Source organism: Streptomyces sp. NPDC104367 (assembly GCF_055583825.1).
Window position 1 is genome coordinate 284,798 of record NZ_JBVJND010000009.1, and the last position, 43,335, is coordinate 328,132.

Annotated in this window: 30 protein-coding genes, 6 tRNA genes and 1 riboswitch (1 of these 37 running past the window's edge); of the genes, 17 read left to right on the forward strand and 19 right to left on the reverse strand. The window is 72.2% G+C overall.

All coding sequences use genetic code 11. The features are described from left to right. Positions 1-218, forward strand: the final stretch of a protein-coding gene (locus tag ACZ619_RS16550) for a DUF8083 family protein (RefSeq protein ID WP_469599163.1). Its footprint begins 625 nt before the window's first position; the window shows 218 of its 843 coding nt (coding positions 626-843); its start codon lies off the left edge, out of view; its stop codon occupies positions 216-218. 619 nt (positions 219-837) lie between these two features. Further along, positions 838-1,044, forward strand: a complete 207-nt coding sequence (gene bldC / locus ACZ619_RS16555; RefSeq protein WP_003949541.1) for a developmental transcriptional regulator BldC — start codon at positions 838-840, stop codon at positions 1,042-1,044. A 507-nt stretch (positions 1,045-1,551) separates the two neighbouring features. On the opposite strand, the gene ACZ619_RS16560 is transcribed toward bldC, so the two are convergent. The 8 genes from ACZ619_RS16560 to ACZ619_RS16595 form a co-directional block, all read right to left on the reverse strand. Continuing rightward, a complete protein-coding gene (locus tag ACZ619_RS16560) occupies positions 1,552-1,752 on the reverse strand; it encodes a DUF6274 family protein (RefSeq protein ID WP_469599165.1) in 201 nt (66 codons plus the stop codon). A gap of 352 nt (positions 1,753-2,104) precedes the next feature. Beyond that, positions 2,105-2,179 (reverse strand) — tRNA-Asp (locus ACZ619_RS16565). A gap of 93 nt (positions 2,180-2,272) precedes the next feature. After that, on the reverse strand, positions 2,273-6,217 hold the full coding sequence (gene hrpA / locus ACZ619_RS16570) for an ATP-dependent RNA helicase HrpA (protein WP_469599166.1): 3,945 nt from the start codon (positions 6,215-6,217) through the stop codon (positions 2,273-2,275). A gap of 74 nt (positions 6,218-6,291) precedes the next feature. Beyond that, positions 6,292-6,684 carry a hypothetical protein gene (locus ACZ619_RS16575; RefSeq protein WP_469599168.1) on the reverse strand — a complete coding sequence of 131 codons (393 nt, stop codon included), beginning with the start codon at positions 6,682-6,684 and terminating at the stop codon, positions 6,292-6,294. Positions 6,685-6,790: 106 nt separating this feature from the next. Continuing rightward, positions 6,791-6,864: transfer RNA gene (locus ACZ619_RS16580), tRNA-Phe, on the reverse strand. Between the two features lie 24 nt (positions 6,865-6,888). Further along, positions 6,889-6,963, reverse strand: a tRNA-Asp gene (locus ACZ619_RS16585). Between the two features lie 37 nt (positions 6,964-7,000). After that, a tRNA-Glu gene (locus ACZ619_RS16590) sits at positions 7,001-7,073 on the reverse strand. Between the two features lie 80 nt (positions 7,074-7,153). Then, positions 7,154-8,650 carry a metallophosphoesterase family protein gene (locus ACZ619_RS16595; RefSeq protein ID WP_469599170.1) on the reverse strand — a complete coding sequence of 499 codons (1,497 nt, stop codon included), beginning with the start codon at positions 8,648-8,650 and terminating at the stop codon, positions 7,154-7,156. Positions 8,651-8,766: 116 nt separating this feature from the next. Between ACZ619_RS16595 and ACZ619_RS16600 the strand changes: the two genes are divergently transcribed. The 5 genes from ACZ619_RS16600 to ACZ619_RS16620 all read left to right on the forward strand — a co-directional run bounded on the left by ACZ619_RS16600 (position 8,767) and on the right by ACZ619_RS16620 (position 14,199). Continuing rightward, positions 8,767-9,117 (forward strand): metallopeptidase family protein, encoded by a 351-nt coding sequence (locus ACZ619_RS16600; protein WP_469599172.1) that lies wholly within the window; start codon positions 8,767-8,769, stop codon positions 9,115-9,117. Between the two features lie 76 nt (positions 9,118-9,193). Then, positions 9,194-9,718: a hypothetical protein gene (locus tag ACZ619_RS16605; protein ID WP_469599174.1), complete on the forward strand. Its 525-nt coding sequence runs from the start codon at positions 9,194-9,196 to the stop codon at positions 9,716-9,718. Between the two features lie 400 nt (positions 9,719-10,118). Then, positions 10,119-12,302 (forward strand): DEAD/DEAH box helicase, encoded by a 2,184-nt coding sequence (locus ACZ619_RS16610; protein WP_469599176.1) that lies wholly within the window; start codon positions 10,119-10,121, stop codon positions 12,300-12,302. A 184-nt stretch (positions 12,303-12,486) separates the two neighbouring features. After that, positions 12,487-14,028 carry an amino acid permease gene (locus ACZ619_RS16615; RefSeq protein ID WP_469599178.1) on the forward strand — a complete coding sequence of 514 codons (1,542 nt, stop codon included), beginning with the start codon at positions 12,487-12,489 and terminating at the stop codon, positions 14,026-14,028. A 98-nt stretch (positions 14,029-14,126) separates the two neighbouring features. Further along, positions 14,127-14,199 (forward strand) — tRNA-Lys (locus ACZ619_RS16620). Positions 14,200-14,282: 83 nt separating this feature from the next. On the opposite strand, the gene ACZ619_RS16625 is transcribed toward ACZ619_RS16620, so the two are convergent. The 4 genes from ACZ619_RS16625 to ACZ619_RS16640 form a co-directional block, all read right to left on the reverse strand. Further along, positions 14,283-14,801 (reverse strand): hypothetical protein, encoded by a 519-nt coding sequence (locus ACZ619_RS16625; protein WP_469599180.1) that lies wholly within the window; start codon positions 14,799-14,801, stop codon positions 14,283-14,285. Between the two features lie 50 nt (positions 14,802-14,851). After that, on the reverse strand, positions 14,852-15,511 hold the full coding sequence (locus ACZ619_RS16630) for a hypothetical protein (RefSeq protein WP_469599182.1): 660 nt from the start codon (positions 15,509-15,511) through the stop codon (positions 14,852-14,854). 335 nt (positions 15,512-15,846) lie between these two features. After that, complete coding sequence (locus ACZ619_RS16635; RefSeq protein ID WP_469599183.1) at positions 15,847-16,488, reverse strand: GTP cyclohydrolase II; 642 nt, start codon at positions 16,486-16,488, stop codon at positions 15,847-15,849. A gap of 116 nt (positions 16,489-16,604) precedes the next feature. Beyond that, on the reverse strand, positions 16,605-17,135 hold the full coding sequence (locus tag ACZ619_RS16640; RefSeq protein WP_469599185.1) for a MarR family winged helix-turn-helix transcriptional regulator: 531 nt from the start codon (positions 17,133-17,135) through the stop codon (positions 16,605-16,607). Between the two features lie 122 nt (positions 17,136-17,257). Here ACZ619_RS16640 and ACZ619_RS16645 point away from each other — a divergent pair, with 122 nt between their 5' ends. The 5 genes from ACZ619_RS16645 to ACZ619_RS16665 all read left to right on the forward strand — a co-directional run bounded on the left by ACZ619_RS16645 (position 17,258) and on the right by ACZ619_RS16665 (position 22,695). Next, the gene (locus ACZ619_RS16645; RefSeq protein WP_469599187.1) at positions 17,258-18,388 is read left to right on the forward strand and encodes a dihydrofolate reductase family protein; all 1,131 of its coding nucleotides are present in this window, start codon (positions 17,258-17,260) and stop codon (positions 18,386-18,388) included. Positions 18,389-18,645: 257 nt separating this feature from the next. Beyond that, a tRNA-Met gene (locus tag ACZ619_RS16650) sits at positions 18,646-18,719 on the forward strand. Positions 18,720-18,912: 193 nt separating this feature from the next. Further along, positions 18,913-20,010: a PP2C family protein-serine/threonine phosphatase gene (locus ACZ619_RS16655; RefSeq protein WP_469599189.1), complete on the forward strand. Its 1,098-nt coding sequence runs from the start codon at positions 18,913-18,915 to the stop codon at positions 20,008-20,010. A gap of 245 nt (positions 20,011-20,255) precedes the next feature. Further along, a riboswitch (cyclic di-AMP (ydaO/yuaA leader) is annotated at positions 20,256-20,413 on the forward strand. Between the two features lie 9 nt (positions 20,414-20,422). Next, entirely contained in the window at positions 20,423-21,454 is a 1,032-nt protein-coding gene (locus ACZ619_RS16660) for a M23 family metallopeptidase (RefSeq protein ID WP_469599191.1), read from the forward strand. Positions 21,455-21,732: 278 nt separating this feature from the next. Beyond that, positions 21,733-22,695, forward strand: a complete 963-nt coding sequence (locus tag ACZ619_RS16665; protein WP_469599193.1) for an aldo/keto reductase — start codon at positions 21,733-21,735, stop codon at positions 22,693-22,695. 27 nt (positions 22,696-22,722) lie between these two features. Here ACZ619_RS16665 and ACZ619_RS16670 read toward each other — a convergent pair whose 3' ends face one another. The 4 genes from ACZ619_RS16670 to ACZ619_RS16685 all read right to left on the reverse strand — a co-directional run bounded on the left by ACZ619_RS16670 (position 22,723) and on the right by ACZ619_RS16685 (position 27,793). After that, a complete protein-coding gene (locus ACZ619_RS16670) occupies positions 22,723-24,042 on the reverse strand; it encodes a PrsW family intramembrane metalloprotease (RefSeq protein WP_469599195.1) in 1,320 nt (439 codons plus the stop codon). Positions 24,043-24,052: 10 nt separating this feature from the next. Further along, positions 24,053-24,949, reverse strand: coding sequence for a tRNA (guanosine(46)-N7)-methyltransferase TrmB (gene trmB, locus ACZ619_RS16675; RefSeq protein WP_469599197.1), 897 nt, complete (start codon positions 24,947-24,949; stop codon positions 24,053-24,055). A gap of 121 nt (positions 24,950-25,070) precedes the next feature. Beyond that, complete coding sequence (lhgO, locus tag ACZ619_RS16680) at positions 25,071-26,291, reverse strand: L-2-hydroxyglutarate oxidase (RefSeq protein ID WP_469599199.1); 1,221 nt, start codon at positions 26,289-26,291, stop codon at positions 25,071-25,073. A 77-nt stretch (positions 26,292-26,368) separates the two neighbouring features. Then, positions 26,369-27,793 carry an MFS transporter gene (locus tag ACZ619_RS16685; protein WP_469599201.1) on the reverse strand — a complete coding sequence of 475 codons (1,425 nt, stop codon included), beginning with the start codon at positions 27,791-27,793 and terminating at the stop codon, positions 26,369-26,371. A 748-nt stretch (positions 27,794-28,541) separates the two neighbouring features. On the opposite strand from ACZ619_RS16685, the gene ACZ619_RS16690 reads away from it, so the two are divergent. Together ACZ619_RS16690 and ACZ619_RS16695 are read left to right on the forward strand one after the other, a co-directional pair. After that, positions 28,542-30,620 (forward strand): asparagine synthase-related protein, encoded by a 2,079-nt coding sequence (locus ACZ619_RS16690; protein WP_469599203.1) that lies wholly within the window; start codon positions 28,542-28,544, stop codon positions 30,618-30,620. A gap of 496 nt (positions 30,621-31,116) precedes the next feature. Then, positions 31,117-34,443 carry an AfsR/SARP family transcriptional regulator gene (locus ACZ619_RS16695; RefSeq protein ID WP_469599205.1) on the forward strand — a complete coding sequence of 1,109 codons (3,327 nt, stop codon included), beginning with the start codon at positions 31,117-31,119 and terminating at the stop codon, positions 34,441-34,443. On the opposite strand, the gene ACZ619_RS16700 is transcribed toward ACZ619_RS16695, so the two are convergent. Further along, positions 34,430-36,313 (reverse strand): sigma-70 family RNA polymerase sigma factor, encoded by a 1,884-nt coding sequence (locus ACZ619_RS16700; RefSeq protein WP_469599207.1) that lies wholly within the window; start codon positions 36,311-36,313, stop codon positions 34,430-34,432. The genes ACZ619_RS16695 and ACZ619_RS16700 overlap by 14 nt on opposite strands. A gap of 250 nt (positions 36,314-36,563) precedes the next feature. Further along, positions 36,564-37,328 (reverse strand): TetR/AcrR family transcriptional regulator, encoded by a 765-nt coding sequence (locus tag ACZ619_RS16705; protein WP_469599208.1) that lies wholly within the window; start codon positions 37,326-37,328, stop codon positions 36,564-36,566. 412 nt (positions 37,329-37,740) lie between these two features. Here ACZ619_RS16705 and ACZ619_RS16710 point away from each other — a divergent pair, with 412 nt between their 5' ends. Together ACZ619_RS16710 and ACZ619_RS16715 are read left to right on the forward strand one after the other, a co-directional pair. Further along, positions 37,741-39,120 carry an NAD(P)/FAD-dependent oxidoreductase gene (locus tag ACZ619_RS16710; protein ID WP_469599210.1) on the forward strand — a complete coding sequence of 460 codons (1,380 nt, stop codon included), beginning with the start codon at positions 37,741-37,743 and terminating at the stop codon, positions 39,118-39,120. Between the two features lie 195 nt (positions 39,121-39,315). Next, on the forward strand, positions 39,316-40,962 hold the full coding sequence (locus ACZ619_RS16715) for an ATP-binding SpoIIE family protein phosphatase (protein WP_469599212.1): 1,647 nt from the start codon (positions 39,316-39,318) through the stop codon (positions 40,960-40,962). 56 nt (positions 40,963-41,018) lie between these two features. Here ACZ619_RS16715 and ACZ619_RS16720 read toward each other — a convergent pair whose 3' ends face one another. Beyond that, a complete protein-coding gene (locus ACZ619_RS16720) occupies positions 41,019-42,290 on the reverse strand; it encodes an MFS transporter (RefSeq protein WP_469599241.1) in 1,272 nt (423 codons plus the stop codon). A gap of 141 nt (positions 42,291-42,431) precedes the next feature. On the opposite strand from ACZ619_RS16720, the gene ACZ619_RS16725 reads away from it, so the two are divergent. Beyond that, positions 42,432-42,980, forward strand: coding sequence for a MarR family winged helix-turn-helix transcriptional regulator (locus tag ACZ619_RS16725; protein ID WP_469599214.1), 549 nt, complete (start codon positions 42,432-42,434; stop codon positions 42,978-42,980). Positions 42,981-43,335: the final 355 nt, after the last annotated feature.

Here is a 43,335-nt window from a genome sequence, read left to right on the forward strand (position 1 = left end):
GGCTGGAGGAGTTCCACCCGCGCTCCCTGGTCGAACTCGACTACGGCGGCCTGGTGCACGCGCTGCCGGCCGGGGACCTGGAGGACGACCACTCGGCCGCGGACGTGGCGGCCGGCATCGAGGCGCTGCGGCAGGGCGACGGGTCCCGGGCCGGTGAGGCGTACGGCCGGCTGGTGGCGCGGTGGCGGGCGGTACGGGACCGCAGATCCGCGAATTGAGTCCGGGTCTGAGCATTCTTGCCGAGTGATCCGTACAAAGTGTCGGGTTGTCTGATGGTGTGACAGTCGGATGACACCTGGGTGACGTGTAAGTGGTGAGTGATGTACATCACGGCCTGGACGGCGTGAAACAACGTACGTTGACGGCACTTCAGTGACCGCACGGGACGTTGGTCCCGATCCGGGCTTTTGCGTCAAGGGTGACGGACCGCACTTACACGGCTCTTGCGCCTCTTGCCACTCCTCGTGCCAAAATAGGACAAGGAGTCCGGGGAGGGCTCCTTCCGTCCAGATGTGGTGCACTGTGGGCGGAATCTCAGCATTGCACGCGCCTTGGGGGGTCTGATGACTCCGGATCGTCCTGTGACTGATCGTCACAGTGGTGTGACTGTCCGCTATGGCATGGTCCATCGGCTTCCGCGGCTGATGACTACCTGGGAGGGCAATTCCATCGGTTTGGCCGACGCGGCTGGACGGATGGTGTAGTTGTAGTGCCGAGGACAAGCCGTTCGTCCTATAACCGACTCGACTCGCGTCCGCCATTTCGGGCAACGCGGGTCAAGGTGCAGAATTTAGAGGAAAGAACCGAGAAGGTTCGGTTCTCCCGAGGAGGCCGCTCATGACCGCTCGCACCCCTGATGCCGAGCCGCTGCTGACCCCGGCTGAGGTCGCCACCATGTTCCGCGTCGACCCCAAGACGGTCACGCGGTGGGCGAAGGCCGGCAAGCTCACGTCGATTCGCACGCTCGGCGGACACCGCCGTTACCGCGAGGCTGAGGTCCGCGCTCTGCTCGCGGGTATCCCGCAGCAGCGCAGCGAGGCCTGACCAACTGAATAGCGGGCAGAACCGACCGGTCCCCCAACTGGCCGGAACGCCCGAACCCTAGCTCCGAGCGACGCGGGACCTGCCCCAACGGGGCCCACGCCCAGGCCGACAAGAACTTCACAGGCAGCGACACAGGGTGCGTCGTAGATCGCGCTGGACTCCGCCGGGTCCAGCGCGATCTTTTTTGTGCGTCCTTGGGGCCTTCTCCGACCGTAACCAGCGCCTCTGTGAGCAGCCTTGTCGGAGTCTGGGCGAGGGTGTCGGATCTGCTGTGGATGCACCCGGAACGGGCTCCGAGGCGGGTCCGGGGTGGGGTGCAATTGCACATATTAAATTGACCAGTTGTAGGAGGGGGGTAAATACCGTGGTTTCGGAAACTCGTGCAGTGACACCCGTCACATACCGCACGGGTTGTTTGTGTTGCCCCAGGTGCGCTAGAGGAGCGGCGCGAGGAGCCGTGTCCGCCACCGCCCCACGGGAGTACGGCCGTTGGGCCGACGGCGTCGCTCACGCGCCGACGGGGTCCTCGTCCGCCACGGCGTCCACGGCGTCCTCGGGGGCCTCGGCGGGGTGCGGGGCGGAGTCCATCGCCAGCCGCAGCAGGCGGTGGCAGACGGGACAGTGACGGGTCAGGTGCCGGTACGACGTGGCGGCCGCCAGATGGGCCCTCAGCAACGCCCGTGTCTCGTGCCGCGCCGAAGCCGCCATACGCCACCTCCAGAAGGGGGCCAGGGGGGAAGCGAACCCTGTCTTCTGGGTACCGAGCGAATGTGACGCCGTCAAGGGCGCGGGTCCTGCCCCCGGCCACCGGCGCGATGGCGGAAAGCGGACGTCATGGAGGGTGCGGGGCGCACCGAGAGTGAGTCCGCGACGCGAACGCCCGCGTCCCGCGCAGGCTGCGGGCCGCCTGCCCGGCGCACCGTCGCCGGCAGTACGCGAAGGCCCCGCTCCCCGTGGCGGGATGCGGGCCTTCCCCTCCGCCCGCCCCTGGCGCAATTCCCCGGTTCCCGGATACGCCCGAGGCCCGCATCCCTTGCGGGATGCGGGCCTCGGTTTCGTGCGGTCCTGACGGGATTTGAACCCGCGGCCTCCACCTTGACAGGGTGGCGAGCACTCCAAACTGCTCCACAGGACCAGGTTTCGCGGCACTTTGCCTTCGCTGTGCTGCGAGAAGGACTGTACAGGAGGGGGAGGGGCCTGGTCGAACTCACCCGGCGTGGCCGGTCGGTTACGGAGCCGCCGTGTCGATCGCCTTCACGATCCGCTTGTCGGAGACCGGGTACGCCGTGCCCAGCGCGTGGGCGAAATAGCTGACCCGCAGCTCCTCCAGCATCCAGCGGATGTCCAGCACCTGCTGCGGCACCGGCCGCCCCCTCGGCAGCTGCTCCAGGAGCCAGGCGTACTCGTCCTGCATCTCGTGGACCTTCTCCATGCGCGTGGTGTCCCGCTGCGCGTTCGTCGGCATCTGCTGCAGACGGCGGTCCGCGGCCACCAGGTAACGCATCAGGTCGGGCAGCCGCCGTATCCCCGCCCAGGTGACGAAGCCGGGCTTCACGAGGGCGTCCAACTGCTTGCGGACGTCCGTCAGGTTCGCCAGCAGCGCGGGGCTCCGTACGGCCTTCAGACGGCGTTCACAGGCCTGCCACGCCGCGAGCACCTGCTGTACCTGCGCGACCGTGCGGACCGTCGTGTCGACGATCTCGGCGCGCACCTTGTCGTACAGCTTCCGGTACGACTCCTCGTCCCACACCGGCCCGCCGAAGTCGGCGATCAGCTTGTCGGCCGCGGCCATCGCGCAGTCGTCGAACAGGGCCTGGATCGTGCCGTGCGGATTGGCCGACAGGGCCAGCTTCTGGGCGTTGGTGAGCTTCTCCGACGCGAACTTCGCCGGGTTGACCGGGATGTTGCGCAGGATCAGCCGGCGCATGCCCTTCCACATCGCCTCGGCCTGCTCCTCCTCGGTGTCGAAGAGGCGTACGGAGACCGTGTCGCCGTCGTCCACGAGCGCCGGGTAGGCCTTGACCGGCTGTCCGGCCCGGCGCGTCTCGAAGACGCGGGTGAGCGTGCCGATCGTCCAGTCGGTGAGCCCCTTGCGCTCCAGGGACTCGCCGCCCTCGCGGGAGGCGGTGGCGGCGGCCGCCTGGGAGAGCGCCTGCCGCGCCTTCGGCCTCAGCCGGAGCCGCAGCGACTCCAGGTCCTTGTCCTCGGCCAGCTTCCGGCGCCGCTCGTCGACGATCCGGAAGGTGATCCTGAGGTGGTCGGGGACCCTCGCCCAGTCGAAGTCCTCGGCCTCGAAGGGCACGCCGACCATCCGCTTGAGCTCGCGGGCCATGGTCGTGGTGAGCGGCTCCTGGAGCGGCACCGCGGTGTCCAGGAAGCGCTTCGCGAAGTTCGGCGCGGGCACGTAGTTGCGGCGGATCGGCTTCGGGAGGGTCCGGATCAGCTCCGTGACCACCTCCTCCCGCAGGCCCGGGATCTGCCAGTCGAAGCCCTCGTCCGCGACCTGGTTGAGGACGTGGAGCGGGATGTGGACGGTCACGCCGTCGGCGTCCGCGCCCGGCTCGAACTGGTACGTCACCCGGAACTTCAGCTGCCCCTGCCGCCAGGAGTCCGGATAGTCGGCCTTGGTGACCGCCTCGGCCGACTCCCGGATCAGCATCTCGCGCTCGAAGTCCAGGAACTCCGGCTGCTCGTGCCGCTTGTGCTTCCACCAGGAGTCGAAGTGCGCGCCCGAGACGACGTGTTCGGGCACCCGCTGGTCGTAGAAGTCGAAGAGGGCGTCGTCGTCGACCACGATGTCCCGGCGCCGCGCCCGGTGCTCCAGCTCCTCGACCTCGCTGAGGAGCCTGCGGTTGTCGGCGAAGAACTTGTGGTGGGTCCGCCAGTCGCCCTCGACCAGCGCGTTGCGAATGAAAAGCTCGCGGCTGACCTCGGGGTCGATCCGGCCGTAGTTCACCTTCCGGTCGGCGACGATCGGTACGCCGTACAGCGTGACCTTCTCGAACGCCATCACGGCGGCCTGGTCCTTCTCCCAGTGCGGTTCGCTGTACGTCCGCTTGAGGAGGTGCCCGGCGAGGGGCTCCACCCACTCCGGCTCGATCCTGGCGTTGACCCGGGCCCAGAGCCTGCTGGTCTCCACCAGCTCGGCCGACATCACGAACCGGGGCGTCTTCTTGAACAGCGCCGAGCCCGGGAAGATCGCGAACTTGGCGCTGCGCGCCCCCAGGTACTCGTTCTTCGCGCCGTCCTTCACGTCCTTCATGCCCACGTGGGACAGGAGTCCGGCGAGGAGGGAGACGTGCACGCGGTCGCCCGGGGCGTCCTCCTCGTTGAGGTGGATGCCCATCTGCTTGGCGACCGTGCGCAGCTGCGTGTAGATGTCCTGCCACTCGCGGATGCGCAGGAAGTTCAGGTACTCCTGCTTGCACATCCGCCGGAACGAGCTGGAGCCCCGCTCGCGCTGCTGCTCCCTGACGTACGCCCACAGGTTGAGGAAGGCGAGGAAGTCGCTGGTCTCGTCGCGGAAGCGGGCGTGCTGCTGGTCGGCCTGGGTCTGCTTGTCGGCCGGGCGCTCGCGCGGGTCCTGGATGGAGAGCGCGGCGGTGATGACCATGACCTCGCGGACACAGCCGTTCCTGTCGGCCTCCAGGACCATGCGTGCCAGACGCGGGTCGACCGGCAGCTGGGCGAGCTTGCGGCCGGTGTCGGTGAGCCGCTTGCGGACGTCCTTCTCGGCCGGGTCGATCGCGCCCAGCTCCTGGAGCAGCTGCACACCGTCGCGGATGTTGCGGTGGTCCGGCGGGTCGATGAAGGGGAACTTCTCGATGTCGCCGAGGCCGGCCGCGGTCATCTGGAGGATGACGGAGGCGAGGTTCGTGCGCAGGATCTCGGCGTCCGTGAACTCCGGCCGGCCGAGGAAGTCCTCCTCGTCGTAGAGCCGGATGCAGATGCCGTCGGAGGTACGGCCGCAGCGGCCCTTGCGCTGGTTGGCGCTGGCCTGGCTGATCGGCTCGATGGGCAGCCGCTGGACCTTGGTGCGGTGGCTGTAGCGGCTGATCCGGGCGAACCCGGGGTCGATGACGTACTTGATGCCGGGGACGGTGAGGGAGGTCTCGGCGACGTTGGTCGCCAGAACGATCCTGCGACCGGTGTGCGGCTGGAAGACGCGGTGCTGCTCGGCGTGCGAGAGCCGGGCGTAGAGGGGCAGCACCTCGGTGAACCGGTACTTGCGCTTCTCCAGCGCGTCCGCGGTGTCGCGGATCTCCCGTTCTCCGGAGAGGAAGACGAGGATGTCGCCCTGTCCCTCGCCCTGGAGCTCCTCCACGGCGTCGCAGATGGCGGTGATCTGGTCCCGGTCGGCGTCCTCGGAGTCCTCTTCGAGGAGCGGGCGGTAGCGCACCTCGACCGGGTAGGTCCGGCCGCTGACCTCGACGATGGGGGCGTCGCCGAAGTGCCGGGAGAACCGCTCGGGGTCGATGGTCGCGGAGGTGATCACGACCTTCAGGTCCGGCCGCTTCGGCAGCAGCTGGGCCAGGTAGCCCAGCAGGAAGTCGATGTTGAGGGACCGCTCGTGGGCCTCGTCGATGATGATCGTGTCGTAGGCGCGCAGCTCGCGGTCGGTCTGGATCTCGGCGAGCAGGATGCCGTCCGTCATCAGCTTGACGAAGGTGGCGTCCTGGTTCACCTGGTCGGTGAAGCGGACCTTCCAGCCGACGGCCTCGCCGAGCGGCGTCCGCAGCTCCTCCGCCACCCGCTCGGCGACGGTACGGGCGGCGATCCGGCGCGGCTGGGTGTGTCCGATCATGCCCCGGACGCCCCGCCCCAGCTCCAGACAGATCTTCGGGATCTGGGTGGTCTTGCCGGAGCCGGTCTCGCCGGCCACGATCACGACCTGGTGATCGCGTATCGCCTCGGCGATCTCGTCCTTCTTCTGGCTGACGGGCAGCTGCTCGGGGTACGAGACGGCGGGCACGACGGCCCGCCGGCCGGCCATCCGGTCCTCGGCCCTGGCCACCTCCGCCTCGATCTCGGCGAGGACGGCGGCGCGGGCCTCCGGCTTACGGATCTTGCGCGCGCCTTCCAGCCTGCGCCCGAGCCGGTGCGCGTCGCGCAGCGAAAGCTCGGTCAGGCGGGGGGCGAGGGCGCCGAGGGCGGGGGCGGGATGCGTAGACATACGCGGTCCAGGATCTCACCTCGGGGAAATCCATGGCGAACGCTTTTGATTCCGGCGGTTCGGCCGGGACCGTCCTACTGTCCGCGCTGCCCCGGAGGCACCGGAGCGACGGAAGCCGAAGCGGTGTCACTGGCGGGTGCGGGTGCGGGTGCGGGTGCGGGTGCGGGTGCGGGTGCGGGGGTCGGCGTTGGCGTCGGCGTCGGGACCGGTGTCTGTGCCGGGGCGGCCGCGGAAGCGATCGACCTCGCCGTGTTCGATACGGCCTTGATCCCGAGATACGCCGTGGTCATGCTGCTCACCGCCGTGAAGGCCGCGGTGAGGACGCCGACGATCACCGACTTGTCGCCGTCGAGCCGCCAGACGCCGAAGACCGCGACCCCGGCGATCGCGAGATTGCCGATCACGACGGAGAGCAGTCCGTACCGCGCCCGGTCCCTCTCCAGCTGCGTTTCCTGATCCCGGCTCATCTTCCCCACCCTGCGGACGTCACGACGCGCCAGAACCTAGCGCCGAGCGCTTTCGGAACCAAGAAGAACAGCCCCTCCGGGATTCCCGGAGGGGCTGTTCTGTTTGTGGCTGGGGCCGGGGTCGAACCGGCGACCTATCGCTTTTCAGGCGATCGCTCGTACCAACTGAGCTACCCAGCCACGAGGTTTCACGTGAAACCTCAGCGGTCCTGACGGGATTTGAACCCGCGGCCTCCACCTTGACAGGGTGGCGAGCACTCCAAACTGCTCCACAGGACCAAGCTTTGTGTGCAACAGTGTCGCACACGATCTTGCGTGCCCCCAACGGGATTCGAACCCGTGCTACCGCCTTGAAAGGGCGGCGTCCTAGGCCGCTAGACGATGAGGGCTATCGGCCCGCCTGGGCGCTTCTCAGCGCGTCGGGGACGTGAGAAGCATATGGGATGGCGAGGGGTATCGCCAAAACGGTTTACGGGCTGCCCGAGGGCGAGGGGGACGAGGGTGCGGCGCCCGGCTGGTTCTCGGCCGGGAGGTGCCGGCTGACCTCGGCCGTCGTCTGGCCCAGACCGCCCAGTCCGATCTCGTCCCAGGCCTGGAGGCGGTGCGTGTCACGGTCGATGTAGAGGATCGAGGCCTCGATCGGGTCCGGGTACTTCCCCTCGACGGCCCGCAGCCCGCTGCCGCCCGTGGAGCCCTCGACCCGGAGCCGGGTGCCGTGCGGCAGCAGCTCCGTCCGCTCGTGGTGCAGATGGCCCGCCAGCACCAGCGGGACCTCGCCGTCCGTCATCCGGGCCGCCGCCGGCTCGTGGACGACCGCCACGTCCACCGGCGTCCCGGCCGCCCGCTGCTCCCGCAGGGCCGTGGCGAGGCGGTCCCCGGCCCGGTCCTCGGCCGCGTCGCCGCCCGGGACGGACGAGCGGTCCGGGGTGAACCGGGGGTCGCCGATCCCGGCGAAGCGCAGCCCCGCGACCGTCTCGGCCCGGCCGTCGTCCAGGACGTGCACGTTCCTCATGCGGGCCAGACGGCGCTGGGTGACGGAGGAGTCGTGGTTGCCCCGCACCCACACATAGGGCACGCCCAGATCCGCCACCGGGTCCAGGAAGCCGTTCTCGGCCGCGGTGCCGTGGTCCATGGTGTCGCCGGAGTCGACGATCACGTTCACCTTGTACTGCTCCACCAGCGAGGCGATGATCTTCCAGCTCGCCGGGTTGAGGTGGATGTCGGAGACGTGCAGGACGCGCAGGGTGGTGGGGTCCGGCGCGTACGCGGGGAGCGTGGACGTGACGTCGTAGAGCTTGGTCACGTTCGTCACCAGCCGGGCCAGCTCCTTCTGGTACACGTCGAACTCGGTGACGATGCTGCGCGCGTTGCCGACCAGCGCGGGGGCGGAGGAGAGCAGGCCGGAGAACCTCGGCTCCAGGACCGACTTCGGGTTCCAGGTGGCGTACGCAGTGGCGCCGGACCCGGCGAGCAGGGCGAGCGCGAGGCCGCCGGCGGCCAGGGCGGGGCGCGGGCGCCGGTAGACGGCGAGGCCGAGTGCGGTGGCGCCGGAGATGACGGCGACGCAGGACCGTTCGGCCAGGTCCAGGGTGCCGTGCTCGACGTCCTGGGTGACCTCCTCCTGGAGCCCGGAGAGGCGCTCGGGGTGGTCGACGAGGGCCTGGGAGCGGACCGGGTCGAGCTGGTCGACGTTGACGTCCAGGCGGACCGGCGCGGTGTGGGTGTCCAGCTGGAGGGCGCCGAGCGGGGAGACGTTTATCTTCGTGCCGCCGGTGAGGGACGGGCGCAGGGTCATCGTGGTGTCCATCGGGCCGACCTGGGCCCGGACGTTCCCGACGACCAGGAGTCCGAGCCAGGCGCCGATCAGGACGACGGCCGTCAGGCCGAGGGCGCGCAGCCAGGCGGGCTGCCGGCGGTGTGCCTCGGCGAGCTCCAGGACGGGAAGGCGGGCTGGGGTGCGGGCCATTGGTGCCGTATGCCCAGGCTCGGTGGTTGATATGCGGCGGTTCGCGGCCCGGGAGCCCGGTGGGTCCGGGGCCCTCGTGACGCTCGTGCGGGCGTTCCGTGCCGGACAATGGGCCTGTGCTGGAGATGACGCGCGAGGAGTTCGAGGAACTGGTCGCCGAGGCGCTCGACCGGATCCCGCCGGAGCTGACCCGGCTGATGGACAACGTGGCGGTGTTCGTCGAGGACGAACCGGATCCCGCGGACCCCGAACTGCTCGGGCTCTACGAGGGGACTCCGCTGACGGACCGCGGCGAGTGGTACGCGGGCGTCCTGCCGGACCGGATCACCGTCTACCGCGGTCCGACGCTGCGGATGTGCGACTCGCGCGAGGACGTCGTCGCGGAGACCGAGGTGACGGTGGTGCACGAGATCGCCCATCACTTCGGCATCGACGACGAGCGGCTGCACGCGCTCGGCTACGGCTGAGCGGGCGGCGTGTCCTCCCGCGGGCGGCGGGAGTTGGGCAGGGCGACTCCTTTCTTCGCCCCCGGAGGTGGCCGCAGTGCGCCCCTTGTACGTACCCGTCCGTCTGGCCGTCACGGTGATGGCGGTCGCGGCTGCCGCCGGCTGTGTGAACGTGGGGGACGGCGCGGGGAAGACCAGGCCGTCGCACTCCGCGGGGCACCGGGACGGCGAGGGGTCCGACGGCGGTTCCGGGGCGTCCGGCGAGGGCGGCACGGGGTACGGCGGTGAGGTGGCCGACGGCAAGCAGGGGCACGGGGAGAGGGCGCGGCCGGGGGAGTCGGCGTCGGCGTCCGTGAAACCGGCCGGGGGCGGCAGCGCGGCCCCGGCCGCTCCGGTGCGGCCGGGGCAGAGTGCGCCCCCGGGCGCGCCGGCGGGTCCCACCGGGGCACCGGCGTCGCCCACGCCCCCGCCGGACTCCCCCACACCGCCGCCGGACTCCCCCATGCCCCCGCCGCCGACTCCCGACCCGCCGTCCGCCGAACCGTCCTCCTCGGCCCACGAGGACACGGGGACGCAGCTGGTGCAGCGCGAGCCGGCGCCGCGGGCGGGAACACCGGCATAGCCCGGGCGGCGCCTGTGGGGAAACGATCCGGGAGGCGCGGGCGGGCGGTCGGTTTCTCCGGCCGGGAAGTGTGGGCGGGGAGGCCCGGGAAGAAGACGGGCGGGTCGGGTGTTGGAGCGATCAGTAAGCCTGCGCGTCCGGTCCGTGTGGCAGTCCCAGTGTTGCGTCGGGGCCGTGGCAGACCTGCTCTGACCTGCGGGGTTGGGACTCGGTTTGCCTTGGGGGGTGGTGGGTGCGTATGGTGGTAGATCGTTTGATCCCATTTGCCCGGCGCCACCGCAGAGCGCGCCGTGTGGCGCGTACTCTCCCTTGCCGTGGCGGACCGCATTGAGGCGGTCGTGAGCGAATCACGGAGTTGACGGGCGCGTGCCGAAGAGACTCCGGAAGGTTTCGCATTCGCATGTCCGTGTCCAGTACTGATCAGTTCGTCGTGTCCGAGAACGAGTTCGAGAACGACGACCTGACGACCGAGGTCTCCGAGGAGACCGCTGACACCACCGATACCACCCCCCAGACCACCTTCGCCGACCTCGGCCTCCCCGAGGGCGTCGTGCGCAAGCTCGCGCAGAACGGCGTGACCACCCCCTTCCCGATCCAGGCCGCGACCATCCCGGACGCCCTGGTCGGCAAGGACATCCTCGGCCGCGGCCGCACCGGCTCCGGCAAGACCCTCTCCTTCGGTCTGCCCACCCTGGCCACGCTGGCCGGCGGCCGTACCGAGAAGAAGCGGCCCCGCGCCGTCATCCTGACCCCGACGCGCGAGCTGGCGATGCAGGTCGCCGACGCGCTCCAGCCCTACGGCGACGTCCTCGGCCTGAAGATGAAGGTCGTCTGCGGCGGTACGTCCATGGGCAACCAGATCTACGCCCTGGAGCGCGGCGTCGACATCCTCGTCGCCACCCCGGGCCGCCTGCGCGACATCATCAACCGCGGCGCCTGCTCCCTGGAGGACGTGCAGATCGCGGTCCTCGACGAGGCCGACCAGATGTCCGACCTGGGCTTCCTGCCCGAGGTCACCGAGCTGCTCGACCAGGTCCCGGCCGGCGGCCAGCGCATGCTCTTCTCCGCGACCATGGAGAACGAGATCTCCACGCTGGTCAAGCGCTACCTGGTCGACCCGGTCTCGCACGAGGTCGACGCGGCCCAGGGCGCGGTCACGACCATGTCGCACCACATCCTCATCGTGAAGCCCAAGGACAAGGCGCCGGTCACCGCCGCGATCGCCTCCCGCAAGGGCCGCACGATCATCTTCGTCCGCACCCAGCTGGGCGCCGACCGCGTCGCCGAGCAGCTGCGCGACTCCGGCGTGAAGGCCGACGCGCTGCACGGCGGCATGACCCAGGGCGCGCGGACCCGGACCCTGGCCGACTTCAAGGACGGTTACGTCAACGTCCTCGTCGCCACCGACGTCGCCGCCCGCGGTATCCACGTCGACGGCATCGACCTGGTCCTGAACGTCGACCCGGCCGGTGACCACAAGGACTACCTGCACCGCGCCGGCCGCACCGCCCGCGCCGGCCGCACCGGCACGGTCGTCTCGCTCTCCCTGCCGCACCAGCGCCGCCAGATCTTCCGCCTCATGGAGGACGCGGGCGTCGACGCCGGGCGTCACATCATCAACTCCGGTACGGCCTTCGAGCCCGAGGTCGCCGACATCACCGGCGCCCGTTCGATGACCGAGGTCCAGTCCGAGTCCGCGGCCAACGCGGCGCAGCAGGCCGAGCGCGAGGTCACCCAGCTCACCAAGCAGCTGGAGCGGGCGCAGCGCCGGGCCGCCGAGCTGCGCGAGGAGGCCGACCGCCTCGTCGCGCGGGCCGCCCGCGAGCGCGGTGAGGACCCGGAGACGGCGGTCGCCGAGGCGCAGGCCGCCCAGGCCGAGGCCGTCGTGGCCGAGGAGACCGTGGCGGAGGCCGAGCAGGCGGAGCCGGCGCGGGACAACCGCGGCTTCGAGCGTCGTGACGACCGCGGTGGCCGTTCCTTCGACCGCGACCGGTCCGACCGGTCCGACCGTCCGTTCAACCGAGACCGCGACCGCGGTTTCGAGCGCCGTGACGACCGTGGCGGCCGTGGTTTCGAGCGCCGCGAAAACCGCGAGCGCGGTTTCGAACGCCGTGACGACCGTCGCCCGTTCGACCGGGACCGTGACGACCGCGGCGGCCGTTCCTTCGACCGCGACCGTTCGGACCGCACCGACCGTCCGGTCAACCGCGACCGCCGTGACGACCGTGGCGGCTTCCGCCGCGACGAGCGCCGCGACGACCGTGGCGGCCGCTCCTTCGAGCGTCGTGACGACCGCGGTGGCCGTTCCTTCGACCGGGACCGTGACCGTGACGACCGCGGTGGCCGTTCCTTCGAGCGCCGTGACGACCGCGGTGGCATCCGCCGTGACGACCGCACGGGTCACCGTGGCAGCGACCGTCCGTTCAACCGCGACCGCCGCGACGACCGTCCGGGCTTCCGCAGCGCCGGCCACGACCGTCCGTACGGCCGCCGCGACGACCACCGTGGCTCGTCCTCCGGCTCGTCCTCCGGCTCCTCCTTCGGCCGCCGTGACGACAAGCCGCGCTGGAAGCGCAACGGCTGACGTTTCCTGGACACACGGCTGAGCGCCGCGCCCCGCACCGGGGCGCGGCGCTCAGCCGTTTCCGCGGCCCGGCGGGCGGTGCGGGCCGTTTCCGCGGACCGGCCCGCGGCGCCCGAGCTGCAAGGGTCTTTTCTGGCCAAGTTGTGATGCATGTCACGCACGTGGTGGGGGAATCGCTGGGGGCATGACAGAAGACGCGATAGGCAGATCGCCCTCGGACTCCCCCTCCGGGGCGCTCTCCGACGAGGAGCGGCTGGCCCAGCTCGGCTACACCCAGGTCCTCGCCCGCCGCATGTCGGCGTTCTCGAACTACGCGGTGTCCTTCACCATCATCTCGGTCCTCTCCGGCTGTCTGACCCTCTACCTCTTCGGCATGATCACCGGCGGCCCGGCGGTGATCACCTGGGGCTGGGTGGCCGTGGGCCTGATGACCCTCTTCGTGGGCCTGTCCATGGCCGAGATCTGCTCCGCCTACCCCACCTCGGCGGGTCTGTACTTCTGGGCCCACCGGCTGGCCCCGCCGCGCAGCGCGGCCGCCTGGGCGTGGTTCACCGGCTGGTTCAACGTGCTGGGCCAGGTCGCGGTGACCGCCGGCATCGACTTCGGCGCCGCGTCCTTCCTGGGCGCGTACCTGAACCTCCAGTTCGACTTCCAGGTCACCCCGGGCAGGACCATCCTGCTCTTCGCGGGGATCCTGGTCCTGCACGGCCTCCTCAACACCTTCGGCGTCCGCATCGTCGCCATCCTGAACAGCGTCAGCGTGTGGTGGCACGTGCTCGGCGTGCTGGTGATCGTCGGCGCGCTGACCTTCGTCCCCGACCACCACCAGTCGGCGTCCTTCGTCTTCACGGAGTTCGTCAACCAGACGGGCTGGGGCAGCGGCCTCTACGTGGTCCTGATCGGCCTCCTGATGGCCCAGTACACCTTCACCGGCTACGACGCCTCGGCGCACATGACCGAGGAGACCCACGACGCGTCGACGGCGGGCCCCAAGGGCATCGTCCGCTCGATCTGGACGTCCTGGATCGCCGGCTTCGTCCTGCTCCTCGGCTTCACCTTCGCGATCCAGTCGTACGACAAGGAGCTCTCCTCCCCGACCGGCGCACCCCCGGCGCAGATCCTCCTGGACGCGCTCGGCGCGACGACCGGCAAGCTCCTGCTGCTGGTCGTGATCGGCGCCCAGCTCTTCTGCGGCATGGCCTCGGTGACGGCCAACAGCCGCATGATCTACGCCTTCTCCCGGGACGGCGCGCTGCCCTTCTCCCGGGTCTGGCACACGGTCAGCCCGCGCACCCGCACGCCCGTGGCGGCGGTCTGGCTGGCGGCCCTCTCCGCCCTCGCACTGGGCCTGCCGTACCTGATCAACTACACGGCCTACGCCGCCGTGACGTCGATCGCGGTCATCGGGCTGTACGTGGCGTACGTCATCCCGACGCTGCTGCGGGTACGCAAGGGCGAGGCGTTCGAGAAGGGGCCGTGGCACCTGGGCCGCTGGTCACGGCCGATCGGCCTGATCTCGGTCACCTGGGTGGGTGTGATCACCGTTCTCTTCATGCTCCCGCAGGTGTCCCCCGTCACCTGGGAGTCCTTCAACTACGCCCCGGTCGCCGTGCTGGCCGTCCTCGGTTTCGCCGCGATCTGGTGGCAGGCCTCGGCCCGCCACTGGTTCCTCAACCCCGACCACGCGCGCAGCCACGAGGACACCGCCAAACTGGTCGATCTCTGACGCTCCGCCCCACTTCTGCCATCCGACGCGGCCACGACCCCGATACCCGATCGGCGACACGGCTCCGTCCGGCTATGCTCGGGGAGACAACATCGCCTGGGCCCTTAGCTCAATTGGCAGAGCAGTGGACTTTTAATCCATTGGTTGTGGGTTCGAGTCCCACAGGGCCTACCGAAACGCCCCCAGCCGGGAGACTTCCGGGCTGGGGGCGTGGTCGTTCGGGCGGGCCGCGGCGCCCGTCGTCCCGATGGCGGCTAACCGAGGCTGCCGGCGAACCCCTCGTTCTGCGCCTCCTCGGCGGTGAGCTGGATGGTGCCCCGGTGCGACACCTCCACCTTGTAGAACTTCTCGCCCTTCGGCACGTCGGAGACGGCCACGTCGAAGTCGCAGACGCCGTAACCCGGTGACTCGCTCGCGCCGAGCTCCCCGGTGGCGATGACGTCACCGTCGGCCCCGTACACGGTGACGGAGGTGCCTTCGGCGATGTCGTCGTAGCCGCCGCTTCCCTCGCAGCCCCCGCTGCCGTCGTCGGAGGCCTCTTCTGCGAGTTGGAAGGTCCCTTCCAGGGTGAACGTGCCGGGATCACCTCCGCCATGGGCGGCGATGCCCCAGACGCCGCCCATGACACCGGCGCCCAGGACGGCCCCCAGGACGCCCGCCGCGAGGGGTGTGAGGGGCTTGCGGGGCGGAGCGGCCGGCAGGGGAGGTACGGGCGGTACGGCGGGTACCGCGGGCGCCGGGGCGGCCGGCTGTCCGGGTGTGCTGTCGGTCATGGATTCCCCCAGTGATGTGACAGATGCGCGCGTCGTCGACGGGACGACGGCTACTGCCAGCCGCCCGTGAAGTCGCTGCTCAGCTGGGCGTTGCAGATGTTGTAACCGCCCGACGCGTGCCCGCTCCTGGTCTTCCCGTCCACGGTGACCGAGCAGTTGATGTCCCCGGAGCCCTGGAGCTGCGCGATCACGTCGAAGTACATGGCTCCGTCCTTCAGCGGCAGAGTCGCCTCGAACTTGCCGTTCTTGAAGGAGCCCTTACGGTTGTCCGTGTCCGAGCCGTAGGTGATGTCGAGACCGCCGAGCACGCCGGCCGGCGCGGTGCCCCACACCTTGAAGGTGACGACGCTCGCGGCCTTCTTCGTGTCGTCCTTCGCGGCGGCCTCCTCCTTGCCGTCATCGTCCTTCGCGGTGTCGCTCCCGTCCGCTGTCCTCGTCTTCGTTGCGGACGGCGCGGCGGCGGCCTTCACGTCCCCGGATCCGCTGGATTCGTTCTCGTCGGTGCCGCCGATGACGGTCCCGATGACACCGAGCACCACGAACACACCGACCAGGCCCAGACAGCCCAGCCCGACGATCTTGCCCGCCCCGGACTTCTGCTTCGGCGGCTGCGGCTGGAACGGGGGCGCGCCGTAGGGCTGCTGACCGTAAGGCTGCTGCGGGCCGCCCCAGCCGGGTTGCTGCGGCGGGTACGGCTGCTGGTTGCTCATGTGTTCCCCCTGAGGCACTTGCTGTTGGATGCGAGGTGTGTGACTTGTGAAGACCTCGTGTGGTTGCCGCCAATCGGTGAGATTCACCAGAACGTGATCTACCGACCAGTTCACCTCAGTCCGTACAGCCCACCGCCGGCGGGACAAACGGCACGCGCGCAGGAGGAAGCCGACCGGGCCCGTCCTCGTGACCGGGCCGCTGTCGAGGGGCGGTTGGGCATCCGGTTGCCGGGCGACTGCAACGGGCCGGAACCCGGCCGCGTGCATGAAGCTGCTGCGCGGCCGGGGTCCGGCCCGTGTCGGTCTTCGGGGGTGGTACGCCCGCCCGTCGGGGGTCAGCCCGCGTTGCGGTCCGTCAGCTGGGCCAGGGGGAGCGTGTGCTGGGTGTGGAGGACCTTCGCGCGCAGGTAGCGGACATTGTGGGCGGTGGTGAAGACACCGGTCGGCACGCGGTCGCGGACGCCGACCCCGAGGTCGCGCAACTGCTCGGCCTTGTCGGGGTTGTTGGAGAGCAGGTCGAGTTCGTCGATGCCGAGGGCCGCCAGCATCTGCGCGGCGGCGGTGTAGTCGCGGCCGTCCTCGGGCAGGCCCAGCGCGGCGTTCGCCTCGTAGGTGTCCAGGCCCTGGTCCTGGAGCGCGTAGGCGTCGAGCTTGTTGTAGAGGCCGATGCCGCGCCCCTCCTGGCGCAGGTAGAGCAGGACTCCGCCGCGGTCGGCTATGCGCTCGACGGCCTCGCGCAGCTGGGGTCCGCAGTCGCAGCGGGCCGAGCCGAAGACGTCGCCGGTCAGGCACTCGGAGTGCAGACGGACCAGCGGGAGCGTGCCGGGGGCGGGGTCGCCCAGGACGACGGCCACGTGTTCCTGGCCGTCCGTCAGGCCGTGGAAGGTGACGAGTTCGGCGTCGACGCCGTAACCGTCCTGGAAGCGCAGCGGTACCCGGACGCGGGCGCGCTGGGTGGCGGCGGTGAAGTCGGGCATCGGTTCTCCTGTGGGCGGGTGCCTGCTTCAGATTTGAAGCAGATCCACGGCCGGAACCCTACCCTATGCTTTAAATTTAAAGCAACAGATTTCCGTGAGGCCCCCGAGCCCCGGAGTTACGAGCCGGAACCCGAACAGGGGGACGAACGGCGCCGCCACGGCACCTCGTCCGGCGTCGGCCGCGGGGTCGCCGCGTCACCCTCCAGCGCCCGGGCGATGGCGGAGCTGATCTCCTCCAGCTGCTTCACCTGCTCCTCGGAGAGCTGGTCGAAGACCGCCGCCCGTACCGTCTCCACATGCCCCGGCGCGGTGCGTTCGAGGACCGCCATGCCCGCGTCCGTCAGCTGGGCGAAGCTGCTCCGCTTGTCCCACTGGCAGTCCTCGCGCCGGATCAGCCCGTCCTTCTCCAGCCGGGTCACCGCGTATGTCAGCCGGCTCCGGGTGATCTTCGACTTCTCGGCGAGGTCGGTCATGCGCAGCCTGCGTTCCGGCGTCTCGGAGAGGTTGGCCAGGATCGAGTAGTACAGGTGCGGCATCCCGGCGTCCTGCTGGAGCTGCCGGTCGATCGCGTCCTCCAGGAGGTGCGTCGCCGCGATGTACGCGCGCCAGGCGCGCTGCTCCTCGGCGGAGAGCCAGCGAGTCGTCATACGTCCAGTGTAGGTTTGCTTCAAACTTTAACCAAGCCTGGCGTCCAGTCCAGACCACTTCTCAGCCTGCCGCCCCGCCGGCTGTCCCCTCCACCCCCCGCCGCCGAGAGTGAGCGCGTCCGATGCCGTACCCGTACGTCCTGCTGTCCGCCGCCGTCTCCCTCGACGGCTTCCTCGACGACACCGGCCCCGACCGGCTGCTGCTCTCGTCCCCGGCCGACTTCGACCGCGTCGACGAGGTGCGGGCCGCCTGCGACGCCATCCTGATCGGCGCCGGCACCATCCGCGCCGACAACCCGCGGCTCCTCGTCAACGACCCGGAGCGGCGCGCGGCCCGGGTCGCCGCCGGAAAGCCCGAGTACCCGCTCAAGGTCACGGTCACCGCGACCGGCGACCTCGACCCGGACGCCAGGTTCTGGCACACCGGCGGCGACAAGGCCGTCTACACGACGGACGAGGGCGCGGAGCGGGCGGCCGTGCTGGGGGAGACCGCCGACGTGGTGCCGCTGGGCCCCGAACTCGACTGGCGCCGCCTGCTGGAACACCTCCACGACGTGCGCGGCGTCCGGCGCCTGATGGTCGAGGGCGGCGGCACCATCCACACCCAGCTCCTCCAGCAGGGCCTCGCCGACGAACTCCAGCTGGTCCTCGCCCCGCTCCTCGTGGGCGACCCGAAGGCACCGCGGCTGTTCGGGCCGGGCGGCTACCAGGGCGGACGGCTGCGGCTCCTGGAGACCCGCCGGATCGAGGACGTCGTCCTGGCCCGCTACGAGCCCACGGCCCCCGGCGAGGGCACGGTGCCGTCCGCCGCCGACCGCCACTGGCTGCGGCTCGCCTGCGAACTGGCGGCCGACTGCCCGCCCTCCCGGACCGCCTTCAGCGTCGGCGCGGTGGTGGTCGCGGCCGACGGCACGGAGCTGGCCCGCGGCCACTCCCGCGAGGCCGGCGACCCCGTGGCGCACGCCGAGGAGGCGGCCCTGGCCGAGATCCCCCCGGCCGACCCCCGCCTCGCCGACGCCACCGTCTACACCAGCCTCGAACCCTGCACCCACCGCGCCTCCCGCCCCCACCCCTGCGCCGAGCTGATCCTGCGGGCGGGCGTACGGCGCGTGGTCACGGCGTGGCGCGAGCCGGACACCTTCGTGGCGGCGGCCGACGGCACGGGCATGCTGCGCGAGCGGGGCGTACGGGTGCTGCTGCTGGAGGAGTACGAGGCCCTGGCGAAGACCCCGAACGCGCACCTCCTGGGCTGACCCGAGCGCGCACCTCCTGGGCTGACCCGAGCGCGCACCTCCTGGGCTGACCCGAGCGCGCACCTCCTGGGCTGACCCGAGCGCTCTGCCCCTGGGCCGCCCCGAACACCCACGGGGGCCGGTCCGGTCACCCACCGGAGCCGGGTCGGAACACCCGCTGAAGCCGGGGCGCGGGTCCACCGGAGCCGGGGCGCGGGTCCACCGGAGGCGACGCGTGTGACTCACCCTCTCCGGATGGCGTATGCTGGTTTCACCGACGCGGGGTGGAGCAGCTCGGTAGCTCGCTGGGCTCATAACCCAGAGGTCGCAGGTTCAAATCCTGTCCCCGCTACTGAAGACCAGGGCCGGAATCCGAAATCGAGGATTCCGGCCCTGAGTCGTATCCCGGGCGTCCCAGGTGTGTGCCTCCGCGCGGTCCCCTACGTGTCCCTCATCACACTCATCCGCCCGGCCCACACCGCTCGCCCCCATCCCCCCGCTCCGGCAACCCTGGACGGACACACATTCGGACAAACAGGAGTCGCATGGTGGGCGCTGGCAAGGCGCAGCAGGACAGCTCGACAGCAGCCCGTACGCTGGCCCGCCTCCTGCCCACCCTCCTCGTGGTCGCCGGCATCGGCTACGACATCGCCACCCCGAAGGTCTTCACCGCCGTTCCCTTCTTCACCGCCGCCCCGCTGATCGCCGCGCCCCTCTGCTCCCTGCGCACCACCGTCCTCACCGGCGGCGCCGCGCTGGCCGCCACCTACGCCGTGCACGCCCGCTCCGGCGTCCTGCCCGACGCCGACGGCGTCACGGAGATCCTCACCGTGGCCACCGTCTCCGTCCTCGCGGCCGGCATCAACCGGATCGTCCGCATCGGCGACCAGCGCCTCGCCTCCGCCCGCGAGGTCGCCGAGGCCGCCCAGCGGGCCGTGCTCCCGGAGCCGGCCGAGCGGATCGGCGGCTTCGAGATCGCCGCCCGCTACGAGGCGGCCCAGGAGGGCACCTTCATCGGCGGCGACCTGTACGCGGTCCAGGACACCCCCTACGGCGTACGGCTGGTCGTCGGCGACGTCCGCGGCAAGGGCATGGGCGCGGTCGCCGCCGTCGCCGTGGTCATCGGCGCGTTCCGGGAGGCCGCCGAGCAGGAGGCCACCCTGGAGGCGGTGGCGGGGCGCCTGGAGCGGGCGCTCGCCCGTGAGGGCGTCCGGCGCGGCGGAGTCGACGCCCACGAGGGGTTCACCACCGCCGTGCTCGCCGAACTCCCGCACGGCGACGGCACGCTCCGGGTCGTCAACCGCGGCCATCCCCCGCCCCTCCTGCTGGACGGCGACGGCCGGGTGCGCCCGGTGCGCGCCCTGGAGGCCGCGCTGCCGCTCGGGATGGGCGAACTCGGCGCCTGGCCGGACCGCGCGGCGGAGCACGCGTTCCCGAACGGGGCGACGCTGCTGCTGCACACCGACGGCCTCTCCGAGGCGCGGGACGCGCACGGCCGGTTCTACGACCCCGAACGGCGGCTGACGGGCCGTACCTTCGCCGCCCCCGGCGCCCTGGTGGCGCGGCTCGCCACGGAGGTGCGCCGGCACACCGGCGGCGGCATGGCGGACGACATGGCGCTGCTCGCCGTACGGCGACCCTGAGTGAGGTCACGCAGGGTGGCCGGGTGACCGCCCTGCGCATAACATCTGAGTCACCATCAAAACCCGTGAGACTCCTTATCCGAACAGAACCCCAGGTCAACTCGCCCGTTTTTCGCCCGTCGTGGCAGGTAAGTCCATGCTGTGGAACCTTAACGATCAAGGAGAACGGCTTGGAATCTGACAGCTGGGTCTATTAACGTTCGATAACGCAGCGCGGTCGTCCCAGCCGTCACTCGAGACGGCTCCGTGCGCACGCGCCGAATCCCGCAAGGGAACCGGGGAACCACCACCTTGGGGTGAATCACGCGGCTACCGCCGGTACGAAACCGTCGGTATACGCGCGTAGGAGACCTTCCCGCTCCGAACCCGTCAGCTAACCCGGTAGGCGTCGGAAGGAAAGGAGTGCGCCCGCGTGGCGTCCAACCGGCCTGCCCCGACAGCCCCGTTCGTGCCCAGTCAGCGGCAACCAGAGACCTTCGGCTACGGCGGCTACCGCACCGACGAGGGCCCCTGGGAGGAGTGGAACCCCACCGAGGACTCCCTCTCCCCGGCACGCGGCCGGCACCGGGTCGCCAAGCAGCGCGGCGGCGGCGGACTCGCCCGCAGTTCCACGGTTCTCGGCGTCGGCGTCATAGCCGCCGTCGGCGCGGGCGGCATGGCCAGCGCCAACACCGGCAAGCCCCCGGTCTCCATCTCCCTGCCCGACCTGTCCACGGTCAGCTCCCTGCTCGGCGAGGATGGCGGCGGCTCGTCCGTCCAGGCCTCGCTCAGCAGTGTCACCACGACCGCGACCGACGCGGACTCCTCCTCCGACGCCGGCGAGGCGCTGCGCAACCGGATCATCGCCCAGGCCGAGCAGCAGCAGAGCCAGCTCGACACCAGGGCCAGCGCCAAGGCCGTCGCCGCCGCCGACAAGGCGGTCTCCGCCGCGGAGGCCAAGGCGGTGAAGGCGGCCGCCGCCAAGGCCGAGACCGCCAAGGAGAAGGCCGAGGCCGCCGAGAAGCAGAAGGCCGAGCAGGCGCGGCTCGCCGCCCTGGCCAAGCAGTACACGCTGCCGGTCGTCTCGTACACGATCACCGGCACCTTCGGCCAGGCCGGTTCCATGTGGTCCTCCGGGTACCACACGGGCCTCGACTTCGCGGCCCCCACCGGCACCCTGATCAAGGCCGTCCACAGCGGCACGATCACCGAGGCGGGCTGGGCCGGCTCCTACGGCTACCGCACGATCCTGACCCTCGACGACGGCACCGAGCTGTGGTTCTGCCACCAGTCCTCGATCGGCGTGAAGGTCGGCCAGAAGGTCTCCACCGGCGATGTCATCGGGCGCGTCGGCGCCACCGGCAACGTCACCGGCCCGCACCTGCACCTGGAGGTCCACCCCGGCGGCCAGGCCACCGGCATCGACCCCATGACCTGGCTGCGCGGCAAGGGCCTCAACCCCTGACGGCCGGTCCCGGGCATCCCCGGCACCCGGCATCCCCCGCTGTCCCCGATACCTCGGACATCCCAGGTACCCCAGGTGCCTGACATCCCCTGAGCTCCGGCGGCCCTGACGGCATCCCCCCGACGTCGAGGTCGCCGGTCAGGTGCGTCCGCAGGCGGGCGGCAGCCGGACCGTCCGAGGCCTGCCGGACCGTCCGAGGCCTGCCCCGGTCCTCCGCTTTTACGAGAACTTCGTATTGCACGGGATGGGCTGCCTGGCGGGCGATGTTGAACTGAGGCATGACTGCTTCTTCCGCTTCCCCCGTCCTCCGTAAGCTCGGCTCCTCCGACCTGGAGGTCTTCCCGCTCGCCCTCGGCGGCAACGTCTTCGGCTGGACGGCCGACGAGGCCACCTCCTTCGCCGTCCTCGACGCCTACGCGGCCGCGGGCGGCAACTTCGTCGACACCGCCGACGCCTACACGGCCTGGATCGAGGGCAACAAGGGCGGCGAGTCCGAGACGATCATCGGCAGGTGGGTCAAGGCCCGCGGCAACCGCGACGACGTCGTCATCGCGACGAAGGTCAGCCAGCACCCGGAGTACCCGGGGCTGTCCGCCGAGAACATCAAGGCCGCCGCCGACGCGTCCCTGCGCCGCCTGGGCACCGACCACATCGACCTCTACTACACGCACTTCGACCAGCCCGAGGTCCCGGTCGAGGAGATCATCGGCGCGCTGGACGAGCTGGTGCGGGCGGGCAAGGTCCGGCACATCGCCGCGTCCAACATCAGCCCGGAGCGGCTCCAGGAGTCCCTGGACCTCTCCGACCGCGAGGGCCTCGCCCGCTACGTCGCCCTCCAGCCCCACTACAACCTGGTCTCCCGCGACACCTACGAGGGCCCGCTCCAGGACCTGGCCTCCCGCACCGGGCTCGCCGCCGTCCCCTACTTCTCCCTGGCGTCCGGCTTCCTCACCGGCAAGTACCGCCCCGGTACGACGGTCGACAGCGCCCGCGCGGGCCGCGCCGCCCAGTACCTGGAGTCCGACCGCGGCCAGAAGGTGCTCGCCGCCCTGGACGAGGTCGCCGAGGCCCACTCCGCCCCGGTCCCCACGGTCGCCCTGGCCTGGCTGGCGGCCCAGCCCACCATCACCGCCCCGATCGCCTCGGCCCGCACGGTGGAGCAGCTGCCGTCCCTGCTGGGGGTGGCGGACCTGGAGCTGACGGCCGAGGAACTGGCCAGGCTGACAAGGGCCTCGGCCTGACCCCGGCGGGGCGCCGCAGGCGCCGTCCTACGACCGGTAGGGGTTGTAGGACGGCGCCGGCACCGCCACCCCGTACCACGCCGGTGCCCCGTGGACCGGCGTGACGGGGTAGCCGTACCCCGTGCCCGTCGTCCGGGCCGCGTAGTCCAGTGCGGGGCGGACGGTCTCGCGCCGGGCCCACAGCTCGGTCAGGAGTTCCCGCTCGCGGACCACGAAGTCGGCGCCCGCCCGCCCCCGCTGCCCCCGGCGCCGCAGCAGCGCGAGCGCCGTCGCGTACCCCTCGTACTCCGCGACCGCCCTCCCGGCCGGTTTGCCGAAGTAGTAGGCGGCGTACTCCCGGGCGATCTGCCGGGCCCGCATCGACCCGAGCACGAACGGCTCGGCGGCCCCCAGCCAGCCCGCGTGGACGTACGCCGGCAGTTCCTCGCACACGGTCCGCAGCTCCCGCTGCCGCGTCCACACGGCCAGCCAGGTCAGCACCCCGAACACCGGCACCATGAACATGCCGTACACGGCGAAGAACCCCAGCTGCCCGAAGGCCGAGGACCCGTTCCAGAACGCGTGCATGCCCATCGCCAGCAGCAGCCCGGCCGGCGGCACCAGCACCCGCCGCGCCCGCTGCCGTTCCGTGGCCGCGGCGATCCCGAAGCCGATGCCGGTCAGGACGGTGAACAGGGGATGCGCGAACGGGGACATGATGATGCGCACGAAGAACGTGGCGGCGGTGACGGAGGCGATCCCGCTGTCGCCGGTCAGCTGGTCGGTCCCGAAGGCCGTACCCAGGTAGAGGATGTTCTCGGTGAACGCGAACCCGGTGGCGGTGACCCCGGCTATCACCACCCCGTCGACGATCCCGGTGAAGTCCCGTCTGCGGAAGAGGAAGACCAGCAGTACGGCGGCGGCCTTGGCGGACTCCTCGACGATCGGCGCTATCACGGTCGCCCCGAGGGTGTCCGCGCTGCTCGGGTCCGCGGTCGTGGTCGCTATCCAGCGCGTCGCGAAGCTGTTGGCGACGATCGCTATGAGCGCGGCCGCGCAGGCGCCCCAGGCGAAGGCGAACAGCAGGTTCCGCCAGGGGCCGGGCTGCACCCGGTCCAGCCAGCGGAACGCGGACACCAGCAGCGGCACGGGCAGCACCGCCAGCCCGAGCCCGACCAGGAAGCCCTCCGTGCCCGTCTGCTCGCGCACCAGCGCGAGGATGACCAGACCGGAGAGGGCCAGCAGGCTGCCCAGCGCCCCGTACCGCACCCAGCGCCGCTGCCACCAGCGGGGATGGCGCAGGCCGCCGTCGGCGGTGTCCGGGGGGCAGGAGGGATACGGCGGGTACGGCGGCGGATGGCTGGCCAAGGCATCGACCCTAACGAGGTGACTCCTGTCGGTCCTGCTCGCTCTGCTCCACCCGCTGCTGTACGCGACGGAAGAGCAGATCGTTCACCACATGTCCCTTGTCCAGTCCCTGCCCCTCGAAACGGGTCAGCGGCCGGTGCCCGGGACGTGGCGCGAAACCGCCGTCGGCCTGCGTGTTCTCGAACTCCGGGTGGGCGGTGAGCACGTCGAGCATCTGCTCGGCGTACGGCTCCCAGTCCGTCGCGCAGTGCACGGTGGCCCCCGGCTTCAGCCGGGTCGCGGCGAGGTCCAGGAACTCGGGCTGGATCAGCCGCCGCTTGTGGTGCCGCTTCTTGGGCCACGGGTCCGGGAAGTACACCCGCAGCCCGTCCAGCGAGTCGGGCGGCAGCATCTCGCGGAGCAGGATGATCGCGTCCCCGTTGCCGACCCGGACGTTGGACAGCCCCTGCTGGTCGGCGAGGTTGAGCAGATTGCCCTGCCCGGGCGTGTGCACGTCCACGGCGAGGATGTTGACGCCGGGGTCCCCGGCGGCCATCTGCGCGGTGGCCTCGCCCATCCCGAACCCGATCTCCAGGACGACCGGATTGCCGTTGCCGAACAGCTCACCGGGGTCGATCGTCCGCTGCCCGTCGATGTCCAGTCCCCACGTGGGCCACAGCCGCTGCAGCGCGTCCGCCTGCCCGGCGGTCACCCGGCTGCGGCGCGGCTGGAAGCTGCGGATCCGCCGCTCGAAGTGCGACCCGGCCGGATCGGCCCTCGGCCCGTCCGGGAACCGCGGCTCCCCCTTGGCCCGGGTGTGCCGGACGGACACCCCGGGGAGGTGGTCGTGGCCGGAGGGCTCGCCGGGGGCGTGCCCGGTGTGCTCGGCGGGCCGGGGGGTTTCGGAGGCATTGAGAGACTCAGACACAGTGCAGTCGATTTTACGGCCCGCGCGGCGCCTCGTACGGCGCCCCGTGCGGCCCCCTGTACGGCGCCCCCGTACGGCTCTCGCCCGGGGCCGGGCCGTTTCGGCGGGCGGGGGCGCGCGCTCACACCGCGCCCAGCATCTCCAGCGCCCTGCGCGCCACCTCCCGCCCGATCGGCAGCGAGGCCGTCGCCGCGGGCGAGGGCGCGTTCAGCACGTGCACGGCCCGTGCGCCCTCCTTGATCAGGAAGTCGTCGACGAGCGTCCCGTCCCGCAGCACGGCCTGGGCCCGCACCCCGGCCGCCGTCGGCACCAGGTCCCCCTGCTCCACGGCCGGCAGCAGCCGTCGTACGGCGGCCGTGAAGGCCCGCTTCGACACCGACCGGCGCAGCTCCCCGCCCCCGTACCGCCAGTGCCGCCGCGCCAGCGTCCACGAGCCCGGCCAGGCCAGCGTCCCGGCGACCTCGCGCGGCCGTACGACGCCCCAGCCGTACCCCTCCCGGGCCAGCGCCGGCACCGCGTTGGGCCCGACGTGCACACCGCCGTCGACACCGCGCGTGAGGTGCACCCCGAGGAAGGGGAACGCCGGGTCCGGCACCGGGTACACCAGCCCCCGCACCAGCTCGGGCCGCGCCAGCTCGTAGTACTCGCCCCGGAACGGCACGATCCGCATCCCCGGCTCGTCCCCGGTCAGCCGGGCGACCTCGTCGCAGTGCAGGCCCGCGCAGTTGACCAGCACCCGCGCCCGGACGACCTCCCCGCGCGAGGTGAGCACGGCCACGCCCCGCTCCGGCCGCCGGTCCACGCGGACCACCTGCGCGCCGTAGCGGATGTCGGCCCCGGAGCCCGCGCCGAGCTGCCGCGCCACGCCCACGAAGTCGCACACGCCCGTCGTCCCCACGTGTATGGCGGCCAGGCCGCGCACCTCGGGTTCGTACTCCCCGATCTGCGCGGCGCCCAGCTCCCGCACCGGTATGCCGTTCTCCCGGCCGCGCTGCACGAGCGCGTGCAGCCGGGGCAGCTCGGCCCGCTCGGTGGCGACGATCAGTTTGCCGGTGACGGCGTGCGCGATGCCGTACTCCGCGCAGAACTTGACCATCTCGGCGGCGCCGCCGACGGCGTACCGGGCCTTCAGCGATCCGGGCCGGTAGTAGATCCCGCTGTGGATGACGCCGCTGTTCCGCCCGGTCTGGTGCCGGGCGGGCCCGGCCTCCTTCTCCAGCACGGTGACCCTCGTCCCGGGCGCGGCACGGGTGATCGCATACGCGGTCGACAGCCCGACGATGCCACCCCCGACGACGAGCACGTCACAGTCGTACGCGATCCCGGCCCGCACCTGCACCACCTCCCACGTCGATAGTGCACTGCGCCACTGACATCGCTTTCAAACGCGGGTCTGCGGAGCGCCCTCCCGGGCGCCCCTCACGCCGGCGCCATCAGCAGCGGACGCGCCCGCTCCCGGAGCTCCACCACCCTCGGCTCGTCCCCGTACGGCTCCAGCCGGTGCAGCAGGTCCTTCACGTACTCCGTGGTCCGCGCCGAAGATATCCGTCCGGCCACCTCCACGGCCCGCACGCCCTGCTCGCACGCCGCGTCGAGGTTCCCCGACTCCAGCTCGGCGACGGCCGAGACGACCAGGCGCAGCCCGTGCGAGCGCACGAACTCCTCCGTCGGCTTCGAAAGGGCCTGCTCCGTGAAGCGCCGCACCTGCCGGGGCGCCTTCAGGTCCCGGTAGCACTCGGCCGCGTCCGCGGCGAACCGGTCGTACCCGTAGAACCCGAGCCAGGAGGGATCGTTGTCCCCCTCCCGCGACCGCTCCAGCCACCCTTCCGCGGCCTTCAGCGCGGCCCCGGCGGCCTGTGCGTCACCGGCACGCGCGTGTGCCCGTGCCTCGACCAGCCGGAAGAAGCTCATGGTCCGCGCGGTCGCCAGCCCGCGGTTGCGTTCCACGGCGGCCTGCGCGAGATCGACGCCCTCGTCGCCGAACCCGCGGTACGTCGCCTGCAACGACATCGACGCCAGGACGTACCCGCCGAGCGGCACGTCCGCCGCCGCGCGGGCGAGCCGCAGCGCCTGGATGTAGTACCGCTGCGCGGCCTCCTGCTGCCCGGTGTCGAACGCCATCCACCCGGCGAGCCGGGTGAGTTCGGCACTCGCCCCGAACAGCGCCCGCCCGACCTCGTCGGAGTACGCCCCGAGCAGCAGCGGCGCCGCCTCCACCCGTAAACACTCGGGCACCATCGACGAACGCCAGTCACCGCCGCCGTACTTGGAGTCCCAGCGCCTGGCGTCCTCGGCGGCCTCGCGCAGCTTCTGTACGTCGCTGTGGCCGACTCTGAGCGCCCCGCCCGCGCCGTCGGCACCGTTCGTCTCGCGTGCGACGGAGCTGTCGGCGGGGGTTATCAGCCAGCGTGAGGCGGGCGTCGCGTAGGCGCTCACCGCGAAGGAACCGGCCAGTGACTGCCAGATGCCGCCGGCCCCGGCCCGGCGGCCGGCGAGGTCGAGACGGTAGAGCTCCGTCGCGGACCGCACCGCCTGTCCGACGTCCCTGGGGAAGGCGAGGCCCACCTCGGGCGCGGGGTCCGCGTCCGCCAGGCCGATCTCGTGGAGCGGCACCGGGCGGCCGAGCTTCTGGCCGATCGCGGCCGCGATGAGGTGCGGCGCGGCGCCCTGCGGCACCATGCCCTTCGACACCCAGCGCGCCACCGACGTCTTGTCGTAGCGAAGAGTCAACCCGCGTTGAGCGCCAAGATCGTTGACGCGTCGCGCGAGTCCTGCGTTGCTGATTCCCGCGAGGGCGAGAACGGCGCCGAGCTTTTCGTTCGGCCCGCGTTGCTCCCTGGACATGCGCCACCCCTCGACACAGACGGCTGCCGCGCTGGCATAACCACGCGGCATTCGTAAACCCAGCGTAGTTCGCCGCATCCCAAGCGTTAAGAGGCATTGTTCCGGTTGGCGGGATTGTGGTCCGTACGCGAGTACGGCCCATGTACGCACCGTGCACGGCCCGTCGCGATGTGCCCCCGCCGTGTGGCCGTGCGCCCGTGCGTGCGCTCTTCTCCGGCCACGGGGGGAGCGGTTGCATGGATCGTGCGTGGGTCGGCCCGCTGTACTGGATCCAGTGGGCTGGGGGACACCGCCACCTACATCCCCGCGGGTGGCGGACCGGTCCGGGAGGCGATGCCCGCCTCCCGGACTGTGCGCACCCGGGTACGTGCGCGTGCGATGCGCAAAGCATGTACGGAGCGTGCTCAAGCCCGCGCCGCCGTCGGCGATTTGGCCGAAAATCGCCCCCACCTTTCGCGGGCGATCAACGCTCCCACCACGGGAATTGAGGGCGCGAAGGGCGTCCTGGGGGAGCGTACAGGGGGCGCATTCGCGTCGCAGTCTCTTTGCCTCGTACGGCGGTTCGCTTTTCGCGCGGCACGCGCGCGTGCCTATTCCGGCGGCAACTCCACCGCAACTCCCCGGCAACTCCCGCGCGTCCCCGGCGGATCAAAGGCGGCCCCACCGTCGCTCCGGAGCGCGTCCTTCATGGCAGCATGGGGTCCGGTTCCCGAGGTGCACTGGTTGTCCACAGCCTGTGGAGGCGTCGATGCGGTGGTTGGTGGGATGGAGCAGCACCGCCTCCGGTGCCGCCACGATCGGCTCCGCCGGCGCCATGGGATACGACGGCGAGACCGTCCACCCCGTCGGCTCGATGCTCCTGTGGGGCGACCCCGACCCGCTCTGGGCGGTCGGCGACTGGCGTCCCGACGAGGTACGCGTCATCAAGGCCGACGCGCAGAACCGCATCGCCGTCCTCGGCACCTGCGGCGCCACCGACGAGGAGCTGCGCCTCGGCCTCTTCACGGCGCGCGGGGGCGCACTCCGGCATCTGACCGCCTGGCCCGGCAGCTACACCGCCGTCGTCCAGGTCGGCCGCCGGGTCACCGTCTGCGGCGACCTGGCCGGCGCCCGCCCGGTCTTCTACAGCCCCTGGGCAGGCGGTACGGCCTACGCCACGGCCGCGCTGCCGCTCGCCGACCTCATCGAGGCCAACCTCGACTACGGCCACCTCGCGGCCCTGCTCGCCGCCCCCGAGGTACCGGCCGCGGTGCACGACTCGACCCCGTACGAGGGCGTGCGGCGCATTCCGCCGGGGCATGCGCTGATCCTGCGCACCGGGGCGCGCGAGATCGCCGGGTACGAGCAGGTCGCCTCGCTGGCCGTCGCCGCCCCCTCCGCCGATCCCGACAGCGCGGTGGACGCCGTCCGGGACGCACTCGTAGAAGCCGTACGCGCGCGGCTGTCGGCGCCACGGCACGTCCCGGACATCGACCCTGGTCCGGTGCCCGGAATGGGCCCCGCCGAGCGCCGCGCGGCGCGCGGGATGCCGGTCCCCGGCATCGGCGCCGACCTCTCCGGCGGCCCGGCGTCGGGAACCCTCGCCCTGCTCGCCGCCGGCCTTCCCGGCATGCCGGGCACGATCCTGGGCCACGGCACGGGCGCCGGCGAGCGCCTCCTCGCCGTCACCTTCAACGACCTCGCCGTGGGCGGCCGCGAGGCGGAACTCGAACGCGCGGGGGCCCTGGCGGCCAACCCGCGCCTGCACCACGTGGTGGTGACCGGCGGCGAGGAACTGCTGCCCTACGCCGACCTGGAGGGCCCGCTCACGGACGAACCCGGGCCGTCGCTCGTGCACGCCGCCCGGCACCGCGCCCGGCTCGCCGCGGGCAGCGCCGACCACTTCACCGGCTACGGCGCCCGCCAGGTCCTGGACGCCCACCCGGCCCGCCTCGCCGACCTCCTGATGGACCGCAAGCGGCGCCACCTGGTGCGCCCGGTCGCCGCGCTCGCCAAGGCCGACGGTTCCGTGATGGTCCCCGCGCGCGTGTACAGCGCGGCACGCCGCCTGTCGCGCACGCCGTACCGCGCGGGCGTGGAGTCCCTCGCCGAGCGCCTGCTGCGGCGCCGCTTCGACGACCCCGGCGGCGCGGTGGGCGCGTCCCTCGCGGCGCTCACCTGGGCCAGACCGGGCCCGGCGGCCCGCTGGCTGACCGGGGAGGCACTGGCCGAAGTATCGGTTCTGCTCCAGGGGGCGGCGAACCGCTCCGGCGTCGGTCCCGGGCAGCGCCCCGGCGACTACCGCGCGCGTGCCGTCCTCGCCCGCCACGCGGCCGACATCCGCGTCCTCGAACAGGCCGCCGAGGTCCGCTCCCAGCGCCTGCACGCGCCCTTCCTCGACAACCAGGTGGTCCGCGCCTGCCGCGACCTCCCCGAGGCGCTGCGCGTCCAGCCGGGCGCCCGCGCGGTCATCCTCCGTACGGTCCTGGAGGGCGCCGGCGTCACGGACCTGCCCGGCGGCTGGGGCGCCCCCACCCACGCGTCCTCGGCGGCCGCGACCCGTACGGGGCTGCGCGTCGCGGCCGACGACCTGATCGCCCTCTTCTCCACGCCGCTGCTGGCGCAGGCGGGCCTGGTGGAGGCGAGGGTGGTCCGCAAGGCGCTGCGCTCGGCGGCGGCGGGGGAGCCGTTGCCGCTGGACGGCCTCGCGGACCTGGTGTCGCTGGAGCTCTGGCTGCGCCGGCTCCTCGCCCGCCGCGGCACCTGCTGGACGGGCACCCCGGCCCGGGCCCGCGCGGTCCCCGCCGGAATCCGCCCGATGCGGGGCGCCCTGGCCTCGGGAGCCTGAACCACCGGACCACCCCTCCCGACGTGCCTCCCCTTGCCTTGAGCACGATGAGCGCGATGAGCGCGATGGGTGCCGTGGGTGCCTTGAGTACCTGGGAGACACCCCGGGGCGGCAGGGGCGGACACGGACGCCACTCCACCGACACGGGAGACCACGGCACGCCACCGCGCAGGCCCCCCGGTACCCGCCTCGCCCCGCCGTGTTCGGCTGCCTGCCGTCGCGCCGCGCACCGCCGTGCCCAGCTGATCGCCGTCGTGCTCAGCCCCTGAGCCTCGCTGCATGCCCTCGTGCCCAGCCCTGGGCTTTGCTGACCGCCGTCGTGCTCAGCCCGGGCCTCGCTGCACGCTCTCGTGCCCAGCCCTGGGCTTCGCTGATCGCCCTCGTGCCCAACCCCCAGGCCTCGCTGCACGCCCCGTGCCGAAACCTCGGTGGCCCGTCGCACGCCCCGTGCCGAAACCCCCGTGCCCCGCTGTGCTTCCCCGGCGACAATGGCCCGGTGCGGTACCGAATTCTGGGCGTGGCCCAAGCGAGGGACGGTCAGGGCAACCCCATACCCGTCGGCGGCCCCCGCCTCCGCGCGCTGCTCACCGTCCTCGCCCGCCATCCCGCCCGCACGCTCACCCCCGAGACCCTCATCCAGGAGATCTGGGCCGCGGACGACGACCCGCCCCAGGACGCCCCGGCCGCCCTCCAGGCCCTCGTCGGCCGGCTCCGCCGCGCCCTCGGCAGGGACAGCGTCGTCTCCACCCCCGGCGGCTACCGCCTCACCGCGACCGAGGACGACGTCGACCTCCACGTCTTCGAACGGCGGGTGCGCGAAGGCACCCGGGCCCTGACCGCGGGCGACCCGGCGACAGCGCACCGCGTCCTCACCGAGGCCCTCGCCCTCTGGCACGGCCCCGCCCTCGCCGACCTCCCGGACCGCGCGTCGGCCGCCGTCCGCCCCGACACGCTCCGGCTGGAAGCCACCCGCGCCCGGGCCGAGGCCGCCCTCCGGCTCGGCCGCGCCGCCGACCTCGTACCGGAACTGACCGGGCTGACCACCGCCCACCCGTACGACGAACCGCTGCACGCCCTCCTCGTCCGCGCCCTGCGCGACACCGGCCGCCCGGCGGACGCGCTCGCCGCCTACGAGACCGCCCGCCGCACCCTCGCCGACGGCCTCGGCACCGACCCCGGCCAGGAACTCAAGAATCTGCACGCGGCGCTGCTCCGGCAGGAGCGCTCCCCGCGGGCGGTGCCGAAGGCCGCCCCGCTCGGCGCGCCCCCGCCCCGCACCGGCAACCTGCGTCCACGCCTTACCTCTTTCGTGGGCCGGGAACCCGAACTCGACACCGTTCGTTCCGAATTGCACAGGGCCCGTCTCGTCACCCTCACCGGACCGGGCGGCTCCGGAAAGACCCGTCTCGCCGAGGAGGCCGCCGCCGGGCTCCCGCAGGCATGGCTCGTCGAGCTCGCCCCGCTCGACCGGCCGGAGGCGGTGCCAGGCGCGGTGGTCAGCGCGCTCGGTCTGCGCGAGACCGTGCTCATGACCAGCGAGCTGGCGACCCCGCAGGCCGACCCCACGGCCCTGCTCGTCGAGTTCTGCGCCTCGCGCAGCCTGCTCCTGATCCTTGACAACTGCGAACACGTCATCGAAGCGGCGGCCGCCCTCGCCGAGACCCTGCTCACCCGCTGCCCGGGGCTCACGATCCTCGCCACCAGCCGTGAACCCCTGGGCGTCCCGGGCGAGTCGGTGCGCCCGGTCGAGCCCCTCGCCCCCGCACAGGCGCTCCGCCTGTTCGAGGAGCGCGCGGCCACCGTCCGCCCCGACTCCGGCACCCGGCCGGGCGACCGGGCGGCGGTGGACGAGATCTGCCGCCGGCTGGACGGACTGCCGCTCGCCATCGAGCTGGCCGCGGCCCGGCTCCGGGTGCTGACGCCCCGGCAGATCGCCGACCGGCTCGACGACCGCTTCCGCCTGCTCACCTCCGGCAGCCGCACGGTCCTGCCCCGCCAGCAGACCCTGCGCGCGGTCGTCGACTGGTCCTGGGACCTCCTCGACGAGCGGGAGCGCACGGTCCTGCGCGAGGTGTCCGTCTTCGCCGGCGGCTGGGACCTCGCGGCGGCGGAGGCCGTGTGCACCGGCCCCGCCGCCGACCTCGTCGGCGCGCTCGTCGACAAGTCCCTGGTCGTCGCCGCCCCCACCGGTCCGGACGGCACCGGCGGGATGCGCTACCGCATGCTGGAGACCATCCACGAGTACGCCGTCGAGCGGGCCGCGGAGGCTCCCGGGCCGCGAGCGGCGGCCGAGCGGCGGCACGGCGCGTGGGTGCGCGCGCTGGTGACGGAGGCGGAGCCGAAACTGCGGTCCGGCGAGCAGCTCCCGTGGATCGGCCGCCTGGAGACCGACCTGGACAACATCCGGGCGGCCCTCGACCGCGCGGTGCGGGACGGCGACGAGGAGGTGGCGGGCCGGATCGTCCTCGCCGTCTCCTGGTTCTGGTGGCTGCGCAACTACCGGCAGGAGGCGCTGGCCTGGGTACGTACGGTGCTGCGGCTGGGCGTCGCCCGGGACACCCTGCCCGAGGGCGCCGGTCCGCGGGAGCTGGCCGCGGCCGCCGACGCGGCGGACCCGGTGGGCGCGCTGCTGGCCGTGCCGGACGCCGACGCCGGGCATCCGCTGCGCGAGCTGCGCATGGACCTGAGGATGCTCAGCCTGTTCCTGACCGCCGAGGCGGGCTTCGACGACCTGCTGACGGACGACCGGGCCCCGCAGTACGTCACCCGGGTCCGGGCCGCCTACGAGCCCGGCGGTCCGCGCGCCGCCCGGATGCCCGGCATCATCTGGCCGCTGACCGCCTGGTACCTGGGCGACCCGGCGGACGTCGGGCCCGACATGGCCGCGGTGGTGGCCAACTGCCGCGAGTACGGCGGCGACTGGGAGATCGGCGTCACCCTGATGTACCGCACCCATGTCCTGGTCGACACGTCCGGGAACCTGCGCGGCGTCGACGAGGACCTGGCCGAGCTGCGCGTCCTCAGCCGGCGGGTCGGGGACCGGTGGATGCGGGCGCAGGTGTGCAGCGCGGCGGGCGAGGCGGCCATGGCACGCGGCCGGTTCGCGGAGGCGGCGGGCGAGTACGAGGAGGCGCTGAGGCTCGCCCACGAGGTCGGCGCCCACGCGGAGTCGCCGTTCCTGCTGGCACGCCTCGCCGAGATCGCCTTCCGCTTTGGCGACCGCGCGGGCGCCGAGGCCGTCCTGGACCAGGCGGACGAGGTCTCCGACCGGTACGCGATGGCGGAGACGAAGGCCTATGTGGCGCTGCTGCGAGCACACATCGCCCATGCCGACGGTGATCTCTCCCGCGCACGCCGGCTGTACGACGTCGCCGCCCGGGCGACCGTGAACGGCTCCCCGCCGCCGCAGTTCACGGCGGCCCTGCGCTCGGTCGAGACCCTGATCACGGCGGACGAGTCGGGTCCGGCGCAGGCGCTGCCGGTCCTCGTCGGCGGACTGCGCGAGGCGGTGGACCGCTGTTGCGCCGAGACGATCACGGCGGCCATGGCGGACATCGGCGCCGATCTGCTGGCCCGGCTCGGCGATCCGGCGGGTGCGGTACGGCTGTCCGCGGCCGCCGACCGGTGGCGTGCAGGGAACCCCCGTCCCGAGCCGGAGCGCACCCGCGCCGAGGAGATCGACGCGGCCGCCCGCGCGGCGCTGACCCCGCGGCGGTACGCGGCGGAGCGCGCCCTGGGAGCGTCCCTCACCGAGGCGGACGTCCTGCGCGAACTGGCCGGGGCACCGGCCCCCACCGGTACCGGTACCGCTACCGGCAGGTGAACTTCGACTCGGCCCAGTCGGCGAGCGCCACCGCGTCGAGGTCGCTCTGCGGTTCGACCTCCAGGCGGACGGTGCTGTGCCCGGTGAGGTCCACATGGACGGGTACGGCGGCCTGTCCGCCCTCGACGACCCCGGACTGCCACAGCCGCGTCCCGTCGCCGTAGACGGCGAAGGAGACCTTGCCGAGCCCGAGGGTCAGGTCGTCGACGCCGGCCAGCGCGTCGTAGGCGGTGCACCGGCGGTTGAGGTCGATGGTGACGGAGGACCGGCCGTGCACGGTGACGCCCCGCGCGTACTCCTTGTCGGCGACCGTCATGCCGTACCGCTGCCACACCCAGCCGCTCTCGCCGAGCCGCATCTCGGGCCCGGTGCCGTCGCCGGAGACGTCGTAGTCCAGCTCGCTCCACTCGTAGACGACCGGGGCCGGCGGCGCGGTGGGCGTCGGGGTCGGTGTCGGCGTCGGGGCGGGGCTCGGGGTGGGGGTGGGCGTGGGGGTCGGCGTGGCCTTCGGGCTGGGGGTGGGGGTGGGGGTCGGCGTCGGGGTCGGGGTGGGCGTCGGGGTCGGCTCCGGGGCGAGGACGACCGGCACGGGCTCCGGTTGCTTCTTCGGCGGGGCGGGGGCCGGTGTCGCGGGCTGGACCACCGGCGCGGACGGGGAGGGCTTGGCGACCTCCTTGGCGGGATGGCTGTCGTTCACCAGGGCGAGGGCCACCGCGGCGATCGCCGCGGCCACCACCCCGGCGGCGATACCGGCCTTCACCGGCGCCCCCAGCCCCTCCGAGGCCGCGGCGCCGCCGGCACCGCCGCCACCGGACGAGCCGCTCGCCGCGGCGGCCGCCCCCGCGGCCCCCGCTCCGGCGCCCCCGGCGACGATCCCGAGCGCCTTGGCGTACCCGGCGGCCCCGAACCAGCCGATGACCGCGACCGGTACGACGGCCGGGATGCCGGCGGCCACCTCTTCGATCTGGGCGGCGGCCAGGCGGCACCTGGCGCACTCCTCCAGGTGCTTGCGCAGCCCCCGTTCCGCGCGGACGCGCAGCTTGCGGCGGGCGTAGCCGCCCAGCTGGTCGGCGTAGCGGGCGCACTCCTCGTCGTCGATGAGGGACGTGCTCACATGGGCCTGGAGGTAGGCCTGCTTGAGGCCCTCGCGGGCCCGACTGGCCAGGACCCGGGTGCCGTTGGCGTCCAGCCCGAACAGGGTGGCCACCTCGCTCGGCGACTCGTCCTCGACCTCGGTGTGCCACAGCACGGCCTGCCAGCGCTCGGGCAGCGAGCGGAACGCCTGCATCGCCATCGACTGCTCGGCCTCGTGCATCGCGAGGACGTCGGCGCCGAGGTCCAGTGTGTCGTCGTCGGACACCTCGGAGCCGCGCGAGGCCTGCGCCGCGAACAGCGCGAAGTCGTCGACCAGTTGTTCCCGCCGGGCCGACTTGATCCACTGCGCCGCGACCCGGCGCACGGAGGTCAGCAGATAGGCGCGCACGGCGTATTCGGGCCCGGAGCCGCCGCGTACCGCCTGGAGCATGCGGGCGAACACCTCGGCGGTGAGGTCGTCGGCGGTGTGCCCGTCCCGGCAGCAGGTCCGCGCGTACCGGCGCACGGCGTCCGCGTGCCGCCGGTACAGCTCCTCGTACGCCGAGTCGTCGCCGCCCCGCATCCGCTCGATCAACAGCGTGTCGGCGGGCGGCATCTGGCGCGGCGGCGGCAGCACGCTCCCGTCGCGCTGTGCCGGAACGTTCCCTTCCATGGGATCGACGGGATCGACGGGATCGCCGAGCGGCGGCACACCGGCGCGGCCGCCCTGGCTTGGTACCTGCGGCGAGGCAGTCCCGTCACCGATGGACGACTCGTCCCACCCGTCAACGCTCATCGCGGACGCCCCCGATACCTGCCCGAACCGACCGAATCACCGGGTCAGAGTGCCACACTGGCTTTTGTTCAGGCCCCTGGGGGACAGAGCTACCACTCGTCCGAGCGCACTTGTCAACACGCCACACTGACGATCACCCATCAGGGGAAGCGACGGCTGTCGCGCCTCACCGGACCCATCGGCCGCAGTGCCCCGCGACGGGCGCGGGGAAGTGCGCGACAAGCCGCACTCACCCGCACCCCGCCCACGGTCAGGTGCGGGACCGCAGCCCCTCCAGCAGGATGTCCAGCAACCGCGAGGAGGCCGCCGCCTGCTGCGCGGGATCCGGCAGCGACGGCGCCGCCGTGGCGATCACCAGCAGCACGTCGGAGACGGAGACGTCCGGCCGCAGCTCACCGGCCGCCCGCGCCCGCTCCACCAGCCGGCCCACCACCTCGAGCAGCGCGGTCGCCCCCGCGTCGTCGTCGGCGGTCACCGGCTCCCGTTCCTCGGGCACCAGCCGCAGCTCACCCGTGCCCGGCTGGGTCCGCTGCTGCGGCACCCGGGCCTCCTCGGCCCCGGCACCCTCGCCGATCTCCTCCGGCACGCCGACCCGGAGCACCTGCGGAGGCAGCAGCCGCCCGGCGCCCGACGCCACCGACGTGCGCAGGAAGCGCGCCAGCGCCGACCACGGCTCGTCCTCCTGCCCGAGCGCGGCCCGCGCCTGGTCGGTCAGCCTGGAGGTCTCCTCCTCGGCTATCCGCCGGACCAGCACGTCCTTGCTCGGGAAGCGCCGGTACACCGTGCCGACCCCGACCCGCGCCCGCCGTGCCACGTCCTCCATAGGCGCGCCGTACCCCAGTTCGCCGAAGACCTCGCGCGCCGCACGCAGCACGTGTTCGAGATTGCGCTGTGCGTCCACCCGCAGCGGCGTCGTACGCGGCCCGTCACCGCGTCCGCCGCCCGCCGCGCCCACCGTTGCGCCCCCGGACACGAGAGCGGAGGCGGTTGACCATTGCGTGTCCTGAATATGCATCTGTGTTCCCCCGGTTAATGACGTCTCCCCCCGGAGACTCTCCCCGCCACTGACAGGCCGGAGCAAGTGGAACCGCCGATGCGGCGACCGGTCCATGACCGATCCATGGACCGCCGGCCGAGCGGACCGCCCGTCGCGGGCCGTTCGACCACATCCCCTACACCCCGTCGACACACGAACATAGTTGAGAGGCTGTCAATTCAGAAGGGGGACGTTCCGCACGGAGCGCCCCCCGATCGGAGTACGAGTCGTTTACCGCCCGATTCAGTACCTTCACGCCCCCCTGTCCGCCCCCACTGACCTGGCCCCTTTCGTCCGGTCGGAGCCCGTTCCCGGCGTTCCGCACAGCCGCTCGCCGGTCACACAAATTGCCGGGGCTGTGGACAAACAACAGTCACGGGTGCGTCATGGGATGGTGAAGGAACGTGCGCGCATTCTCGTTGTCGGCGGCGGCTACGTCGGGATGTACACGGCCCTGCGGTTGCAGCGGAGGCTGAAGCGGGAGCTCAGCCGGGGCGAGGTCGACATCACTGTCGTCACCCCCGATCCCTATATGACGTACCAGCCGTTCCTTCCCGAAGCGGCGGCCGGTTCGATTTCCCCTCGTCATGTCGTCGTACCCCTGCGGCGCGTTCTGGACCGGTGCCATGTCGTCATCGGCGAGGTGACCTCCGTCGAGCACGCGAAGCGCACCGTCGCCGTCACCACGCTCGCCACCGCGGAGGAGCGAAAAGGCGCCACTTTTCTGGAGTACGACGAACTCGTCCTCGCGCCCGGCTCGATCGCCCGCACGCTGCCCGTCCCCGGCCTCGCCGAGCACGGCATCGGCTTCAAGACCGTCGAGGAGGCCATCGGGCTGCGCAACCACGTCATCGAGCAGATGGACATCGCCTCCTCCACCCGCGACCCCGCGATCCGCGACGCGGCCCTCACCTTCGTCTTCGTCGGCGGCGGCTACGCCGGCGTGGAGGCACTCGGCGAGCTGGAGGACATGGCCCGCTACACCACCCGCTACTACCACAACGTCCAGCCCGAGGACATGAAGTGGATCCTCGTCGAGGCCACCGACCGGATCCTCCCCGAGGTCGGCCATGAGCTGGGCCGCTACACCGTCACCGAACTGCGCCGCCGCAACATCCAGGTGCTGCTCGGGACCCGCCTGGAGTCCTGCGCCGACCGGATCGCCGTCCTCAGCGACGGCCAGCGCTTCCCGACCCGCACCCTCGTCTGGACGGCCGGCGTCCGACCGCACCCCGTGCTCGCCGCCACCGACCTGCCGCTCACCCCGCGCGGGCGGCTCAAATGCACCGCCGAGCTGACCGTCGACGGCGTCCGGCACGCCTGGTCCGCGGGCGACGCCGCCGCCGTCCCCGACGTCACCGCCGCCGAACCCGGCACCGACACCGCCCCCAACGCCCAGAACGCGGTCCGCCAGGCCAGGGTGCTCGGCGACAACATCGCCCACGCCCTGCGCGGCGAACCCCTCGACACCTACGCGCACGCGTACGTCGGTGCCGTCGCCTCCCTCGGACTGCACAAAGGCGTCGCCCAGGTCTACGGACGCAAGCTGAAGGGCTACCCTGCCTGGTTCATGCACCGCGTCTACCACCTCAGCAGGGTGCCGACCTTCAACCGCAAGGCCCGCGTCCTCGCCGAATGGACCCTCTCCGGGCTCTTCAAACGGGAGATCGTCTCGCTCGGATCACTCGAACACCCCCGAGCGGAGTTCGAACTCGCGGCCGGTGGAAAGCCTCCTCACAGTCCCTCCGACGACTCGAACGGGTCGTCCTGACGGAACTCAGGAACTCCACGGCCCGCCCCGGCGTCTGACGGATGTCGTCGCCGACGGCCACCCTGCCAGACTGCCCCCAGACCGAGCACAAGGCTTCTCTCCCCTTCTCCCCAGAACTGCACCGGGGGAACAATCCCCCCGGACTCCCGGCCGCTCCCACAGCCGGCCGGAGACGACGACACGAGGCAAGGATTCGTGAACTTCACGCGCTGGAGCGCCCGGCTCCCCGGAACGCAGCGTCGCGCCGCAGCGCGGACCGAGCACGCGGTCCCTCCGGACCGACGAGGGGAAGGCTCCGTGCCCGCCGCCCGCGCCGAACAACTGACCGACGACCCGCCCTGCGTGCCCGCCGTCGACGAACTGCCCGCCCGCGACGTCCTGGACCGCGTACCCGCCCTGGTCGCCCTCGTCCACGGCCCCGACCACCGCATCGCGTACGTCAACGACGCCTATACGACGGCCTTCGGCGTACGTCCCCCGGGCGATCTCGCCCGCGAGGCCCTGCCCGAACTCGCCGAACTCGGTCTGCTCCCCCTGCTCGACCAGGTCCTGCGCAGCGGCAAGCCCCGCACCCTCAAGTCCCGCAAGGCCCTCGACGGCCGCACCTACACGTTCACCTGCACCCCGGTCGCCGAGAACGGCGACCGCGACGGCGGCGTCCTGCTCTTCGCCACAGACGTCACCGACCACGCGGAAGCCGCCGAGCGCCTGCGCGCCAGCGAGCGCCGCCAGCGCGAGACGGCCGTCACCCTCCAGCGCAGCCTCCTTCCGCAGGAACTCGAACAGCCGGACGACCTCCGGATCGCCGCGACCTACCAGCCCGGCGGCACCGAGGCCGCGGTCGGCGGCGACTGGTACGACGTGATCACCCTCGGCGGCGGCCGCACGGCCCTGGTCATCGGCGACGTGATGGGCCGCGGCGTTCGCGCGGCCGCCGTCATGGGCCAGCTCCGTACGGCGGTCCGCGCCTACGCCCGCCTGGACCTCCCGCCCCACGAGGTCCTCCAGCTCCTCGACGGCCTCGCCACCGAGATCGACCCCAACCAGATCGCCACCTGCGTCTACGCCGTCCACGACCCGAACGAGGGACGGCTGGTCTACGCCTCCGCCGGCCACCTGCCGATCCTCGTCCGCGACGAGAACGGCACGGTCCTGCGCACCGACGAACCGACCGGCCCGCCGCTCGGCACCGGCGGCTGGATCCACGCGTCGGGCTCGGTACCGCTGGGCCCCGGCTCGACGGCCGTCCTCTACACCGACGGCCTGGTCGAACGCCGCAACGAGGACCTGGACGAGGGCATCGCCTCCCTCCAGCGCGCACTGGCCGGGGCCACGGGCACGCCCCAGGTGATCTGCGACCGCCTGGTCCGCTCGGCCGGCGTCACCGCCGACCACGACGACGACGTCGCCGTCCTCGTCCTCCAGCACCCGGCCCGCACGGGCCCGGACGTCGACCTCTTCCGCAACGCCGCGCTGGAACTCCTTGGCGGCATCGAGGCCGCGCCACGCGCGCGTGCCTTCGCCTCCGGCGTGCTGACCAGCTGGCGCTTCCCGCCCGACCTCCACGACCTGGGCGTCCTCGCCACCAGCGAGCTGGTCGCCAACTCCCTCCAGCACGGCATCCCGCCCATGCGCCTGCGGCTGCGCCGCACCGACCGCCGACTGATCATCGAGGTGACCGACGGCGACGACCACCTGCCGCGGCGGCGGCGCGCGGAGCCGGGGGACGAGTCGGGCCGGGGCATCGCCATCGTGGCGACGATCGCCTCGGGCTGGGGCTGCCGGCGCACCCCCGGCGGCGGCAAGGCGGTCTGGTGCGAGTTCGTGCTGCCCAGGACATAGCGGCCCGCGACCGGTCGCACGGTCGCGGGCCGCCACGGGGCGTCATGCCTGGGGCGCTACGCGCTCACGGACTCCGCGGCCGCGCCGCCCCGCGCCACGACCTTGCTCCGCGCCACCAGCGAGGGCTGGTCCTGCACATCCGTGAGCCGCCCGCCCAGCCGCACCGCCAGCACACTGATCGCCAGGGAGAACAGCAGGAACGTCACGATGTACGGCGCGTGCAGCGAGGCCGCCATGGGGCCGCCCACCGCCGGGCCGACCGCCAGCGCCAACTGCTTCACCAGGGCGAACGCCGAGTTGTACTGCCCGGCCATGCCCGTCGGCGCCAGATCGGCCACCAGCGGGGCCACGGTCGGCGACAGCATCGCCTCCCCCAGCCCGAACAGCGCGTACGTCGACACGAACGCCGCCGTCGCCATCTCCTGGCTGCCGTGTCCGAGCCCCGCGTACCCGGCCACGGCCCACGCCACGGCCCAGATCAGCCCGACCCCCGCGATCACCCGCGACCGGCGGCGCCGCTCGACGAACCGCAGCACCGCGAACTGCGCGACCACGATCACCAGCGTGTTCGCGGCCAGCGCCGTCCCGAGCGCGGACGTGGAGATCCCCGCCGCCTCGACGCCGTACGCGCTGAGCCCGGACTCGAACTGGCCGTAGCAGGCGAAGAACAGCACGAAGCCCAGCACGCACAGCTGCACCATCGCCCGGTTCCCCAGCAACTGCTTCCAGGTGCCCTTGGCGGAAGCGGTCGGCGCCTGTCCGATCCGCGGCGCGTGCGGCATCCGCACCGTCGCCATCACCACGGCCAGCAGCAGGAACATCGCCGCCTCGATCGCGAAGAGCAGCGTGAACGACGACACCCGGGTCGTGTCGACCAGGTGGCCGCCGATGAGGCCGCCGACACCCAGCCCCAGGTTCTGCAGGAAGAACTGCGTCGCGAAGGCACGCGACCGCGTCTCCGCCGTCGAGCAGTCCACGATCATCGTCGCCAGCGCCGGCTGCATCACGGCCTGCCCGGCCCCGAGCAGCGCGGCGGCCCCCAGTACGGACGGCGCGCTCCCCGCCAGCCCCAGGCTCAGGGCCCCCAGCGCGGCTGTGACCAGGGCGGTGAGCAGGACCGGCAGCGGGCCGCGGCGCACGATCGCCCGGCCGGCGAACGGCAGCACGATCAGCGCGGCCACGGCGAAGACGGCGAGGACGACCCCCGCCGTCATGGCACCGAGTCCCCGCACCTGCGCCACGTAGACGTACAGATAGGGGACGGTGAAGCCGAGCCCGAACGCGCTGAGTGCGTTGCCCACGTGGATCCGGCGCATCGCTGCGCCCATCGCCCTGGTCACGTTCACCTCTCTCAAGTAGTTGAGCCTTCGGACTGCTGAAGCCTGAAGACTTAGAAGCTAAAGTTCGAAGCTAAAGAGTACATAGAGAAGGACTTCAACGCCAAGCGCGCCCGTGCGATACTTCGACCCATGGCCGACACCACCGGCGCCGGCGAGCCGACACTCGACGAACAGATCGCCGCCTACCAGCGCGAGTTCCAGGACCTCGACCCCCAGGTCGAGAAGATCGTCTCGGCACTGTCCCGGCTCAACCGCCGGATGAACGTCGCCTACGGCCGCCAGACCGCCGCCCTCGGCATCAGCAACGCCGAGTGGGAGGTGCTCAAGGCCCTCGTCCTCTCCGGCGTCCCGTACCGGATGGGGCCCAGCGAGCTGGCGAAGCGCCTCGGGCTCACCCCGGCGGCGATGACCCACCGCATCGACCGACTGGTCGCCGAGGGTCTCGTCACCAGGGAGCGGGACGAGACCAACCGCGTCCGGGTGATCGTCGAGCTGACGCCGGAGGGCCGCGAGAAGTGGCTGGAGGCGATGCGCCTCGCCTCCGTCTTCGAGGAGGACCTGCTCCAGGACCTCTCTCCGGCGGACCGCACGGTGCTCGGCGAGGTCCTCACCCGGCTGCTGCGCCGCGTGGAGCACGCCCAGCCCGACGCCGGCGGCCGGCTCACCGACCTCGACTAAAAGATCTTGACAAGGGGTGCTTGACACGCCCCTGGCCGATCCGTAAAATTCTTCGGGTTGCCGCAGAGCCGGAACGGTTCTCCGAAAACACTCAGCCGTCTTGAACGGCACCTCAAACCACCAGCACGATCTCCTGACCGGGTTGATTTCGGCGTGCCCGAATTCAATTCGAATAGGAGCCCGCGGCCCCGATTGGGAATCGCGGAGCGGATCCGCTAAGGTTTGAGACGTCGGAACGGCCCAACAGCCGGGAAGACAAGCCCCCTCTGACTGGGAATCAGACGCCGAAAGGATCTGATAGAGTCGGAACCGCCGGAAAGGGAAACGCGAGAGCGAGAACCTGGAAAGCACCGAG

What these genes read in the sequence shown, in the direction of transcription:
- ACZ619_RS16690 (WP_469599203.1), top strand. Translation starts at nt 28,542, where the DNA reads ATGCGGTGGTTGGTGGGATGGAGCAGCACCGCCTCCGGTGCCGCCACG.
- ACZ619_RS16725 (WP_469599214.1), top strand. Translation starts at nt 42,432, where the DNA reads ATGGCCGACACCACCGGCGCCGGCGAGCCGACACTCGACGAACAGATC.
- ACZ619_RS16710 (WP_469599210.1), top strand. Translation starts at nt 37,741, where the DNA reads ATGGTGAAGGAACGTGCGCGCATTCTCGTTGTCGGCGGCGGCTACGTC.
- ACZ619_RS16640 (WP_469599185.1), bottom strand. Translation starts at nt 17,135, where the DNA reads ATGACGACTCGCTGGCTCTCCGCCGAGGAGCAGCGCGCCTGGCGCGCG.
- ACZ619_RS16700 (WP_469599207.1), bottom strand. Translation starts at nt 36,313, where the DNA reads ATGAGCGTTGACGGGTGGGACGAGTCGTCCATCGGTGACGGGACTGCC.
- ACZ619_RS16625 (WP_469599180.1), bottom strand. Translation starts at nt 14,801, where the DNA reads ATGACCGACAGCACACCCGGACAGCCGGCCGCCCCGGCGCCCGCGGTA.
- ACZ619_RS16630 (WP_469599182.1), bottom strand. Translation starts at nt 15,511, where the DNA reads ATGAGCAACCAGCAGCCGTACCCGCCGCAGCAACCCGGCTGGGGCGGC.
- ACZ619_RS16665 (WP_469599193.1), top strand. Translation starts at nt 21,733, where the DNA reads ATGACTGCTTCTTCCGCTTCCCCCGTCCTCCGTAAGCTCGGCTCCTCC.
- ACZ619_RS16595 (WP_469599170.1), bottom strand. Translation starts at nt 8,650, where the DNA reads ATGGCCCGCACCCCAGCCCGCCTTCCCGTCCTGGAGCTCGCCGAGGCA.
- ACZ619_RS16720 (WP_469599241.1), bottom strand. Translation starts at nt 42,290, where the DNA reads ATGGGCGCAGCGATGCGCCGGATCCACGTGGGCAACGCACTCAGCGCG.
- ACZ619_RS16575 (WP_469599168.1), bottom strand. Translation starts at nt 6,684, where the DNA reads ATGAGCCGGGATCAGGAAACGCAGCTGGAGAGGGACCGGGCGCGGTAC.
- ACZ619_RS16560 (WP_469599165.1), bottom strand. Translation starts at nt 1,752, where the DNA reads ATGGCGGCTTCGGCGCGGCACGAGACACGGGCGTTGCTGAGGGCCCAT.
- ACZ619_RS16655 (WP_469599189.1), top strand. Translation starts at nt 18,913, where the DNA reads ATGGTGGGCGCTGGCAAGGCGCAGCAGGACAGCTCGACAGCAGCCCGT.
- ACZ619_RS16615 (WP_469599178.1), top strand. Translation starts at nt 12,487, where the DNA reads ATGACAGAAGACGCGATAGGCAGATCGCCCTCGGACTCCCCCTCCGGG.
- bldC (WP_003949541.1), top strand. Translation starts at nt 838, where the DNA reads ATGACCGCTCGCACCCCTGATGCCGAGCCGCTGCTGACCCCGGCTGAG.
- ACZ619_RS16705 (WP_469599208.1), bottom strand. Translation starts at nt 37,328, where the DNA reads ATGCATATTCAGGACACGCAATGGTCAACCGCCTCCGCTCTCGTGTCC.
- ACZ619_RS16645 (WP_469599187.1), top strand. Translation starts at nt 17,258, where the DNA reads ATGCCGTACCCGTACGTCCTGCTGTCCGCCGCCGTCTCCCTCGACGGC.
- ACZ619_RS16635 (WP_469599183.1), bottom strand. Translation starts at nt 16,488, where the DNA reads ATGCCCGACTTCACCGCCGCCACCCAGCGCGCCCGCGTCCGGGTACCG.
- hrpA (WP_469599166.1), bottom strand. Translation starts at nt 6,217, where the DNA reads ATGTCTACGCATCCCGCCCCCGCCCTCGGCGCCCTCGCCCCCCGCCTG.
- ACZ619_RS16610 (WP_469599176.1), top strand. Translation starts at nt 10,119, where the DNA reads ATGTCCGTGTCCAGTACTGATCAGTTCGTCGTGTCCGAGAACGAGTTC.
- ACZ619_RS16685 (WP_469599201.1), bottom strand. Translation starts at nt 27,793, where the DNA reads ATGTCCAGGGAGCAACGCGGGCCGAACGAAAAGCTCGGCGCCGTTCTC.